Genomic DNA, 57,671 nt, shown 5'->3' with positions numbered 1-57,671 from the left:
CGAAGCCGGGGTCGCCCGGACGCATCATGCAGACGGGACCGTCTGCTTCGGGCGCCGCTTCCACTGCGACTGCCGGCGCTGCCGCTGCTGCTGCCTGGAGGCCGCCGCCATTACCGAGTGCACCACCGGCACCGCCGCTCGCGCCGAAACCGCCTGCCGCGCCGCCGCCGACACCACCCGTGCCTTCACCGCCGCCCGAGCTCACTGCGTTGAGCGCGCCGTGAGCGACCGTCGACTTCTCGACGTGCGTTGCCGCCATCGTGCGTAGGTAGTACGTGGTCTTCAGACCGCGCACCCATGCAAGCTTGTAGATCTCGTCGAGCTTCTTACCCGATGCGCCGCCCATGTAGATGTTCAGCGACTGCGCCTGGTCGATCCACTTCTGACGGCGCGACGCCGCTTCGACGAGCCACTTCGGATCGACCTCGAACGCGGTCGCGTATATCGCGCGCAGGTCGGCCGGGATACGGTCGATGCGCGAGAGCGTGCCGTCGAAGTACTTCAGGTCGGCGACCATCACTTCGTCCCACAGGCCGCGCGCCTTCAGGTCGCGCACCAGGTAGTCGTTGACCACCGTGAACTCGCCCGACAGGTTCGACTTCACATACAGGTTCTGGAACGTCGGTTCGATGCAAGCCGACACGCCGATGATGTTCGAGATCGTCGCCGTCGGCGCGATCGCGATGCAGTTCGAGTTGCGCATGCCGTAAGTGGCGATGCGCTCGCGCAGTTCGGTCCAGTCCATCGACTCGCTCGAATCGACTTCGACATAGCCGCCACGCGCGTCGGCCAGCAGCTTGACCGAGTCTTGCGGGAGGATGCCGCGATCCCACAGCGAGCCGCGGTAGCTGGAGTAGCGGCCGCGTTCTTGCGCCAGTTCGGTCGACGCGTAGTAAGCGTAATAGCAGACCGCTTCCATCGACGTGTCGGCGAACTTGACCGCTTCTTCCGACGCGTACGGCGTGCGCAGCAGATGCAGGCAGTCCTGGAAGCCCATGATGCCCATGCCGACCGGACGGTGCTTCAGGTTCGAGTTACGCGCCTTGGCAACTGCGTAATAGTTGATGTCGATCACGTTGTCGAGCATGCGCATTGCAACGCTGACCGTGCGCTTGAGCTTGTCGTGGTCGAGCGCGAGCGTGCCGTCGGCCTGTTCCTTCAGATGCGCGACGAGGTTCACCGAGCCCAGGTTGCAGACCGCGATTTCCGAGTCGCTCGTGTTCAGCGTGATCTCCGTGCAAAGGTTCGACGAGTGGACGACACCGACGTGCTGTTGCGGCGAACGCACATTGCACGGATCCTTGAACGTGATCCACGGGTGGCCGGTTTCGAACAGCATGCCGAGCATCTTGCGCCACAGTTGCGCCGCGGGCACCTTCTTGAACAGCTTGATCTCGCCGCGCGCGACCTTGTCTTCGTAAGCCGTGTAAGCCGCTTCGAACTCGGCGCCGAACTTGTCGTGCAGGTCCGGGCAGGTCGACGGCGAGAACAGCGTCCAGTCGCCGCCTTCCATCACGCGCTTCATGAACAGGTCGGGAATCCAGTTCGCCGTGTTCATGTCGTGCGTGCGACGACGGTCGTCGCCGGTGTTCTTGCGCAGCTCGAGGAATTCTTCAATGTCCAGGTGCCACGTTTCCAGGTACGCGCATACTGCGCCCTTGCGCTTGCCACCCTGGTTCACGGCGACCGCCGTGTCGTTGACGACCTTCAGGAACGGCACCACGCCTTGCGACTTGCCATTGGTGCCCTTGATGTGCGAGCCGAGCGCGCGCACGCGCGTCCAGTCGTTGCCGAGACCGCCGGCAAACTTCGAGAGCAGCGCGTTTTCCTTCAGTGCTTCGTAGATGCCGTCCAGGTCGTCGTCGACCGTGGTCAGGTAGCACGACGACAGTTGCGAGCGGCGCGTGCCCGAGTTGAACAGCGTCGGCGTGGACGACATGAAGTCGAAGCTCGACAGCACGTTGTAAAACTCGATCGCGCGCGCTTCGCGGTCGATCTCGTTCAGCGACAGGCCCATTGCGACACGCATAAAGAATGCCTGAGGCATTTCGATACGCACGCCGTCGTGGTGCAGGAAGTAACGGTCATAGAGCGTCTGCAGACCGAGATAGCCGAATTGCAGGTCGCGGTTGTTGTCGAGCGCGGCACCCAGGCGCTTCAGGTCGAACTGCAGCAGCTTGTCGTCGAGCAGCTCGGCTTGCACGCCGCGCTTGATGAACTGCGGAAAGTACTCGGCATAACGCTCGCCCATTTCGGCTTGCGTGACTTCTTCTTCGAGAATCTCGCGGCGGATGGTGTGCAGCAGGATGCGAGCGGTGACCTGGCTGTAGGCCGGGTCTTTTTCGATCATCGTACGGGCAGCCAGAATCGCCGAGTCGTAGACCTGGCTCATCGGCACGCCGTCGTACAGATTCTTCACCGTTTCCGCGACGATCGGCTCCGCGCTCACCGCGTCACCCAGGTTCGCGCAAGCGGACTCGATAATGCCGCGCAGTGCAGCGAGGTCGAGCGGACGCGTCACGCCGTTGTCCGTGACCGTGAGGCCCGGCGTGCCGGCGGCAGCGTGATCGTCATGAGCGCGCGCCTGCGTGCGCTTCTCGCGATACAGCACGTACGCACGTGCGACGTTGTGCTCGCCGCCGCGCATTAGCGCGAGTTCGACCTGATCCTGAATGTCTTCGATATGGAACGTGCCGCCGTTCGGACGGCTGCGCAGCAGCGCGCGCACCACGTTCTGCGTCAGTTGCTCGACCAGTTCACGCACACGCGCCGACGCCGCGCCTTGCCCACCGTTGACGGCGAGAAATGCCTTCGTCACGGCGATGGCGATCTTCGACGGTTCGAACGACACCACGCTGCCATTACGACGGATCACCTTGTAGTCGGCGTACGTCGCTTGCGGCGCGAGCGCTTGAGTGCCTTGTGCCTGGCCGAACGCCTGGCCAGTCGGTGATCCCTCATACCGGGTCGTCACGTTGTCGGTGGTTTGCATGTGCAAAGCTCCTGGTCCTGGAAATATTGCGGCGAGTGCCGCGGATTAAAACGAACGCTGCGCCGCCGCGTGCGCAAGCGAGGAGGTGCAGGAAAAAGACCGGCCTGGGCGGCTGGCGGGATGCGACTGCGATGAAGCCTGATTCGAATTGAAAACGGTCTTCGTCGTATGTGTCGCGATCACTCTCAGCCCCCTTCCTGATGCTTATGGTTGCCGCCGGCTGGTCAGGTCCGGCTGCGCTGCAGGATTATTTTTCGCTGCCTGGAATGCTTGCGGCGCCGTGCTCAAAGAGCGGGGCGCCGCGACTTGTGCACGTAGTTATGCACTCGGTTATTCACACAGTTATGCACAGGACACACAATATCTAGTGCGTAACTGAATTTGTGGCACCAAGTATAGTGGAGATTCGAGACAGGTCAAACGGTTTTATTTGCTTTTGAAGTCTTGACTTTTGCACCGCGCGGCGCGAAGCGCTCCACCCGCAGAAGCAGGCAGAGCCTCGCTCTGCGGCTCACGCGCGACGTCGCGCAAAGTGCCGTTACAGCGTTCTGGAAAACTTGAGATAGGGGAAATACCGATCCGCCAGCAACGTATCGCGTTGCAGACGCGCCCACTCGAAATGTGGTCCTGGATCAGTCTTGCGGCCCGGCGCAATGTCGGAGTGCCCGGCAAGCGCTTCGATCGGATAGCGAGCCGTCAGCGCACTGACGAGCGAGCCGAGCGTGCGGTACTGCGCCGCCTCGAAAGGAGTCGTGTCACTGCCTTCCAGTTCGATGCCGATCGAGAAATCATTGCAACGCTCACGGCCGAAAAAGTTTGAGGGGCCCGCGTGCCACGCGCGCTCATTGCACGACACGAACTGCTCAAGCTCGCCGTCGCGATGAATCACGAAGTGCGCGGACACCCGCACGCCGCGCAGATGCGCTTCGTAATAAGGATGCGCGTCACAATCGAGCGTATTGAGGAACAGTTCGGCGATCGCCGTGCCGCCAAACTGGTTAGGCGGCAGGCTGATGTTGTGGACCACGATCAGAGTCGGCACCGAGCCTTGCGGCCGTGCTTCGAAATTCGGCGATGGCAGCCTGTGTGCCTGTGCAACCCAACCGTCTGCGTCGACGGCGAACGCGATGCTCATCGAGCGTCGCGGCCCGTGGGTCGTGCGCCGTGCCGCCGCGCGTGCGCGGCGCTGCAGAACGGCTGCCCGGCGACGACCACCGAGTCGCTCTTAGGCGCATGCACGCCGCACTCGACGCAACGGATCATCGGCTCGGCGAGTTGAGGCGCCTGTGCAGGGCGCGCGGCACCGTTGCCATTGCCGGCGGCGCCCGATGCGCCTCGCGCGCCGCCGGCGCCGGTGCGTTGTGCCGAGTGCGCGTCATGACGGCGCAGCGCCTTCACGAGCCACTGGCCGACGAAGAACAATATGATGAGCAGAAGAATTTGTCGCATGGGGCACGCTCACACTACAGCACGGTGCAACAGCACCTCGAAAACAAAACGGCTGCCGACGTACGCCAGCAGCAACGCGACGAACGACGCCAGCACCCAGCGCAATGCAGCACGGCCGCGCCAGCCGGACACTTTGCGCGCCGTCAGAAGCGCGCCGAACATGACCCACGAAAGAATCGCAAACACGGTCTTGTGATCGAGACGCAGCGCGCGGTCGACCAGTTGCTCGCTGAACAGGATGCCCGACACGAGCGTCAACGTGAGCAGGACGAAGCCGGCGCCGATCAGACGGAACAGCAGCTTCTCGAGCGTGAGCAACGGCGGCAGCGTGTCGAGCCAGCTGGACAGCCAGCCGTTGCCTGCCGCAGCCACGTTCCGCTGCGCGATTCCGCCGCGCATTGCATGAAGACGCCGCTCGACGAGCAGCATCAGAATGGCGTGCAGCGCCGCGATCGCGAACAGACCATAGGCGATGTTGGCAATCAAAAAATGCAGCTTGAACATGGGTGCGGCCGAATACGGCAGCACACGCACGCCGTTGAACGCGAGCGGCAATAACGAGGCGACGCAGGCGAGCGGCAACACCAGCAGACGCAGTCCGTCGAGCGGAAAAAAGAAGCTTTCTATCCAGTAGATGCCGGCGCCGAGCCAGAACATGGCGGACAGCGCAAACGCAAAGCCGAACACCATGGCGTTCTGCGGGAAGATCGTGGTGTGCAGCAGCACGCCGTGCGCGAGCAGCGCGACGAACAGTAACGCGCGGCCTGACGAACTCATGCCCGAAGCCGCCGAGCCGGCGAACCCGGACTGTGCCTGCGTGTTCGCGCCGGTGGTCGCGGCAGCCGGCATTGGCGGAACACTTTCCAGCATGGGGCGCGACCCGGCGTGCCGGTGCGAGCGCCAGCCGGCTACGGCGAGTCCGCCGTACAGAAGCGCAGTGAGGGCATACAGTACAATATCCATATTCGAAGTTTACACTAGGCCCCTGATCCGCGACGTCTTCCACTTCGCGCTCGCCCGGGGCCGCACTGTTCATCGCTCCCCATGCTCGACAATCTGACTCAACGGATGGCGCGCGTCGTCAAGACGCTGCGCGGCGAAGCCCGGCTCACCGAGGCGAACACCCAGGAAATGCTGCGAGAGGTGCGTCTGGCGCTGCTCGAGGCGGACGTGGCGCTGCCCGTCGTGCGCGAATTCATCGCCAAGGTGAGAGAGAAGGCGCTCGGCGAAGAAGTGATTAGCAGCCTGTCGCCAGGTCAGGCGCTCGTGGGCGTCGTGCAGCGCGAGCTGACCGCCGTGATCGGCGGCGACTACGAAGGCAAAGCCGCCGAGCTGAATCTCGCCGTCACGCCGCCGGCCGTCATTCTGATGGCGGGTCTGCAAGGCGCGGGTAAAACGACCACGGTCGGCAAGCTCGCCAAGCTGCTGCGCGAGAAGTACAAGAAAAAGGTTTTGACCGTTTCGTGCGACGTCTATCGCCCCGCTGCTATCGCGCAGTTGAAGACGGTGACCGAGCAGGTTGGCGCAGACTTCTTCCCGTCGGAACCGGATCAGAAGCCGGTCGACATCGCGCGTGCCGCGGTCGACTGGGCCAGGCGTCATTATCACGACGTACTGCTGGTCGACACGGCCGGCCGCCTGGGTATCGACGAAGCGATGATGCAGGAAATCACCGCGCTGCACACCACGTTGAAGCCGGCGGAAACGCTGTTCGTCGTCGATGCAATGCTCGGCCAGGACGCGGTCAACACCGCCAAAGCATTTAGCGATGCACTGCCGCTCACCGGCGTGGTGCTCACCAAGCTCGACGGCGACTCGCGCGGTGGCGCGGCGCTCTCGGTGCGTCACGTCACGGGCAAGCCGATCAAGTTCGTCGGCGTCGCAGAAAAGCTCGACGGCCTTGAAGTCTTCTACCCGGATCGTATGGCGAACCGGATTCTCGGCATGGGCGACATTCTCGCTCTCGTCGAGGAAGCGCAACGCGGCGTGGACGTTCAAGCCGCGCAGAAGCTCGCCGATAAGGTCAAGAAAGGCGGCGACTTCGACCTCAACGATTTCCGCGCGCAACTTACGCAAATGAAGGGCATGGGCGGTCTCTCGTCGCTGATGGACAAGCTGCCCGCGCAATTCCAGCAGGCCGCCGCCGGCGCCGATATGAGCCAGGCTGAAAAGCAGATGCGCCGCATGGAAGGCATCATCAACTCCATGACGCCGCTCGAGCGCGCCAAGCCGGATCTCATCAAGGCTACGCGCAAGCGCCGCATCGCCGCGGGTGCGGGCGTGCAGGTGCAGGAAGTCAACCGCATGCTGAACCAGTACGATCAGATGCGCACCATGATGAAAAAGCTGAAAGGCGGCAATCTGCAAAAGATGATGCGCGGCATGAAGGGCATGTTGCCCGGCATGCGCTAAGCTTTAGCAAGACGGCGGCGCGCGGGTTGCCGACCCGGCCCGCGGCCACCGTCACCATGGGAACTTCCTTCAGGGGCGTTCTCACTCACACTATGTATACAGTTACCGCCCGCCAGACGTCATGAACCGCGAAGAAGCTCTCCACATTTTTAGCCACTCCGAAGAAATCGTTTCGGCCGACGAGGTCAACGCGTCGATCAGCGGCATGGCTACCTCGATCCGCAACGAAATGAGCGAAGACTTTCCGCTCGTGCTGTCGGTGATGGGCGGCGCCGCGGTCTTCACCGGCATGCTGTTGCCGCACCTCGATTTCCCGCTCGAGTTCGACTACATCCATCTCACCCGCTATCGCAACACCACGAAGGGCGGCAACGAGATGCAATGGCGTGTGGCGCCGGCTGAATCGGTGAAGGATCGCGTGGTGCTGGTGCTCGACGACATCCTCGACGAAGGCGAGACGATGGCCGCGATCCGCGACCGCATCCTCGCAATGGGCGCCAAGCGCTTCCTGAGCGCCGTACTGTGCGAAAAGATCATTCCGAAAGCCAAGCCACTGCGCCCCGACTACTGCGGCTTCGAAGTGCCGGACCGCTATGTTTTCGGCTGCGGCATGGACGCCAAAGGCTACTGGCGCAACCTGCCGACTATTCGCGCGTTGACTGAAGGCGCTTGACTTGCCCAGTTGATCGCCGCGTCGTCATGCACGGCGCGAAAATGACGAGATGAAAAAAGCGGCCCGCTGGGCCGCTTTTTGTTGCGTCAAACGTTGCTTGCGGGTTTCACTCAGCTAAAACGCTCAGAGATCCGTCCAGGTGTTGCCAATTGCCGCTTCGATGGGCAGCGCGCGCCACTCACAGTTGATGCACGAACGCGCGGATACCGCCAAGCATCATCTCCACCGAGATCGCTACCAGCACGAGTCCCATTAGCCGTTCGAATGCCATCATGGTTCGCTCGCCGAGCCAGGCCTGAATACGCTCGGCCAGCATCAGCACCACAGCGCAGACGATCATGGTGACGGTCAGTGCGCCGATCCACTCGAACATCTTGCCAGGCGCCTGCGACGTCAGCAGCATCACGGTTGCCAGCGCCGACGGGCCTGCCAGCGCCGGAATGGCAAGCGGCACGATCAACGGCTCGCCGCCACGCACGTCGCCGCCAAAAGGGCCGTCCGGATGCGGGAACACCATACGCAGCGCAATCAGAAACAACACAATGCCGCCGCCGATGCGCAACGACTGGTCGGTGAGACTCATCATGCGCAAAAACGCGTCGCCGACGACCATGAACACCAGCAGGATCGCAAACGCGATCGCGACTTCTCGCAGAATCACTGCGGTGCGCCGCTTCGGCGACACACCGCGCAGACAACTGATGAAGAGCGGAATGTTGCCGAGCGGGTCAGTGATCAGGATCAGCAGCACGGTCGCGGACAGGAAGGTGTACTCCACCGTCCGCCCCGCTTAGCGCGCCAGCGCCGCGCGAACCTTCGCGATGACCGTTTGCGCGGCTTCATCGACCGGCAGCAAGGTCGCCTCCGCGTCGCGGCGGCCCTGATATTCGAGCTTGCCTTCCTTCAGGCCACGGTCGCCAATCACGAGACGATGCGGCACGCCGATCAGCTCCCAGTCGGCGAACATCACGCCGGGGCGCTCGCCACGATCGTCGAGAATCACGTCGATGCCCGCTTCGACCAGTTCAGCGTAGAGCTTGTCGGCCTGCTCGCGCACGGCTTCGCTGCGGTCGTAGCCCATCGGGCACAGCACGACTTCGAACGGCGCGATCGATTCCGGCCAGATGATGCCCTTGTCGTCGAAATTCTGTTCGATTGCGGCGCCCAGAATACGCGTGACGCCGATGCCGTAGCAGCCCATTTCCATAGGCTGCGGCTTGCCGTTCTCGTCGAGGCACGTTGCGTTCATTGCTTCCGAATACTTGGTGCCGAGCTGGAACACATGGCCGACTTCGATGCCGCGGCAAATGTCGATCACGCCTTTGCCGTCCGGCGACGGATCGCCCTTTTTCACGTCGCGAATATCGGCAACGACCGGCTCCGGCAGATCGCGGCCCCAGTTCACGCCCGTGGTGTGATAGTCCACCTCGTTCGATCCCACCACGAAGTCGCTCATGTTCGCGACCGTGCGGTCTGCAACGACTTTCACCGGCTTCTTTGTGTTGAGCGGACCGAGATAGCCCGGCGGCGTGCCGAACGTCTCGATGATCTCGGCCTCCGTCGCCATGCGGAAATCGGCGAGGCCCGGCAGCTTGCTTGCCTTGATCTCGTTCAGGTCGTGATCGCCGCGCAGCATCAGCAGCCAGATGGTCGGTTCGGCGCCTTCGTTTTCGGTGGCGAGCACAATCGACTTGATGGTGCGCTCAAGCGGAATGTTCAGCAGCTCCGCGACGGCCTCGCACTTTGCCTTGCCCGGCGTCGGCGTCTTTTTCATCTGCTCGGTGGGCGCCGCGCGCTGTGCGTAGAGCGGCAAAGCTTCGGCCGCTTCGACGTTCGCAGCGAAGTCGGACGTCGGGCAGTAGGCGATGGCGTCCTCACCCGTATCGGCGATCACGTGGAATTCATGCGAGCCGCTGCCGCCGATCGATCCGTTGTCCGCCGCGACCGCGCGGAAATCGAGACCGAGGCGCGTGAAGATGCGCACGTACGCGTCGTACATCTTGCGATATGACTCGCGCAGGCCTGCAGCGTCCTTGTCGAACGAGTACGCGTCTTTCATGATGAACTCGCGGCCGCGCATAACGCCGAAACGCGGACGGATTTCGTCGCGGAACTTCGTCTGGATCTGGTAGAAGTTGACCGGCAGCTGACGGTAGCTCTTGATCTGCCCACGCGCGATGTCCGTCACCACTTCTTCGTGGGTCGGTCCGATCACGAAGTCGGATTGCTTGCGGTCTTTGAAGCGAAGGAGTTCAGGGCCGTATTTTTCCCAGCGACCCGACTCCTGCCACAGCTCGGCCGGCTGCACGGCCGGCATCAGCAGTTCGATCGCGCCTGCCCGGTTCATTTCCTCACGCACGATCGCTTCCACCTTGCGGATCGAGCGCAAGCCGATCGGCAGGTAGTTATAGATGCCGCCGGCGACGCGGCGGATCATGCCGGCACGCACCATGAGCTTGTGACTGACGATCTCGGCGTCGGCCGGAGCTTCTTTCAGGGTGCCGATAAAGAAACGGGAAGCTTTCATTCAGATTTTCCAAAAGCGGCGGCTCCGGAGGGACCGCCCGAAAGGGTAAAAACGGGGAAATCGATACGGCTGCCTCGCCGGGCGCGCCCGGTTCGCCATTCCGGCGCAAGGGCCGCCGCCGGGGCGCACAAGCCGCCGCGCAAAGTCTTTCGCACAAGGGATCAGGCACGGAAAGACGGACAGGCTACCGCAAAGCAGGCCTTTTGCGGCGAATCGTTCCAATCTGGTGCGAATCGGTGCGTCGGGTCCGTTATCTGTTTATAATCAAAGCAATTTTAAAGGATTCGAAGGTGGTTGTATGCTGGATCGTGAAGGCTTTCGCCCGAACGTCGGCATCATCCTCTTGAACGCGCACAACGAGGTGTTTTGGGGCAAACGGCTCCGTGAACATTCCTGGCAGTTTCCGCAGGGGGGCATCAAGTACGGAGAGACCCCCGTGCAAGCGATGTATCGGGAGTTACACGAAGAAACCGGTCTGCTTCCGGAGCACGTCAAGGTGATTGGTCGCACACGCGACTGGTTGCGTTACGAGGTGCCTGACAAGTTCATCAAGCGCGAGGTACGCGGTCACTACCGCGGCCAGAAACAAATCTGGTTCTTGCTCCGAATGGTAGGGCGCGATTGCGACATCTGCTTGCGCGCCACAGATCACCCGGAGTTCGATGCCTGGCGCTGGAACGAGTATTGGGTACCGCTCGACTGTGTGATCGAGTTCAAGCGGGATGTTTATCAGTTGGCGCTGACGGAGCTATCCCGTTTCATGCGCCGCACTGCGCCGCGTGCGGAAAAACCTGGCGGGCACCACGGGCCGCGTTATCCCCGGATAGCGTCGTCAATGGAAAGTCCGCCGGATTCCACGGTAATGACGGTGACCACGGTAACGTCCGTCAGAATCGAAACTTCGGTTCACACGACAAGCGTGTCCGATTGCGGCGAAGCTGCCGGCTCGGGGAACGAGGCCGGCACCGTATCGGAACTCGACGACGACTCGGCTCGCGAGGCTGCGGGTTCGATGTTCCGTCATCACGGCGTGCGCAACTGACCTTCTGCACGGCCGTCTACGTCGCCTATGTCGTCTATGCGGGCGCGGCTTCTCGAGCCGCGCCCGCTTTTTCGAGGAAACCATATTGAAAGCACTTGCTCTCGTCGTGGCGTGCGTCGCCACCGGCGCCCTGCTGGCTGGCTGTTCGAGCGCCGGCAAACCCACCAACAAAGACGACAGCGCCTTTGCCTATCTGCTGGACCGGCCGAGCAATTGGGTTGAAAACAAGGTCGAGACTTTGCCGCCGCTGCCGCAGGACTCGACCCTGCTGCCTTTCGAGGTGTCAGGCAATACGCCGTTGCATTTCGCAATCGACCAGAACTCGCTGACCGTGGGCTCCGACGGCGTCGTGCGCTATACCGTGGTGGTGACGAGCCCGAGTGGCGCCCGCAACGTGAACTACGAAGGCATCCGCTGCGACACCTATGAATGGCGCCTGTATGCCGGCCTGAACGCGGATCATGACGGTTGGGACAGGACAGTCGCGAACGACTTCACGCGTATCGAGAATGGCGCGCTGAACGCGTATCACGCGGCGCTGTATCAGGACTATCTATGCGCGAACAAGATCCCGACGGGGAGCGCAAGGACGATTGTGGATAACATCCGCTATAAGCGCACGGCGACTTCGTTGATTCACTGACGCTTGGCCGACGCGCCAGAAAAAAAGCCGTTCCTGCGCTTCGCTGGAACGGCTTTTTCACATGTTGCGCGTGAGCCGGTTAGCTACTCAAACCAGCACCAGGTTGTCGCGATGAATCAGTTCGGGCTCCAGCATATAACCGAGCACTGATTCGATCTCGCCGCTCGGACGTCGCTGGATCAGCTTTGTCTCTGCACTGCTGTAGTTGGTGAGGCCGCGCGCCACTTCCCGGCCGGCTGCGTTGAGGCACGCGATCACCTCGCCGCGAGCAAAGGCACCCTGCACGCCGACAATGCCGATGGGCAGCAAACTCTTTCCGCCTGCCGTCAGTTTCTCCACGGCTCCGTCGTCGATCACGACATGGCCGCGCACCTGCAAGTGATCGGCCATCCACTGCTTGCGCGCCGCCATGCGCGCGGTGCGAGCGATCAACTGCGTGCCGATCGCCTCGCCAGACGCGAGCCGCGACAGCACGTCCGCTTCGCGCCCGCTCGCGATCACCGTGTTTGCGCCGCTGTGAGCGGCGCGCTTGGCGGCGAGAATCTTGGTGAGCATGCCGCCGCGACCGAGGCTTGAGCCGGCACCGCCAGCCATGGCTTCCAGGTCAGGCGCGCCGGCATCTGCCTGCTGAACGAGCGTGGCGTTCGGGTCCTTCCGGGGATCGGCGGTGAAAAGCCCTTGCTGATCAGTGAGGATAATGAGCGCGTCACCCTCAATGAGATTCGCGACCAGTGCGCCCAGCGTGTCGTTGTCGCCGAACTTGATTTCGTCGGTGACGACCGTGTCGTTCTCGTTGATGATCGGCACCACGCCGAGCCGCAGCAGCGTCAGCAACGTGGAACGCGCGTTCAGATAGCGCTCGCGGTCCGCAAGGTCGGCATGAGTCAGCAGGATTTGCGCGGTTTGAATCGAATGTTCGGCGAAGCGGCTTTCGTATACCTGAGCGAGGCCCATTTGGCCGACAGCGGCGGCTGCCTGCAATTCGTCGATTTCACGCGGGCGCTTGCTCCAACCAAGCCGCTGCATTCCTTCGGCGATGGCGCCGGAACTGACTAGCACCACTTCCTTGCTCTGCGCGCGCAGTGCGGCAATCTGCGCAGCCCAGCGGCCGATCGCAGCATGATCGAGGCCGCGCCCGTCATTCGTGACGAGGCTCGAGCCGACTTTCACTACCAATCGCCGTGAATCTGCGATGACGGAACGCATTGTGCGCAGCTCCCAAGATGACGCCTGACGCGCGCCGCCAACCCGCAAGGGCCCGGCGCCCCAATTGTTTAGCCCTGCGGGTCGGCGCTGGATTCGCCAGCGGCGGCAGATGCTTCCGGCTTATCGCGAAAGCGTACGTCGGCGGCGAGGTCTTCGGCTTCGGCCGCGCGCTGCGCTTCCGAATGGGCCGCGATGTAGTCGAACACCGCATAGCAGAGGTTCTCGCAACCCTGACCGGTCAGCGCCGAGATTTCGAAGACCGGGCCGTCCCAGCCGAAGCCCTGGATAAACGCCGAAACGCGCGCTTCACGCTCGTCTTCGGGGACCATGTCGAGCTTGTTGAGCACGAGCCAGCGCGGCTTCTGATACAGCAACTCGTCGTACTTGCGCAGTTCGTTCACGATCGCCTTGGCTTCCGCGACGGGATCGACCGCTTCGTCGAACGGCGCCAGGTCGACGATGTGCAGCAGCAAGCCTGTGCGCTGCAAATGCCGCAGGAACTGGTGGCCGAGGCCCGCGCCTTCCGCGGCACCTTCGATCAGACCCGGAATGTCGGCGATCACAAAGCTGCGGCTCGGTCCAACGCGAACCACGCCGAGATTCGGCGCAAGCGTAGTGAACGGATAGTCGGCGATCTTCGGCTTCGCGTTCGACACGGAAGAGATGAACGTGGACTTGCCCGCGTTCGGCATGCCGAGCAGGCCGACGTCGGCCAGCACCTTCAGCTCAAGGCGCACCATGCGTCGCTCGCCCGGCTTGCCGTCGGTTTTCTGGCGCGGAGCGCGGTTGGTGCTGGACTTGAAGTGCAGATTGCCGAGACCGCCCGCACCGCCCTGCGCGATCTGCACGCTCTGATTGTGCTCGGTCAGATCGGCGATCAGTTCGCCGGTTTCCATGTCGGTAATGGTGGTGCCGACCGGCATGCGCAGCGTGATGTCGTCGCCGCCCTTGCCGTAGCAGTCAGCGCCGCGGCCGTTCTCGCCGTTTCGCGCCATATGTTTCTTCGCGTAGCGGTAGTCGATCAGCGTGTTGATGTTGCGGTCTGCTACCGCAATTACGCTGCCGCCCCGGCCGCCGTCGCCGCCATCAGGGCCGCCGAACGGAACGAACTTCTCGCGGCGCATCGACGCGCTGCCATCCCCTCCGTCGCCGGCGATGACTTCAATCCTCGCTTCGTCAATGAACTTCATGCGTAACTCCGTCCCGTGGTGTACTGCCAGATGGTGCTGCTGAATACTACTGGATGCTGCTATTTTGCCGCGCCCGCCGCGCGATGATCAATCGACCGAACGGCATAGGCGCAGCGCCGCAATCGCGGCGCCAACGGACCTTGCCGCAATAAAAAAAGCCCCGCTAACTTCGCGGGGCCTTTTTCCGGTCCTGAAGCCCGTGCCTGAGTGAACTCAGACTGCTGCCGGGACGACGTTGACCATGTGCTTCTTCGCGGCGCCTTTCGTCGAGAACTGAACGTGGCCGTCCGTCAGCGCGAACAAGGTGTGATCCTTGCCGATGCCGACGTTCTCGCCAGCGTGCATACGCGTGCCACGTTGACGAACGATGATGCCGCCAGCGTTGATAGCCTGACCGCCGTACACTTTCACGCCAAGTCGCTTCGACTCGGAGTCGCGGCCGTTCCGGGACGATCCGCCTGCCTTTTTGTGTGCCATTTAATTTGCTCCTTAACCGGTGCGCTTACGCGTTGATCGCGTCGATGCGCAGTTCGGTATAGTTCTGGCGGTGGCCGCCATGCTTCTGGTAGTGCTTCCGGCGACGCATCTTGAAGATGGTCACTTTCTTGTGACGACCTTGCGACACGACGGTAGCCTTGACGGAAGCCCCACTGACCAGCGGCGCACCGAACTTAATCGATTCGCCTTCGCCCACTGCGAGAACCTGGTCGAGCGTGATTTCAGCGTCAATGTCTGCCGGTATCTGTTCTACTTTAAGTTTTTCGCCGACGGCAACTTTATACTGCTTGCCACCGGTTTTTATGACCGCGTACATTGAGAACCTCACTCTGTGTTCATTTTTCCCACGCACCGCGCGCGGAAACCCGTGATTATACATAGAGTTAGCTGCTCGGTCAAAACTCATTCAGAGCGGCCCTGCGTTCCGCCCGGGCGACGCGCAGCCCAGCGCCTGGCGGTGTCCACGAGCGCGCCGCGCGGCAGTCCGCGACACGGAACAACCGCGATTCGCCTTATAATTCGCGGCACTACCCAATTCAGCCATCATGTCGTCGACTGCCACCACCTCCTCCAACGCCGCCAGCCTGCTCGCTCCGATCGCCGAAGACATGCAGCAGGTGAATCGCGTCATCCGGCACCGTCTTGCGTCCGAGGTGATGCTGATCAACCAGATTTCCGAGTACATCATCAGTGCCGGCGGCAAACGGCTGCGGCCGGCGCTGCTGCTTCTGGTGGCCGGCGCGCTCGGGGAAACCACGGGGCATCGGCACGAACTGGCGGCGGTCGTCGAATTCATCCACACTGCAACCCTGCTGCACGACGACGTGGTCGACGAATCGGATCTACGGCGCGGCCGCCAGACCGCCAACGCGCTGTTCGGCAATGCGGCGAGCGTGCTCGTCGGCGACTTTCTCTATTCGCGCTCGTTCCAGATGATGGTGGGCGTGGGCAAGATGCGCGTCATGGAGATTTTGTCGGAAGCCACCAACATCATCTCCGAAGGTGAAGTGCTACAGCTGCTGAACATGCACGACGCCGACGTGGATCAAGCCCGCTACATGCAGGTGATCCGCTACAAGACCGCCAAGCTCTTCGAGGCCGCGGCCCAGCTCGGCGCAGTGCTGGCGGGCGCAGATGCCAGAACCGAAGCAGCGGCGGCCGAATTCGGCCGGCGCATCGGTACGGCTTTTCAGATCATGGACGACTGGCTCGACTACACGGGCACGGCCGAGTCGATGGGGAAAAATGCCGGCGACGATCTACGCGAGGGCAAGCCCACGCTGCCGCTCATCTATTTGATAGAGCGCGGCACGCCGGAGCAGTCGGCTCTCGCTCGCGAGGCCATCGAGCAAGGCGGCACCGACCGTTTCGACACGATCTTCGAGGCGATCACACGTTCCGGCGCGCTGGATCACACGCTCGAATGCGCGAAACAGGAAGCACAAGCCGCGGCAGCCGCGATTTGTTCGTTTCCTGATTCCATTTACAAAGAAAGCCTGCTAGAATTATGTTCTTACTCGACGGCGAGACAGTCTTAAACGAGACTCAAACGCCGGTTTAGTCTGAATCGAGTCTGCAGTACACATCGGGGTGTAGCTTAGCCTGGTAGAGCGCTACGTTCGGGACGTAGAGGCCGGAGGTTCGAATCCTCTCACCCCGACCAGATTCGCCTTGTTAGTTCAAGGCTCGAAAAACCGCCCAGCGTGCTCGGCGGTTTTTTGTTTTTGCGGCCAGATCTTGTCCCTGCTCGCGGCGCACGCACGCAGTTCTGGCTGAAGCCTTCCGCCTCGCAACATCCCTGGTGGCGGGTTGCGCCGCCCCCTCTGCTATATTCTCCCCATCCTTTTCCCCTCTTCTATCCTTCACGACGCGTGGAACAACTTCCCTTATGGGCGCAGATTGGCGCCGTTTTTCTGCTGCTTATCTGCTCGAGCTTTTTCTCCATTTCCGAAACGGCGATGATGGCGCTCAACCGCCATCGCCTGAAGCACCTTGCCAGCAAGAACGCGCTCGGCGCGAAGACCACTCAGGGTCTGCTGGCGCATACGGATCAACTGCTGAGCGTCGTGCTGATCGGGAACAATCTGTTCAACACCATCATTCCGGTGCTGACCACTTCGATCGCGCTGCATACGTTCGGTCGTAACAACGTGGTGCTGTCTATCGCGACCGGCATCGTCGCGTTTCTGATTATCGTTTTTGCCGAGATCACGCCGAAAATCGTCGGTGCAACGTTCCCCGAAAAGATCGCGCTGCCTGCCAGCCTGGTCATCGCGCCGATGATGCGCATTGCCAGGCCGCTCGTCTGGTTCGTCAATCTGTTCGCCACCGGCATCCTGCGGGTGCTGCACATCAACACACAAGGCGCGCGCGATCAGCGCCTCTCCACAGAAGAACTGCGCACCATCGTGCTCGAGTCCGGCAGCTTCATGCCGACCAAGCACCGCAGCATTCTGCTGAACCTGTTCGACCTCGAAAACATTTCCGTCGACGATGTGATGATCCCGCGGCGACGCATCGAGGCGCTCGACTTCGACGCGCCGTTCGAGCAGATTCTGCATCAGCTCGAAACCTGCTATCACAACAAGCTGATCGTCTATCAAGGCGATATTGACCGCGTGCTCGGCGTGCTGCACGTTCGCAAGACACTGGCCGCTCTGCACAACCAGGAACTGGAACGCGAGACGCTGCGCGAGCTGCTCGCCGAGCCGTACTTCGTGCCGACCGGCACGCCGGTGTTCCAGCAATTGCAGTACTTCCAGGAGAGCCGCCATCGCATCGCGCTCGTCGTCAACGAATACGGCGAGTTGCAAGGGCTTGTCACGCCGGAAGACATCATCGAGGAACTGATCGGCGAGTTCACCACGTCCATCCCGCGCAGCGCCAATTCGCGTGGGGGCTGGAACGAGCTCGGCGAATGCATCGTCGCGGGCAGCATGCCGCTGCGTGAGCTGAACCGCTGGCTGCAACTTTCGCTACCTACCGACGGTCCGAAAACGCTTAACGGGCTGATCCTCGAAATTCTCGAAGACATTCCCGATGGCGATGTCTGTGTGCAGATCGGCGACGTGAAGCTCGAAGTGATGCGCAGCGACGACCAGGCGATCCGCACCGTCAAGCTGTTCAAGCCGCCAGCGCGCGTGAAGGGCGGCAAGGCGCTGTTGGGCTAAGTGCCTACCGGTTGAGGTCGAGGCCGGGCGCACATCCCGGCATCGCATAAGCCTGCGCCGAGTGCCATTAGCCGAATGGCCGAGTGGCGGCGCCGACCGCCTTGCTCGAAGATGAAGCCGTCGTGTTCTACAGGCGGCTAGTCGCCGGCTCTTCATGCAAACCTCTTTTCAACCCGCGGCCTTGCTGCGGCCACAACCGGCGGGCAGCGAGAGCGCCTCTCGCAATAAGCCAAACGCGCGCACCGGCGAAACTGACGGCGTTGCTGCACTGGCCCACGCTCCCGACAACGCCCCCGCCGTGCGTCTGCTCACTGACACGCTGCGGGAAGCGACACGCCGCAACGCATCGGATCTGCACATCGAACCGGCGGAAAGCGGCTGGCGGGTGCGCTTGCGCATCGACGGCGTGTTGCATGAAATAGCGACGCCGCCCGCCCATCTGCGGGACGCCTTCATCACGCGCGTGAAGGTTCTGGCGCGCATGGACATCGCCGAGCGGCGTGTTCCACAGGACGGCCGGCTTCGGCTGGCCACGTCGCCAGGACGGACCGAGGACTACCGCGTCAACTCGCTGCCCACACTGTTCGGGGAAAAGCTCGTATTGCGCAGGCTCGACGCGCTGCCAACCGATCTTTCGCTCGACTCGCTCGGGCTGGATGCACAGCAGCGCGATGCCGTCGGTTGTGCAATACGCGCGCCGCACGGCCTGGTGCTCGTCACGGGGCCGACAGGCAGCGGCAAGACGCTGTCGTTGTACTGCTTCCTGAATCTGCTCAACAGCGAGTCGCGCAATCTGTGTTCGGTCGAAGATCCGGCGGAAATCCAGCTGGCCGGCATCAATCAGGTCAGCGTGCGTGAAAAGGCCGGGCTCACTTTCGCCGTCGCGCTGCGCGCCTTTCTGCGCCAGGATCCGGACATCGTCATGGTTGGCGAGATACGCGACGAGGAAACCGCCGACGTCGCTGTTAAGGCCGCGCAAACCGGCCACCTGGTGCTGTCGACGTTACACACGAACGACGCGCCAGCCGCTGCCGCGCGTCTGCTCGACATTGGCGTGGCGCCGTACAACCTCGCGGCCGCGCTGCGCATGGTGACGGCGCAGCGACTGGTGCGCCGCCTGTGCACAGCCTGCAGGACGCCCGCGCCGCACTCCGCCGCGGCACTTCGTTCCGCGGGCTTCGCCGAAGAACAGATCGACGGTTGGCAGCCCTACACCGCGAAGGGTTGTGCGGCTTGCCACGGCATTGGCTATCGGGGCCGCGTCGGCGTGCATCAGGTCATGCCCATGTCCGATGCCATGCGTGATTTGATCGTCGCGCGAGCGGGAACGCACGAGCTCGCGCGGCAGGCGCGCAGCGAACACATCGGCACACTGCGCGACGCCGCGTTGGCTCGCGTGCGCGACGGCTCGCCGAAGCACTCGCCGCCACCGAGGTCGCGTGAGCAATACCGTTACACATCGCCCTGCGTCGACCGACACGCGCTTCCGATGGCACGGTGTCGATCCCGACGGAAACCATAGAACGGGCTTGCTCATTGCGCCGGATGCGGGCACCGCACGCGCTCTGCTCAAGCGCGACAACCTGTTCGTGGTCGATCTGAAAGCCCACGGACCTGCACCGCGCCCGAAAGCAAATACCGCAGACGTCACGCTGTTCACACGCCAGCTCGCAAGCCTGCTGCGTGCCGGCTTGCCGCTCGCTCCCGCACTGGACCTACTGGGGCAGGCGCAAAGTTCGCGCCGTCCGGGCATGCCGCGGATCGTCGGCGCATTGGCTCGCGACATCACGGCCGGCTTGCGATTTTCGGCTGCCTTGCAGCAGCATCCCTTGCAGTTCAACGCCCTGTATTGTCAACTCGTCGAAGTGGGCGAGGCCGCTGGCGCTCTGCCCGCGGTTCTAGCGCGTATCGCCGACGATCGCGAGCGCGCCGCCGCGCAACGGGCGAAAGTGCGCGGTGCGTTGACTTACCCTGTCGTAATCCTGCTGCTGGCTCTCGCAATCACCGCCGCTTTGCTCGTTTGGGTGGTACCGACTTTCAAACAGATCTTCGACGGTTTTGGAGCGCGTTTGCCCGCGCCCACGCAGTTTGTACTGGCCCTGTCGTCGGGTGCCGCGCAATGGAGTGTGCCCGCCATCGCGGTCGTCGTCGCGGCGTATTTCGCGGCGACGTTTCTTCTGCGGCGTTCCGAAACGGCGCGCATCCGCTTCGCGCGTTTATCGCTGAAAATACCGGTTGCCGGTTCACTGCTGGCCACGCTCTGCGCCGCACGGTGGAGCCGCGCGCTCGGCACTTTGCTGTCGGCCGGCACGCCGCTCGCCGACGCATTCGATTCGCTGACACACGCCACGGGCAACGCCTTCTTCGATCGCGCAACCGCGGACATCGCGGCGCGCCTGCGTCGCGGTGAACGGCTTGCAGCAGCCATGCGTTCGGCAAGCTGCTTCCCGCAAGATGTGGTGCAACCGGTCGCCGTTGCCGAGGAGTCCGGAGCACTCGACACCATGCTTCTCGACGTGGCGTCGCTGGCCGATCGTCAGGTAGACGAAAAGATCGGCACGCTGTCGAGTCTGTGCGAGCCGCTCGTCATCGTTGTGCTGGGGGCGCTGGTCGGCGGGCTTGTCATCGCGATGTATCTTCCCATTATTCAACTCGGCAACGTGGTGTAGCATCGCAGCCGAATCCACCGTTTCGTCCATGCAGGCAGCTCAATCACTCGTGCCAGAAACCTCCTCCACCGTGCTTTCGGGCTCGCTTTCGAACTTGCTGCCGGATCATTTCCCAGCGGGTCTCGATCAGGCATTCGGCAGCCTGCCGGCCGCCTTGCAGTTTGCTTTTGCGATCGTATTCGGTCTCGTCATCGGCAGCTTCCTGAACGTCGTCGTGCATAGGGTGCCGATCATGCTCGAACGCGCATGGCGCCTGGAAGTGAGCGAGGCGACTAGCCAACCTCTCGAAGAAGACGGCCTGCCGGCGCGCTACAACCTGTGGGTGCCACGCAGCGCCTGTCCTCACTGCGGGCATGTGCTGCACGCATGGGAGAACCTGCCGCTGCTCAGTTATGTGCTGCTGCGCGGGCGCTGTTCCTCATGCGGGGCGCGCGTGAGCCCGCGTTATCCGCTACTCGAACTCTCCACTGCAGCCCTCGCGGCCGGCGCTCTCGCACTGTTCGGTCCGACGCTCGCCGCGCTCGCCGCCTTCGGACTGTGCGCCGCCCTGCTCGCGATGAGCGCCATCGACATCGACACGCATCTGCTACCGGACTCGATGACGTTGCCCCTGCTTTGGGCAGGCATCATCGTCAACTTCTACGGCCTGTTCGCGAGTCTCCAGGACGCCGTGCTCGGCGCCATTTTCGGCTATCTCGTGCTGTGGGCCGTGCATTGGCTATTCCGGCTCGTGCGAGGTATCGACGGCATGGGTTACGGCGACTTCAAACTGCTCGCGGCGCTCGGCGCGTGGCTTGGCTGGGCTGCGCTCCCTCAGATCGTGCTGGTTGCCGCCGTGGCGGGCGCAGTCGTCGGTCTTGCGGCAACGTGGCGCGGCCGCATGCGCTTTGAAGAGCCGCTGCCCTTCGGGCCGTTTCTTGCGGCGGGCGGCGTTCTCACACTGTTTTTCGGCACACCGCTTTACCTGGCTCTCGGAGGCTGAAGCATGTTCGTTGTGGGACTCACAGGCGGCATCGGCAGCGGCAAATCGACTGTTGCCGACCTGTTCGCGGCGCATGGCGTGCCGCTCGTCGACACCGATCTGATCGCGCATCGCATCACCGCGCCGCACGGCATGGCGATGCCCCAGATCGCCGTCGAGTTCGGCAACGAGTTCATCGCTGCGGACGGCTCGCTCGACCGCGCACGCATGCGCACGCTTGTATTCAGCGACGACGCGGCGCGCAAACGGCTCGAAAACATCACGCATCCGCTGATTCGCGCAGAAACGGAACGCGAGCAACGCGAGGCCACCGGCCCTTATGTGATCGTTGTGGTTCCGCTACTGGTGGAGTCGGGCAGCTGGAAAACGCGCGTGAATCGCGTACTCGCCGTGGATTGCGGCGTCGAGACGCAAATCTCGCGCGTAATGAACCGCAATGGTTTCAGCCGCGAACAGGTGCTCGCGATCATCGCCCGCCAGGCTACGCGCGAAGCGCGGCTCGCCGCCGCAGACGACGTGATCGTCAACGACAATGCGCCGCTCGGTACGCTCGAAGCGCAGGTTGACGCGCAGCATCGCGCGTACCTGGCGCTGGCGCGCGCAGAGCGCCTGTGACCTATTGGCGCGAAACGTTGAACTTTGGCTTTGGCTGTATGCCGAAGCAGCGGAAAACCACGAAAACCGCGCCCGAAAATGTGCAGAAACCCGCAGGAAAAGCGCGTGATTGCTAGGGTAGTCCCACGGCATTAGAATGTCCTGCATTCCCGTCACCGACCACGCCCGAGGCGAGCCCGCTTGATCCTTTACGAGTACCCCTTCAACGAGCGAATCCGGACGCTATTGCGCCTCGAAGATCTGTTCGAGCGCTTCACGTTCTTTCTGACGCAAGAAGACGCCAGGGAACATCATGTCGCACTGACCACGCTGTTCGAAATCTCAGAGGTGGCGGGCCGCGCGGATCTCAAGTCCGATCTGATGAAGGAACTCGAACGGCAGCGGCAAACGCTCGCGCCGTTTCGCGGCAATCCGGGAATCGAGCAGGGCGCGCTCGAAGCAGTGCTTGGCGAAATCGAGCACACGTTGGCAGGACTTTCGCAGATGCAGGGCAAGACGGGCCAGCATCTTGCGGAGAACGAATGGCTCGCGAGCATCCGCAGCCGGGCGATCATTCCGGGTGGCACCTGCAAATTCGACCTGCCCTCTTATTACGCGTGGCAGCAACTGCATCCGGATCAGCGGCGTCAGGACATTGCCAAGTGGGTCACGCCGCTGCTGCCTTTGCGCGACGCGGCCACCATTGTGCTAAGGCTTGCACGGGAGTCGGGGCAGGCGTCGAAGGTTATGGCCATGGCAGGCAGCTATCAGCAAATGCTGTCGGGCCGCTCGTATCAGTTGATGCAGGTGCGCGTGGCGCCCGAACTGCGCGTGATTCCCGAGGCCAGCGCCAACAAATACATGCTCTGGGTGCGCTTCACGGTGCAGGACGGCGATCTGCGTCCACGTGCCGTCGATGTAGATGTGCCCTTCCAGCTCACGCTTTGCAGCCTGTAAGCAAGCCCTTCGCGAGCGCTGCACGGACTCAATAGAGCGGTCGGCTTGCTCGCCGCGCCTTTAAAGCGGCAACAAAAGCCCCTATATTCGTTACTTGTTCCATTTGTACTGACCGCCTGACCGTATGCCAACCGTCGTCAAATGCCCCACTTGCGGAAAGGACGTCCGCTGGACACCCGAAAACCGCTTCCGCCCGTTCTGCTCGGACCGCTGCAGACAGATCGATCTCGGCGCGTGGGCCGCTGAGAAGTACAAAATCGGCGGGACCGATCAGGAAGCGCCGTCAGACGAGGCGCCTGGCGGCGACTACAACCCGCATTGAGCGCGCGGGCCGCGTCGTCCGCTTGCACCGCCTGCCTGAACCTGTCAGCGTTTCTCCGACGCGAGCCATTCCAGTACGGGAATGGTCGCCGGCAGGAGCGGCGCAACCTCGGCCGGCAGCGCCTGCCACACGAACGCCTGGCCTTCGCGGCCGTGCGGCTCGCCCTTCCACTGCGTCACCTTGCAGAAAAAAAGCCGCACATAAGCATGCGGATAATCGTGTTCGAGCGTATGCCAAAGGTGGCAAGCTTCCACTTCGATGCCCAGCTCTTCGTGCAACTCGCGTGCGAGCGCCGCCTCGACCGATTCGCCCGTCTCCAGCTTACCGCCCGGGAATTCCCAGTAGCCCTCGTACGGTTTGCCCGCCGGACGCTGCGCGAGCAGATAGCGCCCGTCGGGCTGCACCAGCACGCCGACGGCAACTTCTGTCACCGGACGACCGGCCGAGTTCGTCTGCGCGTCGCTCATGCTTCAGATTTCCGGCCGGACCAGTCGCGCGCAAACTGCCACGCGACACGCCCCGAGCGCGAACCGCGCTCGAGTGCCCACACCAGCGCGTCGCCGCGTGCTGCTTCGACTTCGGCGCCATTGCAGCCGAAATGCCGCAGCCAGTGGCCGATGATCGACAGGTAGTCGTCCTGCTTGAACGGATAGAAGCTGACCCATAGCCCGAAACGTTCCGACAGTGAGATCTTTTCTTCGACCAGTTCGCCGGGATGAATCTCGCCGTCTGACGTGTGCTTGTAGGTCTCGTTGTCGCTCATGTACTCCGGCAGCAGATGGCGGCGGTTCGACGTCGCGTAAATGAGCACGTTGTCCGATTGCGCGGCAACCGAGCCGTCGAGCGCAACCTTCAGCGCCTTGTAGCCCGACTCGCCGTCTTCGAACGAGAGGTCGTCGCAGAAGACCACGAAGCGCTCCGGCCGCTTCGCAATCAGATCGACGATGTCGCCCAGATCGTGCAAATCGTCCTTGTCCACTTCGATCAGGCGCAAGCCGTCTTTCGCATACGCGTTCAGGCACGCCTTGATCAGCGACGACTTGCCGGTACCCCGCGCGCCCGTCAACAGCACGTTATTGGCCGGAAGCTTGTGGACGAATTGGCGCGTGTTCTGCTCGATCAGCGCTTTCTGACGATCGATGTTTTGGAGATCGTCGAGCGTGATGTCGGAGATGGCCGGCACCGGCTGCAGGTAGCCGCGCCCCTGGCGTTTGCGCCAGCGAAAAGCGACCGCCGCCGCCCAGTCGATCTCAGGCGCGGCGGGCGGAAGCATCGCTTCCAGGCGCACGAGCACGGCTTCGGCCCGTGTCAGAAACTGTTCGAGTTTGTCCATAACAATGAGTGAGCAGCCAGAGGCCGCATGATGAACCTGATTACGAGCGGTAGTCGGCGTTGATGCTCACGTAGTCGTGCGACAGATCGCAAGTCCAGATCGTGGCTTGCGCATTGCCGCGGCCGAGCACGACTCGAATGCCGATCTCGCTCTTTTTCATGACGCGCTGGCCGTCTTCTTCGCGGTACGCCGGATTGCGGCCGCCGGCAGTCGCGACCAGCACGTCGTCCAGATACAGATCGATCTTGCCGACGTCGAGATCGTCGATGCCGGCATAACCGATAGCCGCGAGAATGCGGCCGAGGTTCGGATCCGATGCATAAAAGGCTGTCTTCACGAGCGGCGAATGGCCGATCGCATACGCGATCTGCCGGCATTCGCCGACGCTCGAACCGCCTTCTACGTGCACCGTCATGAATTTGGTCGCGCCTTCGCCGTCGCGCACGATCAGCTGCGCGAGCGTCTGCGCGACTTCGGTCACCGCGTCGCGCAACGCCGCGTAAGCCGGCGAGTCGGTGGACGTGATCGCCGGCAGGCTCGATTTGCCCGACGCGATCAGGATGAACGAATCGTTCGTCGACGTATCGCCGTCGATCGTAATGCAGTTGAACGACCGGTCTGCAACGTGTTTGACCAGCGCGTCGAGCACCGGCTGCCCAAGCGCCGCGTCGAACGCGAGGAAGCCGAGCATGGTCGCCATGTTCGGCTTGATCATGCCGGCGCCCTTGCTGATGCCAGTCAGCGTGACCGTGTGGCCGTCGATCGTGACCTGGCGCGAGGTCGCCTTCGGCAACGTGTCGGTGGTCATGATCGCCTGCGCGGCGTCATACCAGTTGGCTTCCTTGCGGTTCGCGAGCGCGGCCGGCAAACCCGCCTTAAGACGATCGACCGGCAACGGTTCCAGAATCACGCCCGTCGAAAACGGCAGCACTTGCTCCGGCGCGATGTCCGCAAGGCGCGCGAGTTCCACGCAGGTTTCGCGCGCCGCGACGAGACCCGGCTCGCCGGTGCCCGCGTTCGCATTTCCGGTGTTGATCACCAGGGCCCGAATCGGCTTGCCGCCGGCGCGCACCCGCTCCAGATTCTCGCGGCACACCGTGACCGGCGCCGCGCAGAAGCGATTCTGCGTGAAGACGCCGCCTACCGTCGCGCCTTCATCGACGGAAATGACGAGCACGTCCTTGCGGTTCGGCTTGCGAATGTTCGCCTCCGCCCAACCGAGCGTGACGCCGGCGACGGGATGCAGTTGAGCGGGATCGATCGAGGGGAAATTGACAGCCATGGTCGCGACCTGTCGAAGAAAATGCCGGCGAGTGCCGGCATTGAGGGAAACGGAACTGGTAGCTCGGCCAGATGCCGGACCACCGCGAAATCAGCAACACAACACGGTGCAAGAACCACTGCGCCATGCGACGCGGCGCGCTCGTAAGCGCGCCGTCCAAGGCATTATGCGATCTTGCCGTGACACTGCTTGTACTTCTTGCCGCTGCCGCACGGGCACGGATCATTGCGGCCAACCTTCGGCACATTGTCCGCGCCGACAGGCGACGCCGTTTGCGGCGAGGAGCCGTGGCTCATCGCGTCGCCGATCATCGCGGCGGTTGCAGCCTCGGCTGCAGCAGGCGCCGCGGACGAAGCTTCGGCAAATTCGGCGTGACGGAACTCGACGTTCTCGAGGTGGCCGCCCTGCTCTTCCATCTGTTCAGCCGCCTGCTCCAACTGCTCGGGCGACTGGATCTGCACGTTCATCACCACGCGAGTGACTTCGAGCTTCACCGCGTCGAGCATGGCAGCGAACAGTTCGAACGCCTCGCGCTTGTATTCCTGCTTCGGGTTCTTCTGCGCATAGCCACGCAGATGGATGCCCTGACGCAAATGGTCGAGCGCGGCGAGATGTTCGCGCCAGCTGCGGTCGAGCGTTTGCAGCATGATCGAACGTTCGAACGCGCTAAACGACTCGCGGCCGACCAGTTCGACCTTGGCCTCGTATGCTTCGTCTGCGGCGGCTTGCACCGCTTCGAGAATTTCGTCGGACGTGATCGAGTTCGACTCGTTGATCATTTCCTGGATCGCGAGATCGAGCTGCCATTCGTTGCGCAGCACCTCTTCCAGTTCCGGCACGTCCCACTGTTCTTCAATGCTGCCCGCCGGCACGAACTGGTGAACGATCTCGGCGATCACGCCATGACGCATCGCGCCGATGGTTTCGGTAATGTCGTTCGCCTCGAGCAGTTCGTTACGCTGCTGGTAGATCACCTTGCGCTGATCGTTCGAGACGTCGTCGTATTCGAGCAGTTGCTTGCGGATGTCGAAGTTACGCGCCTCGACCTTGCGCTGCGCCGATTCGATGGAACGCGAGACGATGCCCGCTTCGATCGCCTCGCCTTCCGGCATCTTCAGGCGGTCCATGATCGCGCGCACACGGTCGCCCGCGAAGATGCGCAGCAGCGGATCTTCCAGCGACAGATAAAAGCGCGACGAACCCGGGTCGCCCTGACGGCCCGCACGGCCGCGCAACTGGTTGTCGATCCGCCGCGATTCGTGGCGCTCCGTGCCGATGATGTGCAGACCGCCCGCGGCCTTTACCTGATCGTGCAGCGCCTGCCATTCGTCATGCAGCTTCTGGATGCGGCGCTGCTTTTCGTCGTCGGGGACTGTCTCGTCGAGTTCAATAAACGACGCCTGTTTTTCCGCATTGCCGCCGAGCACGATGTCAGTGCCGCGACCAGCCATGTTCGTGGCGATCGTAATGCGCTTCGGACGGCCGGCTTCCGCGACGATCTCCGCTTCACGCGCGTGCTGCTTCGCGTTGAGCACTTCGTGCGGCAAACCGGCCTGCTTCAGCAGATGCGAGAGCAGTTCCGAATTTTCAATCGACGTGGTGCCGACCAGCACAGGCTGACCGCGCTCGTAGCAATCACGGATGTCGCGGATCACCGCGTCGTAACGTTCCTTGGCGGTTTTGTAGATCTGATCCTGCTTGTCGATCCGCTTGGGCGGACGGTTGGTCGGGATCACGACCGTTTCGAGACCGTAGATCTCGTTGAATTCATACGCTTCGGTGTCGGCCGTGCCGGTCATGCCGGACAGCTTGGCGTACATGCGGAAGTAGTTCTGGAAGGTGATCGAAGCGAGCGTCTGGTTCTCGCTCTGAATCTTCACGTGCTCCTTCGCCTCGACAGCCTGGTGCAAGCCGTCCGACCAGCGGCGGCCTGCCATCAGACGGCCGGTGAATTCGTCGACGATGATCACCTCGCCGTTCTGCACCACGTAGTGCTGGTCCTTGTAGAACAGCGTGTGTGCACGCAATGCGGCGTACACATGGTGCATCAGCGTGATGTTCTGCGGCGCGTACAGGCTCTCGCCTTCGCCGATCAGGCCCCACTCGGCGAGCAGGCGCTCCGCTTTCTCGTGACCCGATTCGGTCAGGAAAACCTGGCGGCCTTTTTCGTCGAGCGTGTAGTCGCCCGGCTTTTCCACGCCTGTGCCGTCAGCCTTTTCTTCGCCAATCTGACGCTCGAGCAGCGGCGGCAGTGCGTTCATGCGCACGTACAGTTCGGTGTGATCTTCTGCCTGACCGGAGATGATCAGCGGGGTACGCGCTTCGTCGATCAGGATCGAGTCCACTTCGTCAACCACGGCGAAGTTCAGCGCTCGCTGCACGCGGGCTTCCGGCTCGTACACCATGTTGTCGCGCAGGTAGTCGAAGCCGAACTCGTTGTTCGTACCGTACGTGATGTCGGCCGCGTATGCCTGCTGCTTCATCTCGTGGTCCATCTGCGACAGATTGATGCCGACGGACATACCGAGGAAGTTATAGAGGCGCGCCATCCACTCGGCGTCGCGCTGGGCCAGATAGTCGTTCACCGTGACGACGTGAACGCCGCGGCCTGACAGCGCGTTCAGATACACCGGCAGCGTGGCGACGAGCGTCTTGCCTTCGCCGGTGCGCATTTCGCCGATCTTGCCGTAGTGCAGAACCATGCCGCCGATCAGCTGCACGTCGAAGTGGCGCATTTTCAGCACCCGCTTGCTCGCCTCGCGGCAGACCGCAAACGCTTCCGGCAGCAGTTTATCCAGCGACTCGCCGCTCGCGACGCGTTGGCGGAACTCGTCCGTTTTCGCGCGCAGTTGATCGTCCGTCAATTGCTCGATCTGCGGTTCGAGCGCATTGATCGCCGCGACGGTCTTTTGATATTGCTTGACTAACCGCTGGTTGCGGCTGCCAAAAATCTTCTGTAGAAAACCGGTGGTCATCGGATCGGTGTCTGCGTCGCGGCTTCGGCTGGGTTGCGGCGTGCGGTTAAAGCACGCGCGCTCCGGGGTCGGAGTGGCCTCGGCGGCTTAGTCCAAGAGTGAATTCGAATCGGGCATTTTAGCACGCGCCCCCGCCTGCGCTGATGTCGCCAGCGCGACGCCGGCAAGGCAGCGGAGCCCGCCGCGCCGCGCTTCGACGCGTCCATACGGGCAGGTCTGCGTGCATCCCGCGCGGTACAATCGGGGCGTGTTCGCGCATTGGGTGCGAACGCGCCGCCACTGTCAAACATGAGCCGTTTCCCCTCGTTTTCAAGGCCTCCGCCAAAGCAGTTCAACGTGCGCCGGCCCCAGCCGGTAGCCGAAGTGCTCAATCGCACCGACGCGTTTGCCGCGCTGCGGGCGGGCGTCGAGCAGATTGCCGCGTTGGAGAAAGACCTGCGGGACCTGCTGCCCGACTACCTGGCGACGAGCGTGGAACCCAGTTTTATCAAGGAAGGCGTGCTGGCGCTTTTCGCCGCCCACAACGCGCTGGCGGCGCGGCTGCGGCATCTGGAGCCGCGGCTGCTGTCGGACCTGCAGCAGCGCGGCTGGCCGGTCAACGCGCTGCGCATCCGGGTGCGGCCGCAACCCGCGAAGGAGCCACCGCCGGTCAAGCAGGCGCGCATGACGCCTGTCGGCGCCGAGGCGCTACATGCACTTAGCGAATCGCTTGCGCCCTCGCCGCTGCAGGAAGCGCTGGGTAAAATGGCGGCGCGGCATCGGAGAAATCGCTGAATAAAAGAAAAAGCGGCTCGATTGAGCCGCTTATTTTTCGCGTGTTCGCTTCGGAGATTTCACCGAAGAGGTGAAGCTAATTCGTTACGCAAAAGCCGTCTGCGTCTCATAAGCGAAACCGCGCGGCGCCTTGCGGGTGTCGTCGAAAGTGACGATCTCGTACGAATCTTCATGCGCGAGCAGTTCCCGCAGAAGTGCGTTGTTCAAGCCGTGGCCCGACTTGTACGCGTTGTACGAAGCCAGCAAAGGATGGCCCACCACGTACAGGTCGCCGATCGCGTCCAACATCTTGTGTTTGACGAACTCGTCGTCGTAACGCAGACCGTCGTTGTTCAGAATGCGGTACTCGTCGAGAACGATCGCATTGTCCATGCTGCCGCCGCGTGCGAGCCCCAACTCACGCATCATTTCCACTTCATGCGCAAAACCGAACGTGCGTGCGCGAGCGATTTCGCGAACATACGACGTATTGGCGAAATCGACTTCCAGCGCCTGGCCGGTTTTATCGACAGCCGGGTGACGGAAATCGATCGTGAATTTGAGCTTGAAACCGAAATACGGATCGAGCCGTGCGAATTTATCGCCGTCACGAATTTCGACCGGTTTGGTGACCTTGATGAATTTCTTCGCCGCGTTCTGCTCTTCGATTCCCGCCGATTGGATCAGAAATACGAACGAGCCGGCGCTACCGTCCATGATCGGAATTTCTTCAGCGGTGACGTCGACATACAGGTTGTCGATGCCGAGTCCGGCGCAGGCCGACATCAAATGCTCGATGGTCGAAACGCGCGCGCCGTCTTTCTGCAACACGGAAGCGAGACGTGTGTCGCCAATCGCCATTGCCGACGCGGGAATGTCCACCGGCGTGGGCAAATCCACGCGCGAAAACACAATGCCCGTGTCCGGCGCTGCCGGGCGAAGCGTCAGGTCGACCTTACGGCCGGAGTGCAAGCCGATGCCGACCGTCTTGACGATTGATTTGATGGTGCGCTGCTTCAACATGGTGATCTTTTATTCGATTGAAAATCCCAATCGGGACTTTTTGTTCCATAGCACGAATTATACTCCATAACCCTAAGGAGCGTCTTCGCACGGAACGTATCAATCTGTTTCGCTGCGTTACCCACATTATTCATTGGGCGCCCGTGAGGGAAAGCGTGACGGGCCGACGTCCGGAACGGAGGCGTTTCCGGTCGTCGGCCCGCGTAACGGCCTGTCACAAAAGCGTCGCATTCACTGTTGCCGCGGTACAACGCGGTTTTCCGCGTGTCGCGTCAGTGTGATGACGCCGCCATAACTAGCTCAACGTAACGAGGATACTCCTTGCATCGCTCACTTCGAATTTGCCCGCAGCCTCGACGTTCAGCGTCTTGACCACGCCGTCGTCGACAACCATTGCGTAGCGCTGGGAACGGATCCCCATGCCGCGCGCCGACAAATCCTGCTCGAGACCAAGCGCTCGTGTGAAAGCCGCACTGCCATCCGCCATCATGCGCACCTTGCCCGAGGCGTGCAGATCGCGTCCCCACGCGCCCATCACGAACGCGTCGTTCACGGACACACACCAGATTTCATCGACGCCGAGCGCGTGCAACTGCTCGGCGTATTCGACATAACCCGGTACGTGTTTGGCAGAACAGGTCGGCGTGAACGCGCCAGGCAATCCGAAGATCACCACACGCTTGCCCGCCGTCTGCTCGCGCACGTCGAAGCTATTAGGCCCGATCGTGCAGCCCGCGCGCTCGTCTTCGACATACTCGAAGAGCGTTGCGTCGGGCAGCTTGTCACCAGCTTGAATCATGCTCAGTCCTTTGCATCGATGCGAAGCGTCTCTCGCACGTCATCGTGTCGCAGTGAATCGGCGACAGTTGCCCAAACCGCTTCGTTTTCCGAAGAGGGCACTTGTCCTTGCCGCGAATCCGACGATACGCGGCTTGTTTGCCGTTCACCCGCCACGCTCGTGCATTCGTCCGCCAACGCCCAGCAACAGGCGCGGCAGCGAAAGCCTGCCCGTGAGCTCAGTCCGCCTGCTTACGCAGGAATGCCGGAATGTCGTACGTGTCGACGCCCTTTTCCTGCAGCGCCTGCACGTGCGAAGCCGCGGTGTCGCGCGACGTACGCCACACAGCCGGCGTGTCCAGCGCGCCATAGTCGGCGGTGCTGGCGTGCGACGGCGTTGCGTAGGCCGCGTGCTGCGTGCTGATCGGCTGATTGTCGGTGCCGGTGCGCAGCAGCGTCATCGGTGCCGATTGCTGCTTCTTCGCCGCACGGCCGAGACCCGTTGCCACGACCGTCACGCGCAGCGCGTCGCCCATTGCATCGTCGTACACCGCGCCGAAAATCACGGTTGCGTCTTCTGCAGCATAGCTCTTGATGGTGTTCATCACTTCGCGCGTTTCAGACAGACGCAGCGAACGGCTCGACGTGATGTTCACCAGCACGCCACGCGCGCCCGACAGATCCACGCCTTCCAGCAGCGGGCTGGCAACAGCCTGCTCGGCAGCGAGACGCGCGCGATCGACGCCGGCAACCGTCGCCGTGCCCATCATCGCCTTGCCCTGCTCGCCCATCACCGTCTTCACGTCTTCGAAGTCGACGTTCACCAGACCGTCGACGTTGATGATTTCCGCGATGCCGGCAACTGCGTTGTTCAGAACGTCGTCTGCGCACTGGAAGCACTTGTCCATCTCGGCGTCATCGCCCATCACCTCGAACAGCTTGTCGTTCAGGACGACGATCAGCGAGTCGACGTGATCCTCCAGTTGCTGCGAACCGGCTTCTGCCACACGCATGCGCTTGCCGCCTTCGAATTCGAACGGCTTGCTGACCACGCCAACGGTCAAGATCCCCATTTCCTTCGCGATCTGCGCAACCACCGGCGCTGCGCCCGTGCCCGTGCCGCCGCCCATGCCGGCCGTGATGAAGACCATGTGCGCGCCGCGCAATGCGTCGGCGATGCGCTCACGTGCTTCCTGCGCTGCGGCGTGGCCCATCTCCGGCTTGGCGCCGGCGCCCAAACCCGTGTTGCCCAACTGGATCACCGCGGTGGCGCGCGAACGCGACAAAGCCTGTGCGTCCGTGTTCATCACGATGAAGTCGACGCCTTGCACGCCCTTGTTGATCATGTGCTGAACGGCATTGCCGCCAGCGCCACCTACTCCGACCACCTTGATGATGGTGCCGTTCGTTTCGGTTTCCAGCATCTGGAATTCCATGTTGCCTCCGTCAAGATAAAAAATTCAGCCACTCGGCCGTTATTCGGCAAGAGATCGGGCAACCTCCTGTCGCGCGCCGGCCGCCGGCACCAGCGCGTATTTCTGAAACTGTCGAAAACCCGTTGAAACCTGCTCGGTAAAACAAATTCGTTAAAAGTTGCCGAGGAACCAGTCCTTCATGCGCGTGAACACTTGCCCCATCGAACCCGACTGCACCGCGACCTTGCGGCCGCGCATGCGTTGCGAGCGTCCTTCGACGAGCAGGCCCATCGCCGTCGAATAGCGCGGGTTGCGCACCACGTCGGCAAGACCGCCCGCGTATTCCGGCACGCCGATGCGCACGGGCTTCAGGAAGATGTCCTCGCCCAGCTCGACCATGCCGAGCATCATCGACGCGCCGCCGGTCAGCACCACGCCGGAGCTCAGCAGTTCTTCGTAACCCGACTCGCGCACCACCTGCTGCACGAGCGAAAACAGTTCTTCGACACGCGGCTCGACGACCGCCGCCAGCGCCTGGCGCGACAGCGTGCGCGGGCCGCGCTCGCCGAGACCCGGCACTTCGATCATTTCGTCCGGATCGGCCAGCGCCTGTTTGGCGATGCCGTAGTCGACCTTGATGTCTTCCGCGTCCGGCGTCGGCGTGCGCAAGGCCATGGCGATGTCGCTCGTGATCTGGTCACCGGCGATCGGAATCACCGCCGTATGGCGGATCGCGCCTTCGCTGAAAATCGCAATATCCGTCGTGCCGCCGCCGATGTCGACCAGCACCACGCCCAGTTCCTTTTCGTCTTCCGTCAGCACCGCGAGCGACGACGCGAGCGGCTGCAAAATCAGATCGTTCACTTCGAGCCCGCAGCGGCGCACGCACTTCACGATGTTCTGCGCCGCGCTCACCGCGCCCGTGACGATATGCACCTTCACTTCGAGCCGGATGCCGCTCATGCCGATCGGCTCGCGCACATCTTCCTGACCGTCGATGATGAATTCCTGCGTGAGGATATGCAGCACCTGCTGGTCGGTCGGAATGTTGATCGCTTTCGCCGTTTCGATCACGCGCGCCACATCCGCCTGCGTGACTTCCTTTTCCTTGATCGCCACCATGCCGCTCGAATTGAAGCTGCGGATATGGCTGCCGGCAATGCCGGTGAATACGTTTGTGATCTTGCAGTCGGCCATCAGCTCGGCTTCTTCGAGCGCGCGCTGGATGGACTGCACGGTGGCTTCGATATTCACCACCACGCCTTTCTTGAGCCCCTTCGATTCGCTCTGGCCGAGGCCGATCACCTCGTAGTGACCTTCGCCCTTCAGCTCGGCGACGATGGCCACCACCTTCGACGTCCCGATGTCGAGGGCGACCAGCAGATCTTTATAGTCTTTACTCATAGCGTGCTCATTGCGTGTGATGTCCGTTTACTTCTTGCCCTTGTCGGGTTCGCTGATAAAGCGCATGCCAGCGGCACGAATCGCGAAACCGTTCGGATAGCGCAAGTCCGCATACTCGATATCCTTTCCCCAACGTTGCGTCACCGCGTTCCAGGCCGCGGTTAGGCGCTTGCTCCGATCGAGCAGCGTGTCCTGATTGCGCTCGCGCCCCAACTCCACCTGCATGCCGTTCGAAAGCTTGACGGTCCACGCGTAACGCGGCGACAACGTCACTTCTTCGGGCGTGGCGCCAAGCGGCGCGAACCACTTCTGAAAGTCGCGATAACGCGCCACCACTTCTTTCGCCGTACCGTCCGGGCCGTCGAACGCGGGCAGGTCCTGCTCCAGCTCGCCCTGGTTCGCGGTGAACAGATCGCCGTCGACGCTCACCAGTTGATCGCTGCCCCACGTGCCAAGCGGTTTGTACTCTTCGAGCGTGACAGCGAGCGCATTCGGCCAGACGCGCCGCACGCTCGCGTGACGCACCCACGGCATCTGCTCGAACGCCTGGCGCGCGACGTCGAGATCGACCGTGAAGAAATTGCCCTTCAGCCGTCCAACCACGCCTGCACGCACCGTCGGCGAATTGATATGCTCGGTATCGCCGTCGATCTGGATTTCGCGCAGCGCGAAATTCGGGCGCTGGATCAGCCAGTAACCGCCCGCCGCCAGCAGCACGAGCACCAGCAACGCATGCAATGCGTTGGCGGCGAAATTGAGCTGGCGAACGTTGTTCCACATGGTGTTGCTTTCGGGTTGCCCCGGTTAGTGCTTCGGTTAGTGCTGCCCGTTAATCCTTGAGCGTCAGCGCCAATACGCCGACAACCAGTTCCTGATAGCTGATGCCCACCGCGCGCGCCGCTTTCGGCGGCAGCGAGTGATCGGTCATGCCGGGCGCCGTGTTCACTTCGAGGAAATACGGATTGCCGTCGGCGTCGAGCATGAAATCCGCTCGCCCCCAGTCTGTGCAGCCGAGCACATCGAACGCGCGTCGCGCCAGCACTTTCAGGCGCGCTTCGTCGTCCGCCGCCAGACCGCACGGAATCAGATACTGCGTGTCGTTCGCGATGTACTTCGCGTGATAGTCGTAGAACTCGCCGGCCGGCACGATGTGGATCACCGGCAAATCCAGGTCGCCCGCGATGCACGCCGTGTATTCGCCGCCGCCTTCAATGCTCTTTTCGACCACCACGATCTTGTCGTACTTGACCGCTTCGACGAGCGCAGCCGGCAATGCGTCGGCGCTTTTCACCTTGATGACCGCAACGCTCGAGCCTTCGCTTGCCGGCTTCACGAAAAGCGGCAATCCGAGCTTTGCGACGATGTCTTTTGCGCGCGCTTCGTAGTCGTCACCGCGCAGTACGGCTTCGAACGGCGGTGTCGGAATACCGAGTTGCTGCCACACGAGCTTGGTGCGGAATTTATCGAGCCCGAGCGCCGAGCCAAGCACGCCGCTGCCCGTGTACTTGATGCCGTAAAAGTCGAGCGCGCCCTGAATCTGGCCGTTTTCGCCATAGCCGCCGTGCAGCGCATTGAACGCGCGCACAAAGCCTTCTTCCTTCAACGCGGCAAGCGGACGCTCGGCCGGATCGAACGGATGCGCGTCGACGCCGGCATCGCGCAGACCCTGCAGCACGAGGCGCCCGGAATTGAGCGACACCTCGCGCTCGGCGGAATTTCCACCGAGCAGCACGGCCACTTTGCCGAATTGTTTAGCGAGTTGATCTGACTGGATACTGCTCATCTCACACCTTCGTTTCGAGAGCGAGACGACCCGGCACACTGCCGATCGAACCCGCGCCCATCGTGATCACTACATCGCCGTCGCGCACGAGTGCTGCGAGCGCGTCCGGCACTTCGTCCACCGTATCGACAAAGACGGGCTCCACCTTCCCCGCCACGCGCAACGCACGCGCGAGCGCACGGCCGTCCGCCGCGACGATCGGCGCTTCGCCCGCCGAATAGACTTCGGTCAGCACGAGCGCGTCCACTGTGGACAGCACCTTTACGAAATCCTCGAAACAGTCGCGCGTGCGCGTGAAGCGGTGAGGCTGGAATGCGAGCACCAGACGCCGCCCGGGAAATGCACCGCGCGCCGCCGCAACCGTGGCCGCCATTTCGACCGGGTGATGACCGTAGTCGTCGACCAGCGTATACGCGCCCGACGTGTTGCCTTCCCCGACCACGGGCACTTCGCCGTAGCGCTGAAAACGCCGGCCCACGCCGTTGAAATCGGCCAGCGCGCGCTGGATGTCGGCATCTTTCACTTCGAGTTCGGTCGCGATGGCGATCGCGGCCAACGCGTTCTGCACGTTGTGCTCGCCCGGCAGGTTCAACACGATGTCGATTGGCGGCGCGTCTTCGCGCATTGCCGTGAAATGCATCTTGCCGTCGCGCGCCTGCACGTTAACCGCCCGCACCTGTGCATCTGGAGCGAAGCCGTAGCGGATGATCGGCTTCGACACGAACGGCAGAATCTCCTTCACGTTCGGATCGTCGACGCACAGCACTGCGATGCCGTAAAACGGCAAACGGTGCGTGAATTCGATGAACGCCTGCTTGAGCCGCGCGAAGTCGTGGCCGTAGGTGTCCATGTGATCAGCGTCGATGTTCGTAATGACTTCGATCACCGGAAACAGATTCAGGAACGACGCGTCCGACTCGTCCGCTTCCGCCACGATGAAGTCGCCGGTGCCGAGGCGCGCATTCGCGCCCGCGCTGATCAGCCTGCCGCCGATCACGAAGGTCGGATCGAGCCCGCCCGCGGCGAGCACGCTTGCCACCAGCGACGTGGTCGTGGTCTTGCCGTGCGTGCCGGCAATCGCAATGCCCTGTTTCAGGCGCATCAGTTCCGCGAGCATCACCGCGCGCGGCACGATCGGAATACGGCGATGACGCGCCGCCAGCACTTCGGGGTTGTCGCTGCGCACGGCGGTCGAGACGACCACAGCGTTAGCGCCTTCTATGTTCTCCGCGGCATGACCGATCGCAATGCGCGCGCCGAGCGCGGCGAGCCGATCGGTCACCGCATTGCTCGACAGATCCGAGCCGCTCACCTGATAGCCGAGGTTGACCAGCACCTCCGCGATGCCGCTCATGCCGACACCGCCGATGCCGACAAAGTGAATATGTTTGACGATGTGTTTCATTGCTTTCCTTCTGGGCTCGCGCCCGAAATCGAACCCGCCACAGTCGCGCAAATCTTCGCGACCTGTTCCGTGGCGTCGGGTTTCGCGAGCGAGCGCGAACGCTCTGCCATCTCCGCGAGACTTTCCCGCGTCTGGCTGCGCAACCAGTCGGCGAGTTTTTCCGCCGACAGATCGCGTTGCTGCACGACCAGCGCTGCGCCGTTATCGGCGAGAAACGCTGCATTAGTGGTCTGATGATCGTCCACCGCATACGGGAACGGCACGAACAACGCGGCCACACCTACTGCTGAAATCTCTGACACCGTCATCGCGCCCGAGCGGCAAATCACGAGATCGGCTTTCGCATAGGCGCTCGTCATGTCGTCGATGAACGGCACGAGTTGCACGTCCTCGCCCGTTTGCAAGCCAGCCGCCGCGTAGTTCTCGCGCAGCGCGTCGATATGCTTGGCACCAGCCTGATGCACGATGCGCGGCCGTTCGTTCGCACCAAGCAGCGCGACAGCACGCGGCACGACTTCGTTGAGCGCCGCCGCGCCGAGACTGCCACCGACCACCAGCACATTCAGCGGACCGTTGCGTTCTGCATAGCGTGCTTTGGGCGCAATCGCGCGCGCAAGTTCCGCGCGAATCGGATTACCAGTCCATTCGCCGCGCGGCAACGCATTCGGAAATGCAACCAGCACGCGCCTGGCAAGCTTCGCGAGGACCTTGTTCGCGAGGCCTGCGATCGAATTCTGTTCATGCAGCACGAGAGGACGGCCGCTCAATGCGGTCATCAACCCGGCCGGAAATGTGATGTAACCACCCATGCCGAGCACGACATCCGGCTTCACGCGACGCAGCACGCTTAGGCTCTGCGTGCATGCGCGCAGCAGATTCAGCGGCAACATCAGCTTGGTCTTCAGGCCCTTGCCGCGCAGTCCACCAAAGCGCACGTACTCCATTGGAATGCCATGCTTCGGCACGAGCGTGGCTTCCATGCCGGCCGGGTTGCCAAGCCATACGACCTTCCAGCCCCACGCCTGCATCAGATGCGCGACCGCGAGCCCGGGGAACACGTGTCCCCCGGTGCCGCCGGCCATCACCATCAGCGTGCGTTGCTGCGTGAGGGTCATACCTTCCCCCCACGCATCAGCACACGATTTTCATAGTCGACGCGCATCAACACCGCGACGGCGACGCAGTTCAGCAAGATGCCGGAGCCGCCATAGCTGACGAGCGGCAACGTCAGGCCTTTGGTCGGCAGCAAGCCGAGGTTCACGCCCATGTTGATAAACGTCTGCGCGCCGAACCAGATGCCGACGCCCTTCGCGACCAGACCCGCGAACGTGCGGTCGAGCGCGAGCGCCTGACGGCCGATCTCGAACGCGCGGCGAACGATCCAGTAGAACATCAGGATCACGACGAGCACGCCGACAAAGCCGAGTTCCTCGCCGATCACCGCGAGAATGAAGTCGGTATGCGCTTCGGGCAGATAGTTGAGCTTCTCGACGCTGCCGCCGAGACCCACGCCGAACCACTCGCCGCGGCCGAACGCGATCAGCGAGTGCGTCAGTTGATAAGCTTTGCCCTGCGCGTAACGGTCGTCCCACGGATCCAGGTAAGCAAAGATCCGCTCGCGCCGCCACGGCGATGCCCACACCAGCAAACTGAACGTGCCCACCGCGGTCGCGACGAGCCCACCGAACAGCTTGCCGTTCACGCCGCCGAGAAACAGCAGGCCCATCGCGATCGCCGCGATCACCATGAACGCGCCCATGTCCGGCTCGAGCAGCAGCAGCGCGCCGACGAAACCAACCGCCATCGCCATCGGCAGGAAGCCTTTGGCAAAGCTGTGCATGTATTCCTGCTTGCGTACCGTGTAGTTCGCCGCGTAGATCGTCACCGCGAGCTTCATGATTTCGGACGGCTGCATGTTCGTGATGCCGAGCGGAATCCAGCGGCGCGCGCCGTTCACGCCTTTGCCGACGTGCGGAATCAGCACGATCACCAGAGCGACGAGCGAAATCAGGAATAGCTTGGGCGCGTATTTGTCCCACGTCGAAATCGGAACTCGGAACGCCACGACGCCGACAACCGCGCCCATGACCACGAAAATGATCTGGCGCACGAGGAACGCGTAGTCGCGGTACGACGCGTACTTCGGCGAGTCGGGCATCGCGATCGACGCCGAGTACACCATCACCACGCCAAGCCCGAGCAGCGCGACGACCACCCACAGCAGCGAATGATCGTAGTCGAGCATGCGCGAGCGCAACGGCCGCACACCGTTGACGGCGCTCGCGAGACCGCTGCCGCCCGTGCGGCCGGCAGCGCGCGTGGCGCTTGTCGGGTCGCCATTGGCGGCGGCGCGTGAACCGAATCGTTCGGACCAGCTCATATCATCGTCCCCCGTTCGGCCGCGATTTCTTCTACCGTGCTGCGAAACACCGCCGCACGATGCGCATAACCCTTGAACATGTCGAAGCTCGCGCAAGCCGGTGACAACAGGATGGCGTCGCCCGGTTGTGCGAGCGCCGTCGCCGCACGCGTCGCTTCTTCGAGCGTGGCGTGGTCAGTCATCGCGATGCCGGTCTCTTCGAGCGCCGCGCGGATCTGCGGCGCGTCACGGCCAATCAGCATCACTGCGCGGCACCAGCGCATGACCGGCGCGGCAAGCGGCTCGAAGTCCTGGCCCTTGCCGTCGCCGCCAGCAATCAGCACGACGCGCTGCGCGAGACCATCGAGTGCGGCAACCGTCGCGCCCACGTTGGTGCCCTTGCTGTCGTCGACATAATCAATGCCGTCGATCGATGCAATCAGTTCCACGCGATGCGGCTCGCCGTGATACTCGCGCAAGCCATGCAAAAGACGCGCGCCGGGCAGGCCGATGGCGCGCGCGAGCGCATAGGCGGCAAGGGCGTTGGCCGCATTGTGCAGGCCGCGAATGCGCAAGGCGTCCGCCGGCATCAGGCGCTTCAGCGCAATGTTCGGCGGCGTAACTGCTTCGTTCTTGCGACGACGCTTCGGTGCGGGTTCGTCGCTCGCGTCGAGGTCGTGTGCTTCGACCAGCCAGATCATGCCGTTATCGCGCAGCAGACCGTAGTCGCCGTCGCTCTTCGGTTCGGTTACGCCGAAGGTCACGACTGCGATGTCGCTAACCTCGGAAGGCGCAAGCGCCATCACGCGCGCGTCGTCGCGATTGAGCACGCGCACTGTTTGTGTACCGAAGATCCGGCCCTTCGCGGCGGCGTATGCGTCGAGACCGCCATGCCAGTCGAGATGATCCTGCGTGATGTTGAGAATCGCCGCGGCGTCCGGCTCGAACGTATGCGCTGTTTCAAGCTGGAAGCTCGACAGTTCGAGCACCCACACGTCGGGCAGCGCGGTGTTGTCGATCGCTTCGCTCAGTTTGTCGAGCAGCGCGGGGCTAATGTTGCCCGCCACCGCGACCTTCTTGCCCGCACGTTCGCAAAGCAGGCCCGTCAGGCTGGTAGTCGTGGTCTTGCCGTTGGTGCCGGTAATCGCGATGACTTTCGGCGCGTAGCCGCTCTCGCCGAGCGTTTTCAGCGCTTGGGAGAACAGTTCGAGCTCGCCCCACACGGGGATGCCCTGCTCGCGGGCCGCGGTGATCAGCGGCAGCAGGTCGGCGGCGAGCGGCGACAAACCCGGGCTGATCGCAACGAGCTCCACGCCTTCGAGCAACACAGGCGAAAACGGGCCGCCGACAAACGCAGCGTCGACGCCATGCGCTTCCAGTGCGGACAGATTCGGCGGTACTTCGCGCGTATCGGCCACACGCAGCCGACAGCCGTGCCGCGCGCACCAGCGCGCCATCGCGAGACCGGATTCACCCAGTCCCAGCACGAGCACCATCGGCTTTTGCCGATCCCGAAACTTCTCGCCGAACATCGCCTGCTTCCCCTAATACCTGCTTAACGCAACTTGAGCGTGGACAATCCGAACAGACACAACATCAACGTGATGATCCAGAAGCGCACGACAACTTGCGTCTCCTTCCAACCCGACAATTCGAAGTGGTGATGCAGCGGCGCCATCTTGAAGAGACGCCGGCCTTCGCCGAAACGCCGCTTGGTGAATTTGAACCACACCACCTGCAACATCACGGAAAGCGTTTCCGCGACGAAAATGCCGCCCATGATGAAAAGCACGATTTCCTGGCGCACGATGACCGCGACCGTGCCGAGCGCCCCGCCGAGCGCGAGCGCGCCGACATCGCCCATGAACATCTGCGCCGGATGCGTGTTGAACCAGAGAAACGCGAGCCCCGCGCCGCCCATTGCCGAGCAGAAAATCAGTAATTCGCCCGCGCCGGCGATATGCGGAAACAACAGGTATTTCGAGTAGACCGAGCTGCCCATCACGTAAGCGAACACGCCGAGCGATGCGCCGACCAGTACGACCGGCATGATCACGAGCCCGTCGAGGCCATCAGTGAGGTTGACCGCATTGCTCGCGCCGACGATGACCAGATACGTCAGTACGATGAAGCCCCACACGCCAAGCGGATAGCTGATCGACTTGACGAACGGCAACATCAGGTCGGCACGGGCGGGCAAGCCCATCGACAAGCCGCTGCGCACCCACGCCATGAACAGGTCGAACACACGCACGTTGCTCGCCTCCGACACGCTGAACGCGAGGTACACCGCGGCGAACAGACCGATCACCGACTGCCAGAAATACTTTTCGCGCGACGACATGCCGCGCGGGTCCTTGTAGACGACCTTGCGGTAATCGTCGACCCAACCGATCACGCCGAAGCCGAACGTAACCAGAATCACGATCCAGATGAAGCGATTGGTCAGGTCCGCCCACAACAGCGTGGCCACGGCGATGCCGAGCAGAATCAGCACACCGCCCATGGTCGGCGTGCCGGATTTCACGAGGTGCGTTTGCGGACCGTCTTTACGAACAGCCTGACCGACCTTCATGGCGGTCAGCTTGCGAATCACCGCCGGGCCGCAGACGAGCCCGATCAGCAGCGCGGTGATGGTCGCCATCACCGCGCGGAAAGTGAGATAACTGAACACGCGCAAGAAGCTTGCGTCATTCTGCAGCCATTGCGCCAGCGCCAGTAGCATGCTTCGGTCCTTCTATTTCAGTGTGCGGCGGGCGTACTGCCCGCTGCGTTGGGTTGTGGACTCGTAACGGCGTCCACCACGCGCTCCATCTGCATGAAGCGCGAGCCTTTCACGAGAAGCGTTGCAGCGGCGCCGAAGCCGGCCTGCTGCAATTGCGCGACCAGCGTGCCGATGTCGGCCACGTGATGCGCGCCAGCGCCATACGCGGTGCAGGCGTCGCGCGAGGCGTCGCCCATTGCGTACAGCGCGTCGATACCGCGTTCCCTCGCGTATGCGCCGATCTCGCGATGGAACTCGGGACCGTTGTCGCCGACTTCGCCCATGTCGCCCATGACGAGCACACGCGGCGAAGCGTGCGACGCGAGCACGTCGATCGCGGCGCGCATCGAGTCGGGATTCGCGTTGTACGTGTCGTCGATCACCGTTGCGCCGGCTAGCGTGCCAAGCGCGGCATGCTTTACCTGCAAGCGGCCTTTCACCGCGCCGAACGATTCGAGGCCGCGCTTGATCGCATCGAGCGAAACGCCTGCGGCGAGTGCGGCCGATGTCGCGGCCAACGCGTTGTGCGCGTTGTGATTGCCGAGCACTTGCAGCGTGATTTCGACATGGCCTTGCGGTGTGTCGACGCTCAGCAGCTTGCCGTCGAACCTGCCGGTGACGGCGGCTGCTGTCGTGCGTTCGTCGCTGTTCAGCGCGAAGTCGACGATCCGGTTGCCGGTGGCGGCCACGCGCCAGATGCTGGCGAAAGCGTCGTCCGCAGGAAACACGGCGACGCCGTCCGGACTCAGCGCATGAATCACGCTCGCATGCTCGAGCGCGACGGCTTCCACGGTCGCCATGAACTCCTGATGCTCGCGCTGCGCGTTGTTCACGACCGCAACCGTCGGCTCGGCAATCTTCGCGAGCAACGACGTTTCGCCAGGATGATTCATGCCGAGCTCGACCACGGCCAGCCGATGCGCGGCATTCAGACGGAACAGCGTGAGCGGCAAGCCAATATCGTTGTTGAAGTTGCCGGCGGTCGCGAGCCGCGCATCCGCTCCAACGGCGGCGGCGAAGATCGACGCGATCATTTCTTTGACCGTGGTCTTGCCATTGCTGCCCGTCACGGCGACGAGCGGCATGCCGAACTTGCGACGCCAGCCGCGAGCCAGCGCGCCCAACCCAACGCGCGTATCTCTCACGCGCAGCGCCGGCACGTTCCAGTCTTGCGGCGCGCGCGAAACGAGCGCCGCCGTCACGTTGCGCGCGGCAACGTCAGCGAGGAAGTCGTGCGCGTCAAAACGCTCGCCCTTGATCGCGACGAAGAGATCGCCCGGACCCGCGCTGCGGCTATCGGTCGACACGCGTTCGAAGGTGACGCTGTCGTCACCGATCACGGTCGCGCCCGGAATCAGCGCGGCGGCTTCACGCAGCGAGAACATTGCATTTCCTTGCCCGCTCATTCGCCACCTCCGCGTGCCTGCGTCGCCCGCGCGGCGAGCGCGAGACGGGCGTGGTCCTGATCGGAGAAAGCGCGCTTCTTGCCCATGATTTCCTGTGTCGCTTCGTGCCCTTTTCCGGCTAGCACGATGACGTCTTCCCGCGCGGCGCTGCGGATCGCCTGAAGGATCGCGCTCGCGCGGTCTTCAATGCGGCGCGCTTTCGACGCGTCTTTCATTCCCGCTGCGATCTGCTCGATGATCGATTGCGGATCTTCGCTGCGCGGGTTGTCGCTCGTAACCACGACGCCGTCCGCGATCTTCTCGGCGATTGCGCCCATCAACGGACGCTTGGTCGCGTCGCGGTCGCCGCCGCAGCCGAACATGCAAATCAGCTCGCCGCCGCGCGCGGTTGCCATCGGGCGCAGCGCTTCCAGCGTTTTTTCAAGCGCGTCTGGCGTGTGCGCGTAGTCGATCACCACGAGCGGCTCGTCATTCTGCAAACGGCCGCCGAGGCGTTCCATGCGGCCGTTCACCGATTCGAGCTTCGCGAGTTGGCCGAGCGCGGCGTCGAACGGCACGTCGGCGGCAAACAATGCGCCGAGCACGCCGAGCAGATTGCTCACGTTGAACGCACCGAGCGTTTGTACTTCGACGTCGGCCTTGCCCCAGTCGGACGTGTTCAGATGGAACGCCGTGCCGGTCGCGGTGGCGCGCACGTTCGACGCGAGCAACCACGCGTCCGCTTGCGGCGCGCTTTGCCCTGCACTTTGTGACGCGTCGTGCGGCGCGGAGTCGAGGCCGTAGGCGATGGTGCGAGCGTGATCTCGAGTGCTGACAAGCAGACGGCGGCCGGCCGCGTCGTCCCGATTGATCACCGCCGCGCGCAGTTCGGGCCACGCGAAAAGACGCGCCTTCGCCGCTTCATACGCTTCCAACGTGCGGTGATAGTCGAGGTGGTCTTGCGTGAGATTCGTGAACACGGCGATGTCGAACGCCGTGCCGTTCACGCGCCCCTGATGCAGCGCATGCGACGACACTTCCATTGCCACTGCGCGCGCGCCGACGTCGCGCAATTGCGCAAGACTGCGCTGCAATTGCGGCGCGTCGGGTGTCGTGAAGCCGGTGTGCACCAGTTGTCCCGGCAAACCGGTGCCAAGCGTGCCGATGATCGCGCAACGTGTGCCGAGCGCGGTGAGTGCCGCAGAAATCCACTGACTGCACGAAGTCTTGCCGTTCGTGCCCGTCACGCCGACCGTCAGCATGCTGTCGCTCGGATCGTTGTACCAGGCACTCGCGATTGAACCGGCGAGGTCGTTCAACGCCGGCACCGCAAGCGTCGTAGATGCATCGATCGCGCCGTTGAATCCTTCGGCCTGAACCAGCACGGCGGCAGCACCGCGTTCAATTGCACCGTCGATGAACGGACGGTTGTCCGCGCCATCCACTGCGTAGGCGAAGAATGCGTCGCCGGCGGCGAGCGAACGCGTGTCGGCGTGCAGATGCGCGCCTGGCTGCACGCGTGCGCGCAGCCAGCACAGCGCTTCGGCGATCTCCCGATGCGCCGGATGATTGTTGCGCAGCGCGCTCATCGAACGACTCCCGGATGGCTCTTCGCGTTCGCGGAAATCGTCATCTTCTTTGCGCCGGCGCTGGTCGAGATCTTTTTCGCAGCGGACGGCGCGGGCGTTGCGGAAGGTGCGGCAGATGCGGAATCGTCCGATACCACCATCTGCTTGACCGGCATTTGCGGCGGCACATTCAGCGAACGCAACGTATCGCCGACGATGCCCGAGAACACGGGCCCGGACACCTGCCCACCGAAGTGACTACCCGCGGTCGGCTCGTCGACCGATACCGCGACGACGATACGCGGGTTCGGCATGGGCGCCATACCGACAAACGACGCGCGATATTTCGAGTGGTCGTAACCATGCGGACCGTGCTTATACGCCGTACCGCTCTTGCCGCCGACGCGATAACCCGGCACCGCTGCATCAGGCGACGTGCCGCCAGGCGAGACGACCGTTTCGAGCATCGCGCGCACTTCGCGGGCGGTGGTCGGCGAGAAAATCTGCGGACCCGTTGCCGGCTGATCGCCAGGCGTGCGGAAAATCGACACTGGCATGATCTGACCGTCGTGCGCGATGGCCGAATACGCGCGACCCAACTGGAACAGCGACACCGACAGGCCATAGCCGTAGGACATGGTCGCCTGCTCGATACGGCGCCAGCTTTTCCACGGACGCAGACGTCCCGCCGCCGCGCCGGGGAAACCGACCTTCGGCGCCTGACCGAGACCGATGCTCGTGTACATATTCCACATCTCTTCGGGCTTGAGCTGCATCGCAATCTTCGTCGCGCCGATGTTGCTCGACTTCTGGATCACGCCGCCGACGGTCAGGACACCGAACGCGCTGTCGTCGGTAATCGGCGCACCGTCAAGCACGAAGCGGCCGCCGCCTGTATCAACCAGTGTAGTCGGCGTGACGCGGTGCAGATCGAGCGCGAGCGACACCGTGAACGGTTTCATGATCGAGCCCGGCTCGAACGTATCGGTCAGGATGCGATTGCGCAACTGGTCGCCGGTCATGTGCGACCGGTCGTTCGGGTTGTAGGTCGGGTAATTGACGAGCGCCAGCACTTCGCCGGTCCGGACGTCGATCACCATTGCCGCGCCGGCCTTCGCCTTGAACTTTTCAACGGCCGCTTTCAGGTTCGTGTACGCGATGTACTGGATCTTGCTGTCGATCGACAGATCCACGTCTTGGCCGTTGTGCGGCACGACCTGCTCGTCCACGTCCTCGATGATGTGGCCCATGCGGTCCTTGATCACGCGGCGGCTGCCCGACATGCCCGCCAGCAGCTTCTGATCGCCGAGCTCGACGCCTTCCTGGCCTTCGTCCTCGACGTTGGTGAAGCCGATCAGGTGAGCGGTGATCTCGCCTTCCGGATAGAAACGCTTGTACTCGTCACGCGCGTAAATGCCGGGGATGTCCAGCGCCTTCACCTTCTCGGCGATGTCTACCGGCACCTGACGCTTGACGTACACGAAGTTCTTGTCTTCCGAGAGCTTCCTGCGCAATTCCTTATCGGTCATGCCGAGCAGTTTGCCGAGCGCGCCCAGCTTTTCCGCGCCGAGATCGTCCGGCACCGATTCCGGAATTGCCCAGATCGCGCGCACCGGCAGGCTCGTGGCCAGCACGAGACCGTTGCGGTCGAGAATCTTGCCGCGCGTGGCGGGCAATTCCAGCCGGCGCTGATATCGGATTTCGCCCTGCTTCAGATAGAACGCGTTGCCGGGGCCCTGAATCCAGAAGGCGCGCGCGGTCAGCGCGACGAACGCCATGAAAAGCAGGAACACGACAAGCTTGGAGCGCCACATAGGCAAGCGCACCGACAGGATCGGGTTCGCTGAGAAGGCGACGCTCTTGCGAGCCGACGATTTTTTCATCGCACGCCTCCGCTGCGGCTCGTTGCAGGCGCGGACGCCGGACCGGAAGTCGGAATCGGCGCGTCTTCAGCCTTCGCCGAGCCAGGATCGAGCGTCAGATATTGCGTGCGACCGGTCGTGACCGATTGCATTTTTAGCGACGCGGTGGCGATCTGCTCGATGCGCGACGTTTTCGACAGCGCGCTCTGCTGATATTGAAGCTGCGAATAGTCCTGTTGCAGCTGGCGCTCCTGAGATTGCGCGCGCTGCAACTGGATGAAGATCTGGCGCTGCTGATTGGTTGCGTTGACGACAGACAAGGCACAGCCCATCACGATCATCAGCAGGAAAATGTTGAGACGATTCATGGTGCGATTCGCTCCGCCACGCGCATCACGGCAGAACGGGCGCGCGGGTTGGCGGCGACTTCAGCGTCGCTTGCAAACACACGGCCGATGATTTTGAGCGGGGGACTCGGCAGGTCGACGGCGCGAATCGGCAGGCGACGATCGACCGTAGGCGTACTTGCGTGCGCCTGCATGAATCGCTTGACGATCCGGTCCTCGAGCGAATGAAAGCTGATGACCACCAGCCGCCCCCCTTGCTCCAGCAGCGCTAACGCTGCTTCTAAAACGACTTGCAGCTCCGCAAGCTCTTGATTGATGTGAATCCGTATAGCCTGAAAGGTGCGGGTTGCCGGATCCTTGCCCTTCTCACGGGTTTTGACGACGTTAGCCACGATTTGGGCAAGCTCGCCCGTGCTGACGAGAGGCCCAAGACGGTCGGACTCTGCCCGGCGAGCAACAAGCGCCTTTGCAATCTGAAAAGCAAACCGTTCTTCCCCATAATCTCGTATCACCTCCGTCAGTTCCTGCACCGTGGCCCGCGCCAGCCATTCAGCGGCAGACTCGCCGCGCGTCGGGTCCATCCGCATGTCGAGCGGGCCGTCGGCGCGGAAACTGAAACCCCGCTCCGGGTCGTCGACTTGCGGCGACGACACGCCCAGATCCAGCAAAACACCCGACACCCGTTCAATCCCGCGCTCCGCAATCGCGGTGCGCAGTGAAGCAAAACTCTCGTGCACGATGCCAAAGCGCGGATCGGCGATTTGCTGCGCCGTGGCGATCGCGAGCGGGTCTTTGTCGAAAGCGATCAGACGCCCCGACTCGCTCAGCTTTTCCAGCACCAGCCGGCTGTGACCGCCACGCCCAAACGTGCCGTCCACATAAACGCCGTCCGCGCGGGTGACCAGCGCGTTGACCGCTTCTTCCAGCAGCACCGTGCGATGCTGCAATTCGTTTCTCATCGCAGATGCCATATATGTATGCCGCGATCAGAACGTGAAATTCTTTAACGCTTCGGGCATGCCCTCGGCGATCGCCGCCTGTTCCTTCGCGGCGTAAATTTGTGCGTCCCACAACTCGAAGTGGCGGCCCATGCCGAGCAGCGTCACTTCTTTTTCCAGCGTGCCGGCCGCGCGCAACTCCGGCGACACGAGCACACGGCCCGCGCCGTCCATGTCCACGTCCATTGCGTTGCCGAGAAAAATGCGCTTCCACCAGGCGGCGTTCATGGGCAGCTTGTCGACTTTGTCGCGGAAGACTTCCCATTCCGGGCGCGGAAAGAGCAACAGGCAGCCGTCCGGGTGCTTGGTGATCGTCACCCGGCCCTCTGCCTGTGTTTGCAGCGCATCCCGATAGCGGGACGGAATTGACATCCGTCCTTTCGCATCGAGAGTCAGCGCCGACGCCCCTTGGAACACTTAGCTCTCCCTCTTGACCGGCGCTTTTGAGCCGGCTGCCTGATTCGTAAAAATCTATCCGAAATCGCGCGTCAGATCACACAAAAATACACTTTCTCACACTGTCTCCCACTTTAGAGGAACGCTAAACGGGGGTCAAGGGAGACAGACGGTTTTTCGGCGAAATTTGTTTGTTAGAACAAGGACTTAGCGTGACTCGTTCATGTCAGACATAAAACAGAAAATCGTTATAAATGAAAGAGCTACTGCGGCTTGTGAAGGTGATACGTGAAAAGTACGAGGGAAAGGCGCGGACCGTAAGCGATCGCGGCAGGCGGCTGGGAGGTGTTAGGCGGGGATCAGGGATCGAGCACGGACGACGCCTTGGGCGTCGTCCGACATACGGTAGTTCGGGGCGGCTTCGGACAGAAATCCGACGCCTGCGGCCTCTTATATGTAGTAGGCGGTACGGGTCATCACTTTGGACATCGCACGCATCAACGCGCGCGCCGGGAATGGCAACTCGATGCCGCCAGCGTCCATGGCGGCCTTGCCATGCTCGGCCTCGTCGGCTCGCATCTGGTCGACAATGGCGCGCGACTCACGGTCGGCGGCAGGCAAACGGTCCATGTGGCTATCCAGATGCTGCTCGACCTGGCGCTCCGTCTCTGCCATGAAGCCGAGACTGACGCGGTCGCCTAGACGTCCGGCTGCAAGGCCGATAGCGAGCGCGCCCGCATACCAGAGCGGATTCAACAGACTCGGGCGCGAGTCCAGTGCCTGGAGACGCCTGGCCGTCCAGGCGAGATGATCTTCTTCTTCGACTGCGGCCCGATCGAACACGGTTCGCAGCGATGGCGACCTTGTCGCGAGCTTCTGCGCCTGGTAGAGCGCCTGTGCGCAGACTTCGCCCACGTGGTTCACGCGCATGAGACCTGCGGAGTGGGCGCGCTCGGCCGGCGACAGTTCGGGCACCTCAGCGTGTGCAGCCGATTCTTGCGGAACCGGCAACGGACGGCTCATGCGCGAGACGCCAGTCATTGAGCGTAAACCCCGATCAAATTCGGTAATCAACTCGTCCAGAAACATTCGGCACTCCCTGATTCGACAACCGTCTCCCCGCTCCGCGCTGCCCGTGCAGCAAGCCTTTGCGGAGGAAAATGCAGTCTCCGACGAGGCCGGATTTAGCCTCCGGAGACATCAAGATTTCAATTTTAGATCATGTTGCGTAAACGAAACAGGAGCCTTCCAGACGCCCTCCTTTTTCTTTGTGCCATGTAGCCGTTTTGTTACATTACGTGCAACTTCTCGCGAAGTTGGACAAGCAAGGCCTCAACGCTACATAAATATTCGCCTTGTACAAAAGATTCGTATTCCTTGGAGATCATTCGATGAAAAAGTCGCTTCTCGCTCTCGCAGCACTGGGCGCATTCGCAGGCGTCGCACATGCTCAGAGCAGCGTGACCCTGTACGGTATCATTGACGAAGGCTTCAACATCAACACCAACGCTGGTGGCAAGCACCTGTACAACCTGTCCAGCGGTGTTATGCAAGGCTCGCGTTTCGGCCTGCGCGGCACAGAAGATCTGGGCGGCGGTCTGAAGGCGCTGTTCGTGTTGGAAAACGGCTTTGACGTGAACAACGGCAAGCTGGGTCAAGGCGGCCTGATGTTCGGTCGTCAAGCTTACGTCGGTCTGTCGAGCCAGTTCGGCACGGTCACGCTGGGTCGTCAGTACGACTCCGTCGTCGACTACGTTGGTCCGCTGGAAGCCGGCGACCAGTGGGGCGGCTACATCGCTGCTCACCCGGGCGACATCGACAACTTCAACAACGCATACCGTACGAACAACACGGTCAAGTACACGAGCGCGGATTACGGCGGCCTGAAGTTCGGCGGCACGTACAGCTTCGGCGGCATTGCTGGCAACTTTACTTCGAACCAGATCTGGTCGTTGGGCGCTGGCTACAACAACGGTCCGCTGGTCTTGGGCGTCGGTTACTTGAACGCGCGTACGCCGGCAGCTTCGGGCGGCCTGTTCAACAACGGCGGCACGACGACGACTGCGGCCGCCTTCGCAGCGACCGCTTCGCCGGTCTACGCTGGCTACACATCGGCTAACACGTACCAGGTTATCGGTGCAGGCGGTGCATACACGTTCGGCGCGGCAACGGTCGGCCTGACGTACTCGAACATCCGCTTCGCCAACTTGGGCGCTTCGTTTGCATCGCCGTTCAAGGGTCAGTCGGTTACGTTCAACAACGCTGAAATCAACTTCAAGTACCAGTTGACCCCGGCATTGCTGGTCGGCGCGGCATACGACTACACGCGCGGCGCGGACATCGCAGGTGCATCGCGCGCTCAGTACCACCAAGGCGCGATTGGCGTGGACTACTTCCTGTCCAAGCGTACCGACGTCTACGTGATGGGTGTGTACCAGCACGCTCTGGGTGACACGCTGACCGCTGCCGGTGGTGTTGCTCCGGCAACGGCTAGCATCAACGGCCTGTCGGGCTCGCAGAACCAGAACCAACTCGCGGCTCGCGTCGGTATCCGCCACAAGTTCTAATAAGTCGTAAATACGCAGTTTTGCCTCAAAGGCGCCTTAGGGCGCCTTTTTTTATGGGTCCGGCGAGCCGCGATGCTTGCCGGCTTTGCGTTTGCGACAGCGCAAATAAAAAGCCCAGCAGACTGTTCATCTGCCGGGCTTTCTTGTCTTGCTAGCCGGGCCCGTTACGAGCCTCAGATCTACGCTAATTCTACGGGCCTTACGTTCATGCACGCCCGTCGCGTAGCTCGCGACGCAAAATCTTGCCGACATTGCTCTTCGGTAGCTCTGTGCGGAATTCGACGATTTTCGGCCGCTTGTAACCAGTCAGCTGCTGCTTGCAGTAGGCGAAAATATCCGCGTCGGTGAGGGCGTCATCTTTCCTGACGACGAACAACTTAACGGCCTCACCTGAATGCTGGTCTGGCACGCCGACCGCAGCCACCTCGAATACGCCGGGCAGCCTCGCCACTACGTCCTCGATCTCGTTCGGATAAACGTTAAAACCCGAAACCAGAATCATGTCTTTCTTGCGGTCGACGATCTTCACAAAGCCCTGCTCGTTCATGAAGCCAACATCGCCCGATCTGAAGAAGCCGTCCGACGTCATGACTTTGGCCGTTTCGTCCGGCCGGTTCCAGTAGCCGGCCATGACCTGCGGGCCGCGAATGCAAATCTCACCGGGCTGGCCAAGTGGGACTTCGTTGCCCTCGTCGTCCCGAATCGAGACTTCGGTCGACGGCAGCGGCAAACCGATCGTGCCGCTATATTCAGTTACCGTCACCGGGTTGCAAGTCACACACGGCGACGTCTCCGACAAGCCATAGCCCTCGATAATCGGCGTATGCGTGTTCTCGAACCACCGCTTCGCGACAGCTTCCTGAACCGCCATTCCACCGCCGTTGGCAGCGATCAGTTTGGAGAAGTCGAGCTTGTGGAAGTCCGGGTTGTTCAACAGCGCGTTGTACAGCGTGTTGACTGCAGGGATCGTCGTGATCGCATAGCCTTGCAGAGCTTTGATCATCCCGGGGATATCACGCGGGTTCGGGATCAGAACGCCCAAACCGCCCGTGCGAATGGTCAGCAACCCACACACTGTCAGCGCGAAGACGTGATAGAGCGGCAGCGCGACAACGGTGATGAACTGCTCGATGTCCGTACGATTCGCGCGAACCGGATTGAGCCAGATTTCCGATTGCAGCACGTTGGCAATCAGATTCCGATGCAGCAGTGTCGCACCCTTGGCCACGCCTGTGGTGCCGCCGGTGTACTGCAGGAACGCGACGTCGTCCGGGCCCTGCTGAACGGGTTTGAAAGTCTGCCGTTCGCCTTCCGCAATTGCAGCGTTGAATTTGACGTGGCGCGGCAAACTCCAGGCCGGTACCATTTTCTTCACCTGACGCACGACAAAGTTCACAACCGCGCCTTTGACGCCCATCAGATCGCCCATTGCCGCGACCACGATATGCTTCACCGCGGTATTACGCATAACTGCCTGCAAAGTCACCGCGAAGTTTTCGAGCAGAACGATTGCTTCCGCGCCGCTATCCTTCAACTGATGCTCGAGCTCGCGCGGCGTGTAGAGCGGATTGACGTTCACGACCACGTAACCCGCGCGCAAAATGGCTGCGATCGCCACCGGATACTGGAGCACGTTCGGCATCATGATCGCGACGCGAGCGCCACGCGCAAGACCCTTCGACTGAAACCACGCGGCCAGCTTGCGCGAAAGCGCGTCCAGCTCGCCGTAGCTGATCTCTTTTCCCATGCAGACAAACGCGGGCTTGTCGCGGTGCTCGCGAAACGCCTCTTCGAGTAGCTCCGCAACGGACGAATAGCGGGTTGGGTCGATCTCAGCGGGAACGCCGGGCGGGTAAGATTTCAGCCAGATTTTATCCATGCAGCGTCTCCTTCTTTATTTTCGAATGGTCGTGCTAAAAACGCATCGTAGCATGGGCACCCCTGCGGTATTGGCGAGCGACGGCTTAGTTAGACTGCTGCCTCGAACCTTCGGAGGCTCGGCGGCGAGGCTTGGCTGGGTGGAAGAAGCTCGTCAGACGCGCTCGACTTGGACCAGGCAGTCGTAGAAGGTCGCAGATCCGCCAAGATCGGTCAGCGCCTGGCTCGTGACCTGATTTGCGTTGCGGCCATCGGGCGCCAGTTTCTTCCACCAGATCGACAGGCCGACCACGAGGCCTTGACGCGCCCGGTCGGTGATACGGGCGCGTGCCTGCATCGAGCCGCGGTCGTTGAAGATACGCACCTGGTCACCGTCGACGATATCCCGCGATCCGGCGTCTGACGGGTGAATGTCGAGATGCGGCTCACCTTCGGTAGACCGCAGGCTTTCAACGTTGACGAAGGTGCTGTTCAGGAAGTTGCGCGCGGGCGGCGAGATCATCGCAAGCGGGTACCGAGCGGCGAGTTCGGGCGCCGACTCCGCGGATTCATACGGCGGCACGTAATCCGGAAGCGGATCGAGCCCCTGCTGCGCGAGCCGTTCACTGTAGAACTCGCACTTGCCCGAGGGCGTGCGAAAGCCGCCTTCGGCAAAAGGCGCATCCGGAAGGTTCAGCTTTGCCCAACCGATCCGTTTGAGCGACTCCCAATCGACGCCTTCAAGCGTCTTGTCTTCCCAACGCAAAGCGCTGCGCGCAACGATTTCGTCGCTTTCGAATAGCGACGGCTCATCCAGCCCCATGTGGCGCGCGAGGCCGCGAAAGATTTCAGTATTGGGACGCGCGTCGCCTACCGGGGGAATTGCCGGCACGTTCAGCATGACGTGCGTGTGGCCGTACGACTTGTGCACGTCGAGGTGCTCCAGCTGCGTGGTGGCCGGCAGGAGCAAATCCGCATAGTCGGCGGTGTCGGTCTGGAAGTGCTCGAGCACGATCGTGAACAGGTCTTCGCGTGCGAACCCTGCCGCGACGCGTTCAGAATCAGGTGCCACGGCAACAGGATTCGAGTTATAGACTATGATCGCCTCGATCTTCGGACCGAATGTCGCGTCGCCCGGATGCAGCAACGCGTCGCCGATTGCGTTCATATTGATTACGCGGCTGGGCTTGGTCGGCCAGCCGGGCATCAGATCGGGACGCTGCAATGCATGCGTGTCGACCGGCGCCCACCCGGACGACGACAACAAGGCGCCGCCTGCCCGCTCGCGCCACGCGCCCGTCAGCGACGGCAGGCATGCAATGGCGCGCACGGCATTGCCGCCGCCGCGCACTCTTTGCAGACCATAGTTCAGACGGATCGCAGCCTTTTTCGTGCTGCCGTAAAGTCGCGCCAGGTCGACGATAACCTGCTCGTCGATGCCGCAAATCTCGGCGACGCGGGACGGCGAATACCCGAGCGCCCGCGCTTTCAGCTCATCAAAGCCCAGTGTGTGCGCCGCGATGTAAGCGTGATCGAGCAGATCTTCAGAGATCAGCACGTTCATCATGCCGAGCGCGAGTGCGCCGTCGGTCCCGGGCTTCAGCGCAATGTGTTGATGGCACTTCTCGGCGGTCAGCGAGCGATACGGGTCGATCGCAATGAGCCGGGCGCCCTGGCGCTTGGCCTGCTGCGCACGTGTCCAGAAGTGCAGGTTCGACGCGATCGGATTCGAGCCCCAAATGAGGATGACCTCGCTTTCGTCGAAAAACTCCGTGAGCATGCCGATGCCCGCGCCGTACGTATATTTCAAGCCCGCGGCACCGGCCGCTGCGCAGATGGTCCGATCGAGTTGCGATGCGCCAAGCTTATGAAAGAAACGTTGAGCGATGCTGTCGCCTTGAACCAGGCCCATGGTGCCGGCGTAGCTGTATGGCAGGATCGCCTCCGGCGCGCGCTGCGCTATCTCCGACAGATGCTTCGCGGCGAGTTCAAACGCCTCGCTCCAGCTGATGGGTTCGAAACGCCCTTCGCCCTTGCAGCCAATGCGTTTCATCGGCGTTGTCAGACGGTGCGGATGGTGAACTCGCTCTGCATACCGACTGACTTTGGTACACAACGCACCTTGGGTTGGCGGGTGGTCCGGGTCGCCGACCACTTTGATCGCCCGGCCAGCCTCGACTGTTACGCGCATCGCGCAGGTGTCGGGGCAGTCGTGTGGGCAAACTGCGCGAGCGAATTCAGTCGGAGCGTTCATGGGGTAACCATTCAGGGGACGGGAAGCACGGCGTAACGCCGGATTCTATTACGTCCGTCGGCGCTTGCCTGCATGCTGCCGCCAAAAAGGCTTCGGCGTAGAATCGTTAGCACTGCGTCCGGGCGCAACTCGCCCGAGCGATTCCTTGCAAGTCAAAAGCTAAAGCGCATCGGCACTCTATTATGAAACTGATCCCCGAAATTCAAGCTGCTCACGGAGAAATACAGAGTCTTCGACGAACGATCCATGCTCACCCCGAACTGCGTTACGAAGAGACTGCGACAGCTGATCTCGTCGCCAGAACGCTCGAATCCTGGGGCATAGAAACTCACCGTGGATTGGGCAAGACAGGCGTAGTTGGCGTCCTCGCACGCGGGAACGGTACACGTTCTGTCGGTCTGCGCGCCGACATGGATGCGTTGCCGATCCAGGAACTGAACAGCTTCGAACACAAATCAAAAAACGACGGGAAAATGCACGCGTGCGGCCACGACGGCCATACAGCGATGCTGCTCGGCGCGGCGCGACATCTTGCGAAACACGGTGAGTTTGACGGCACCATCGTATTCATTTTCCAGCCTGCCGAAGAAGGCGGCGCCGGTGCCCAAGCGATGATCGACGACGGATTATTCGAGAAGTTCCCGGTCGACGCCGTGTTCGGCATTCACAACTGGCCGGGCATGCCTGCTGGCAAATTTGGCGTGACTGAAGGCCCGATTATGGCCTCCAGCAATGAGTTTCGTATTGAGATCAAGGGCGTCGGCTCGCACGCAGCGCTGCCGCACAATGGCCGTGACCCGGTCTTTACCGCCGTGCAGATCGCTAACGGATTGCAGAGCATCATCACGCGAAACAAGAAGCCGCTTGATACGGCCGTGCTCTCAATCACCCAGATTCACGCAGGCGACGCGGTCAACGTCGTTCCTAACGATGCCTGGCTCGCGGGCACAGTCCGCACATTTACGACAGAAACGCTCGACTTGATCGAAGCGCGTATGCGGAAAATCGTTGAAAGCACGGCGGAGGCCTACGATTGCTCGGCCGAAGTGCACTTTCACCGGAACTACCCACCGACGATCAACAGCGGTGATGAAGCGCGATTCGCGGCGGCCGTTATGAAGGAGATCGTCGGTGCGGAGAATGTAGACGATTCCGTGGAACCCACGATGGGTGCCGAGGACTTTTCCTTCATGTTGTTGGCGAAGCCAGGGTGTTACGCGTTTCTCGGCAACGGCGACGGCGGCCACCGTGATGAGGGCCACGGTGCGGGCCCGTGCATGCTGCACAACGCCAGTTACGACTTCAACGATGAATTGCTTCCTGTTGGCTCGACGTACTGGGTGCGACTGGCGCAGCGCTTTCTGGCGGGGAACGATACGACGGATCGATGAAGTTTAGCTGGCACGTCTCGCTGACGTGCTAGTTGATCCGCTGATGGACGACCAGGAACTGGACTCGCGGCAGTCGACCGGCGCGGTGTACTGGGAAGGCGCGGTGCGCGTGAGCCGCGATGGCGCTGATCTTGGGCGCGCCTATCTGGAACTGACGGGATACGCGAACGCATTGCGGATCGGCAGGCAGTGAGGGGGTGAGGTGGCCTGGCTGTTTATCGCCGCGTAAACGCAGAAACCCCACCTGTGTTGGGGTGGGGTTTCTGGTGCTGCTGGGGAGCCTGACGATTACCTACTTTCACACGGGCAATCCGCACTATCATCGGCGTGGAGTCGTTTCACGGTCCTGTTCGGGATGGGAAGGGGTGGGACCGACTCGCTATGGTCATCAGGCTTTGACGGGTTGCCGTACTGCCGGTGGGGCAATACAGCCAATCTGGAAGAAGT

At 62.3% G+C, this 57,671-nt stretch carries 48 protein-coding genes, 1 tRNA gene, 1 rRNA gene and 2 pseudogenes (1 of these 52 running past the window's edge); 17 read left to right on the top strand and 35 right to left on the bottom strand.

Annotated features, from left to right (window positions below):
- From BCA01S_RS27495 to BCA01S_RS27480, 4 genes are all read right to left on the bottom strand, one after another.
- On the bottom strand, nt 1-2,992 hold the 5' portion of the coding sequence (locus BCA01S_RS27495; protein ID WP_027779652.1) for a ribonucleoside-diphosphate reductase subunit alpha. Its footprint begins 23 nt before the window's first position; 2,992 of the gene's 3,015 nt are visible here — the first part of the coding sequence; its start codon is at nt 2,990-2,992; its stop codon lies off the left edge, out of view.
- 538 nt (nt 2,993-3,530) lie between these two features.
- On the bottom strand, nt 3,531-4,127 hold the full coding sequence (gene ampD / locus BCA01S_RS27490; protein ID WP_027779651.1) for a 1,6-anhydro-N-acetylmuramyl-L-alanine amidase AmpD: 597 nt from the start codon (nt 4,125-4,127) through the stop codon (nt 3,531-3,533).
- Nucleotides 4,124-4,441 (bottom strand): PP0621 family protein, encoded by a 318-nt coding sequence (locus BCA01S_RS27485; RefSeq protein ID WP_027779650.1) that lies wholly within the window; start codon nt 4,439-4,441, stop codon nt 4,124-4,126. Before BCA01S_RS27485 ends, ampD begins: the two co-directional genes overlap by 4 nt.
- Before the next feature lie 9 nt (nt 4,442-4,450).
- Nucleotides 4,451-5,404 carry a cytochrome C assembly family protein gene (locus BCA01S_RS27480; RefSeq protein ID WP_020071251.1) on the bottom strand — a complete coding sequence of 318 codons (954 nt, stop codon included), beginning with the start codon at nt 5,402-5,404 and terminating at the stop codon, nt 4,451-4,453.
- Between the two features lie 81 nt (nt 5,405-5,485).
- Between BCA01S_RS27480 and ffh the strand changes: the two genes are divergently transcribed.
- Nucleotides 5,486-6,853 carry a signal recognition particle protein gene (ffh, locus tag BCA01S_RS27475; protein ID WP_027779649.1) on the top strand — a complete coding sequence of 456 codons (1,368 nt, stop codon included), beginning with the start codon at nt 5,486-5,488 and terminating at the stop codon, nt 6,851-6,853.
- A gap of 121 nt (nt 6,854-6,974) precedes the next feature.
- Nucleotides 6,975-7,526 (top strand): hypoxanthine-guanine phosphoribosyltransferase, encoded by a 552-nt coding sequence (locus BCA01S_RS27470; RefSeq protein WP_020071249.1) that lies wholly within the window; start codon nt 6,975-6,977, stop codon nt 7,524-7,526.
- A gap of 178 nt (nt 7,527-7,704) precedes the next feature.
- Here the strand turns inward: BCA01S_RS27470 and BCA01S_RS27465 are convergent, their stop codons facing one another.
- Complete coding sequence (locus BCA01S_RS27465; protein WP_020071248.1) at nt 7,705-8,304, bottom strand: MarC family protein; 600 nt, start codon at nt 8,302-8,304, stop codon at nt 7,705-7,707.
- A 12-nt stretch (nt 8,305-8,316) separates the two neighbouring features.
- Nucleotides 8,317-10,053 (bottom strand): proline--tRNA ligase, encoded by a 1,737-nt coding sequence (locus BCA01S_RS27460; RefSeq protein WP_027779648.1) that lies wholly within the window; start codon nt 10,051-10,053, stop codon nt 8,317-8,319.
- Between the two features lie 298 nt (nt 10,054-10,351).
- Here BCA01S_RS27460 and BCA01S_RS27455 point away from each other — a divergent pair, with 298 nt between their 5' ends.
- Entirely contained in the window at nt 10,352-11,095 is a 744-nt protein-coding gene (locus tag BCA01S_RS27455) for an RNA pyrophosphohydrolase (RefSeq protein WP_027779647.1), read from the top strand.
- A gap of 85 nt (nt 11,096-11,180) precedes the next feature.
- Nucleotides 11,181-11,738, top strand: coding sequence for a CNP1-like family protein (locus tag BCA01S_RS27450; protein ID WP_027779646.1), 558 nt, complete (start codon nt 11,181-11,183; stop codon nt 11,736-11,738).
- A gap of 87 nt (nt 11,739-11,825) precedes the next feature.
- Here BCA01S_RS27450 and proB read toward each other — a convergent pair whose 3' ends face one another.
- From proB to rplU, 4 genes are all read right to left on the bottom strand, one after another.
- Nucleotides 11,826-12,944: a glutamate 5-kinase gene (proB, locus tag BCA01S_RS27445; protein WP_027779645.1), complete on the bottom strand. Its 1,119-nt coding sequence runs from the start codon at nt 12,942-12,944 to the stop codon at nt 11,826-11,828.
- A 68-nt stretch (nt 12,945-13,012) separates the two neighbouring features.
- The gene (gene cgtA / locus BCA01S_RS27440) at nt 13,013-14,134 is read right to left on the bottom strand and encodes an Obg family GTPase CgtA (RefSeq protein ID WP_027779644.1); all 1,122 of its coding nucleotides are present in this window, start codon (nt 14,132-14,134) and stop codon (nt 13,013-13,015) included.
- A gap of 213 nt (nt 14,135-14,347) precedes the next feature.
- A complete protein-coding gene (rpmA, locus tag BCA01S_RS27435; RefSeq protein WP_020071242.1) occupies nt 14,348-14,611 on the bottom strand; it encodes a 50S ribosomal protein L27 in 264 nt (87 codons plus the stop codon).
- 25 nt (nt 14,612-14,636) lie between these two features.
- Nucleotides 14,637-14,948 (bottom strand): 50S ribosomal protein L21, encoded by a 312-nt coding sequence (gene rplU / locus BCA01S_RS27430; protein ID WP_006051835.1) that lies wholly within the window; start codon nt 14,946-14,948, stop codon nt 14,637-14,639.
- A 229-nt stretch (nt 14,949-15,177) separates the two neighbouring features.
- Between rplU and BCA01S_RS27425 the strand changes: the two genes are divergently transcribed.
- The 9 genes and pseudogenes from BCA01S_RS27425 (at nt 15,178) to yacG (ending at nt 23,326) form a co-directional block, all read left to right on the top strand.
- On the top strand, nt 15,178-16,170 hold the full coding sequence (locus BCA01S_RS27425) for a polyprenyl synthetase family protein (protein WP_020071241.1): 993 nt from the start codon (nt 15,178-15,180) through the stop codon (nt 16,168-16,170).
- 48 nt (nt 16,171-16,218) lie between these two features.
- Nucleotides 16,219-16,295: transfer RNA gene (locus tag BCA01S_RS27420), tRNA-Pro, on the top strand.
- 208 nt (nt 16,296-16,503) lie between these two features.
- A complete protein-coding gene (locus BCA01S_RS27415) occupies nt 16,504-17,802 on the top strand; it encodes an HlyC/CorC family transporter (RefSeq protein ID WP_027779643.1) in 1,299 nt (432 codons plus the stop codon).
- 154 nt (nt 17,803-17,956) lie between these two features.
- Nucleotides 17,957-19,245, top strand: a pseudogene (locus BCA01S_RS35360) (GspE/PulE family protein).
- On the top strand, nt 19,242-20,471 hold the full coding sequence (locus BCA01S_RS27405; protein ID WP_027779642.1) for a type II secretion system F family protein: 1,230 nt from the start codon (nt 19,242-19,244) through the stop codon (nt 20,469-20,471). Before BCA01S_RS35360 ends, BCA01S_RS27405 begins: the two are co-directional and overlap by 4 nt.
- 28 nt (nt 20,472-20,499) lie before the next feature.
- Nucleotides 20,500-21,453 carry a prepilin peptidase gene (locus BCA01S_RS27400; protein WP_027779641.1) on the top strand — a complete coding sequence of 318 codons (954 nt, stop codon included), beginning with the start codon at nt 20,500-20,502 and terminating at the stop codon, nt 21,451-21,453.
- Nucleotides 21,454-21,456: 3 nt separating this feature from the next.
- Nucleotides 21,457-22,068 carry a dephospho-CoA kinase gene (gene coaE / locus BCA01S_RS27395; protein ID WP_027779640.1) on the top strand — a complete coding sequence of 204 codons (612 nt, stop codon included), beginning with the start codon at nt 21,457-21,459 and terminating at the stop codon, nt 22,066-22,068.
- 180 nt (nt 22,069-22,248) lie between these two features.
- Nucleotides 22,249-23,004 (top strand): cell division protein ZapD, encoded by a 756-nt coding sequence (zapD, locus tag BCA01S_RS27390; RefSeq protein WP_027779639.1) that lies wholly within the window; start codon nt 22,249-22,251, stop codon nt 23,002-23,004.
- 124 nt (nt 23,005-23,128) lie between these two features.
- Nucleotides 23,129-23,326 carry a DNA gyrase inhibitor YacG gene (gene yacG, locus BCA01S_RS37390; RefSeq protein ID WP_027779638.1) on the top strand — a complete coding sequence of 66 codons (198 nt, stop codon included), beginning with the start codon at nt 23,129-23,131 and terminating at the stop codon, nt 23,324-23,326.
- A 44-nt stretch (nt 23,327-23,370) separates the two neighbouring features.
- Here the strand turns inward: yacG and BCA01S_RS27380 are convergent, their stop codons facing one another.
- The 4 genes from BCA01S_RS27380 to secA all read right to left on the bottom strand — a co-directional run bounded on the left by BCA01S_RS27380 (nt 23,371) and on the right by secA (nt 28,916).
- Nucleotides 23,371-23,793, bottom strand: a complete 423-nt coding sequence (locus BCA01S_RS27380) for an NUDIX domain-containing protein (protein WP_020071232.1) — start codon at nt 23,791-23,793, stop codon at nt 23,371-23,373.
- Entirely contained in the window at nt 23,790-24,659 is an 870-nt protein-coding gene (locus tag BCA01S_RS27375; protein WP_027779637.1) for an ATP-binding protein, read from the bottom strand. The genes BCA01S_RS27380 and BCA01S_RS27375 overlap by 4 nt, the downstream gene beginning before the upstream one ends.
- A gap of 40 nt (nt 24,660-24,699) precedes the next feature.
- A complete protein-coding gene (gene argJ / locus BCA01S_RS27370; protein ID WP_027779636.1) occupies nt 24,700-25,941 on the bottom strand; it encodes a bifunctional glutamate N-acetyltransferase/amino-acid acetyltransferase ArgJ in 1,242 nt (413 codons plus the stop codon).
- 164 nt (nt 25,942-26,105) lie between these two features.
- Nucleotides 26,106-28,916, bottom strand: a complete 2,811-nt coding sequence (gene secA / locus BCA01S_RS27365) for a preprotein translocase subunit SecA (RefSeq protein WP_027779635.1) — start codon at nt 28,914-28,916, stop codon at nt 26,106-26,108.
- A gap of 288 nt (nt 28,917-29,204) precedes the next feature.
- Between secA and BCA01S_RS27360 the strand changes: the two genes are divergently transcribed.
- Nucleotides 29,205-29,690, top strand: coding sequence for a DciA family protein (locus tag BCA01S_RS27360; RefSeq protein WP_027779634.1), 486 nt, complete (start codon nt 29,205-29,207; stop codon nt 29,688-29,690).
- Nucleotides 29,691-29,774: 84 nt separating this feature from the next.
- Here BCA01S_RS27360 and lpxC read toward each other — a convergent pair whose 3' ends face one another.
- The 18 genes from lpxC to coq7 all read right to left on the bottom strand — a co-directional run bounded on the left by lpxC (nt 29,775) and on the right by coq7 (nt 50,244).
- Nucleotides 29,775-30,692 (bottom strand): UDP-3-O-acyl-N-acetylglucosamine deacetylase, encoded by a 918-nt coding sequence (gene lpxC, locus BCA01S_RS27355; protein WP_020071227.1) that lies wholly within the window; start codon nt 30,690-30,692, stop codon nt 29,775-29,777.
- Between the two features lie 295 nt (nt 30,693-30,987).
- Nucleotides 30,988-31,491 (bottom strand): peroxiredoxin, encoded by a 504-nt coding sequence (locus BCA01S_RS27350; protein ID WP_027779633.1) that lies wholly within the window; start codon nt 31,489-31,491, stop codon nt 30,988-30,990.
- Nucleotides 31,492-31,708: 217 nt separating this feature from the next.
- Nucleotides 31,709-32,905: a cell division protein FtsZ gene (ftsZ, locus tag BCA01S_RS27345; protein WP_020071225.1), complete on the bottom strand. Its 1,197-nt coding sequence runs from the start codon at nt 32,903-32,905 to the stop codon at nt 31,709-31,711.
- 150 nt (nt 32,906-33,055) lie between these two features.
- Entirely contained in the window at nt 33,056-34,288 is a 1,233-nt protein-coding gene (gene ftsA, locus BCA01S_RS27340; protein WP_012434417.1) for a cell division protein FtsA, read from the bottom strand.
- A gap of 27 nt (nt 34,289-34,315) precedes the next feature.
- Entirely contained in the window at nt 34,316-35,068 is a 753-nt protein-coding gene (locus BCA01S_RS27335) for a cell division protein FtsQ/DivIB (protein WP_027779632.1), read from the bottom strand.
- A gap of 49 nt (nt 35,069-35,117) precedes the next feature.
- The gene (locus BCA01S_RS27330) at nt 35,118-36,071 is read right to left on the bottom strand and encodes a D-alanine--D-alanine ligase (protein WP_020071223.1); all 954 of its coding nucleotides are present in this window, start codon (nt 36,069-36,071) and stop codon (nt 35,118-35,120) included.
- 1 nt (nt 36,072) lies between these two features.
- Nucleotides 36,073-37,476: a UDP-N-acetylmuramate--L-alanine ligase gene (gene murC / locus BCA01S_RS27325; protein ID WP_020071222.1), complete on the bottom strand. Its 1,404-nt coding sequence runs from the start codon at nt 37,474-37,476 to the stop codon at nt 36,073-36,075.
- A complete protein-coding gene (gene murG / locus BCA01S_RS27320; protein WP_027779631.1) occupies nt 37,473-38,591 on the bottom strand; it encodes an undecaprenyldiphospho-muramoylpentapeptide beta-N-acetylglucosaminyltransferase in 1,119 nt (372 codons plus the stop codon). Before murG ends, murC begins: the two co-directional genes overlap by 4 nt.
- Complete coding sequence (gene ftsW / locus BCA01S_RS27315) at nt 38,588-39,856, bottom strand: putative lipid II flippase FtsW (RefSeq protein ID WP_027779630.1); 1,269 nt, start codon at nt 39,854-39,856, stop codon at nt 38,588-38,590. The genes murG and ftsW overlap by 4 nt, the downstream gene beginning before the upstream one ends.
- Complete coding sequence (gene murD / locus BCA01S_RS27310) at nt 39,853-41,367, bottom strand: UDP-N-acetylmuramoyl-L-alanine--D-glutamate ligase (RefSeq protein WP_027779629.1); 1,515 nt, start codon at nt 41,365-41,367, stop codon at nt 39,853-39,855. The genes ftsW and murD overlap by 4 nt, the downstream gene beginning before the upstream one ends.
- Nucleotides 41,368-41,390: 23 nt before the next feature.
- Complete coding sequence (gene mraY / locus BCA01S_RS27305; protein ID WP_027779628.1) at nt 41,391-42,560, bottom strand: phospho-N-acetylmuramoyl-pentapeptide-transferase; 1,170 nt, start codon at nt 42,558-42,560, stop codon at nt 41,391-41,393.
- Nucleotides 42,561-42,577: 17 nt separating this feature from the next.
- On the bottom strand, nt 42,578-44,005 hold the full coding sequence (locus BCA01S_RS27300) for a UDP-N-acetylmuramoyl-tripeptide--D-alanyl-D-alanine ligase (protein ID WP_027779627.1): 1,428 nt from the start codon (nt 44,003-44,005) through the stop codon (nt 42,578-42,580).
- Entirely contained in the window at nt 44,002-45,573 is a 1,572-nt protein-coding gene (locus BCA01S_RS27295) for a UDP-N-acetylmuramoyl-L-alanyl-D-glutamate--2,6-diaminopimelate ligase (protein ID WP_027779626.1), read from the bottom strand. Before BCA01S_RS27295 ends, BCA01S_RS27300 begins: the two co-directional genes overlap by 4 nt.
- Nucleotides 45,570-47,435 carry a peptidoglycan D,D-transpeptidase FtsI family protein gene (locus BCA01S_RS27290; protein ID WP_027779625.1) on the bottom strand — a complete coding sequence of 622 codons (1,866 nt, stop codon included), beginning with the start codon at nt 47,433-47,435 and terminating at the stop codon, nt 45,570-45,572. Before BCA01S_RS27290 ends, BCA01S_RS27295 begins: the two co-directional genes overlap by 4 nt.
- Nucleotides 47,432-47,782, bottom strand: coding sequence for a cell division protein FtsL (gene ftsL, locus BCA01S_RS27285; RefSeq protein WP_020071213.1), 351 nt, complete (start codon nt 47,780-47,782; stop codon nt 47,432-47,434). The genes BCA01S_RS27290 and ftsL overlap by 4 nt, the downstream gene beginning before the upstream one ends.
- Nucleotides 47,779-48,732, bottom strand: coding sequence for a 16S rRNA (cytosine(1402)-N(4))-methyltransferase RsmH (gene rsmH / locus BCA01S_RS27280; RefSeq protein ID WP_084166954.1), 954 nt, complete (start codon nt 48,730-48,732; stop codon nt 47,779-47,781). Before rsmH ends, ftsL begins: the two co-directional genes overlap by 4 nt.
- 15 nt (nt 48,733-48,747) lie before the next feature.
- On the bottom strand, nt 48,748-49,176 hold the full coding sequence (mraZ, locus tag BCA01S_RS27275) for a division/cell wall cluster transcriptional repressor MraZ (RefSeq protein ID WP_027779624.1): 429 nt from the start codon (nt 49,174-49,176) through the stop codon (nt 48,748-48,750).
- A gap of 429 nt (nt 49,177-49,605) precedes the next feature.
- A complete protein-coding gene (gene coq7 / locus BCA01S_RS27270) occupies nt 49,606-50,244 on the bottom strand; it encodes a 2-polyprenyl-3-methyl-6-methoxy-1,4-benzoquinone monooxygenase (protein WP_027779623.1) in 639 nt (212 codons plus the stop codon).
- A 302-nt stretch (nt 50,245-50,546) separates the two neighbouring features.
- Between coq7 and BCA01S_RS27265 the strand changes: the two genes are divergently transcribed.
- Nucleotides 50,547-51,722, top strand: coding sequence for a porin (locus tag BCA01S_RS27265; protein WP_027779622.1), 1,176 nt, complete (start codon nt 50,547-50,549; stop codon nt 51,720-51,722).
- A gap of 205 nt (nt 51,723-51,927) precedes the next feature.
- Here the strand turns inward: BCA01S_RS27265 and BCA01S_RS27260 are convergent, their stop codons facing one another.
- A complete protein-coding gene (locus BCA01S_RS27260) occupies nt 51,928-53,601 on the bottom strand; it encodes a long-chain fatty acid--CoA ligase (RefSeq protein ID WP_027779621.1) in 1,674 nt (557 codons plus the stop codon).
- Between the two features lie 153 nt (nt 53,602-53,754).
- Entirely contained in the window at nt 53,755-55,833 is a 2,079-nt protein-coding gene (locus BCA01S_RS27255) for a molybdopterin-containing oxidoreductase family protein (protein WP_027779620.1), read from the bottom strand.
- 182 nt (nt 55,834-56,015) lie between these two features.
- Between BCA01S_RS27255 and BCA01S_RS27250 the strand changes: the two genes are divergently transcribed.
- Nucleotides 56,016-57,224 (top strand): M20 aminoacylase family protein, encoded by a 1,209-nt coding sequence (locus BCA01S_RS27250; protein ID WP_027779619.1) that lies wholly within the window; start codon nt 56,016-56,018, stop codon nt 57,222-57,224.
- 31 nt (nt 57,225-57,255) lie between these two features.
- Nucleotides 57,256-57,417: pseudogene (locus BCA01S_RS37385) on the top strand (lipocalin family protein); the annotation flags it as partial.
- A gap of 86 nt (nt 57,418-57,503) precedes the next feature.
- Here BCA01S_RS37385 and rrf read toward each other — a convergent pair.
- A 5S ribosomal RNA gene (rrf, locus tag BCA01S_RS27240) occupies nt 57,504-57,617 on the bottom strand.
- Nucleotides 57,618-57,671: the final 54 nt, after the last annotated feature.

Origin of the sequence: Paraburkholderia caledonica NBRC 102488, from assembly GCF_000685095.1 — a bacterium.
Taxonomy (GTDB): domain Bacteria; phylum Pseudomonadota; class Gammaproteobacteria; order Burkholderiales; family Burkholderiaceae; genus Paraburkholderia; species Paraburkholderia caledonica.
Note: the sequence above shows the minus strand (reverse complement) of the source record. Positions and strands in the feature narration are given on the sequence as shown.

Coding starts and splice junctions, on each gene's coding strand:
- ampD (WP_027779651.1), bottom strand. CDS start 4,127: ATGAGCATCGCGTTCGCCGTCGACGCAGACGGTTGGGTTGCACAGGCA.
- BCA01S_RS27485 (WP_027779650.1), bottom strand. CDS start 4,441: ATGCGACAAATTCTTCTGCTCATCATATTGTTCTTCGTCGGCCAGTGG.
- BCA01S_RS27480 (WP_020071251.1), bottom strand. CDS start 5,404: ATGGATATTGTACTGTATGCCCTCACTGCGCTTCTGTACGGCGGACTC.
- ffh (WP_027779649.1), top strand. CDS start 5,486: ATGCTCGACAATCTGACTCAACGGATGGCGCGCGTCGTCAAGACGCTG.
- BCA01S_RS27470 (WP_020071249.1), top strand. CDS start 6,975: ATGAACCGCGAAGAAGCTCTCCACATTTTTAGCCACTCCGAAGAAATC.
- BCA01S_RS27460 (WP_027779648.1), bottom strand. CDS start 10,053: ATGAAAGCTTCCCGTTTCTTTATCGGCACCCTGAAAGAAGCTCCGGCC.
- BCA01S_RS27455 (WP_027779647.1), top strand. CDS start 10,352: ATGCTGGATCGTGAAGGCTTTCGCCCGAACGTCGGCATCATCCTCTTG.
- proB (WP_027779645.1), bottom strand. CDS start 12,944: ATGCGTTCCGTCATCGCAGATTCACGGCGATTGGTAGTGAAAGTCGGC.
- cgtA (WP_027779644.1), bottom strand. CDS start 14,134: ATGAAGTTCATTGACGAAGCGAGGATTGAAGTCATCGCCGGCGACGGA.
- rpmA (WP_020071242.1), bottom strand. CDS start 14,611: ATGGCACACAAAAAGGCAGGCGGATCGTCCCGGAACGGCCGCGACTCC.
- rplU (WP_006051835.1), bottom strand. CDS start 14,948: ATGTACGCGGTCATAAAAACCGGTGGCAAGCAGTATAAAGTTGCCGTC.
- BCA01S_RS27425 (WP_020071241.1), top strand. CDS start 15,178: ATGTCGTCGACTGCCACCACCTCCTCCAACGCCGCCAGCCTGCTCGCT.
- BCA01S_RS27400 (WP_027779641.1), top strand. CDS start 20,500: ATGCAGGCAGCTCAATCACTCGTGCCAGAAACCTCCTCCACCGTGCTT.
- coaE (WP_027779640.1), top strand. CDS start 21,457: ATGTTCGTTGTGGGACTCACAGGCGGCATCGGCAGCGGCAAATCGACT.
- yacG (WP_027779638.1), top strand. CDS start 23,129: ATGCCAACCGTCGTCAAATGCCCCACTTGCGGAAAGGACGTCCGCTGG.
- BCA01S_RS27380 (WP_020071232.1), bottom strand. CDS start 23,793: ATGAGCGACGCGCAGACGAACTCGGCCGGTCGTCCGGTGACAGAAGTT.
- BCA01S_RS27375 (WP_027779637.1), bottom strand. CDS start 24,659: ATGGACAAACTCGAACAGTTTCTGACACGGGCCGAAGCCGTGCTCGTG.
- argJ (WP_027779636.1), bottom strand. CDS start 25,941: ATGGCTGTCAATTTCCCCTCGATCGATCCCGCTCAACTGCATCCCGTC.
- secA (WP_027779635.1), bottom strand. CDS start 28,916: ATGACCACCGGTTTTCTACAGAAGATTTTTGGCAGCCGCAACCAGCGG.
- BCA01S_RS27360 (WP_027779634.1), top strand. CDS start 29,205: ATGAGCCGTTTCCCCTCGTTTTCAAGGCCTCCGCCAAAGCAGTTCAAC.
- lpxC (WP_020071227.1), bottom strand. CDS start 30,692: ATGTTGAAGCAGCGCACCATCAAATCAATCGTCAAGACGGTCGGCATC.
- BCA01S_RS27350 (WP_027779633.1), bottom strand. CDS start 31,491: ATGATTCAAGCTGGTGACAAGCTGCCCGACGCAACGCTCTTCGAGTAT.
- ftsZ (WP_020071225.1), bottom strand. CDS start 32,905: ATGGAATTCCAGATGCTGGAAACCGAAACGAACGGCACCATCATCAAG.
- ftsA (WP_012434417.1), bottom strand. CDS start 34,288: ATGAGTAAAGACTATAAAGATCTGCTGGTCGCCCTCGACATCGGGACG.
- BCA01S_RS27335 (WP_027779632.1), bottom strand. CDS start 35,068: ATGTGGAACAACGTTCGCCAGCTCAATTTCGCCGCCAACGCATTGCAT.
- BCA01S_RS27330 (WP_020071223.1), bottom strand. CDS start 36,071: ATGAGCAGTATCCAGTCAGATCAACTCGCTAAACAATTCGGCAAAGTG.
- murC (WP_020071222.1), bottom strand. CDS start 37,476: ATGAAACACATCGTCAAACATATTCACTTTGTCGGCATCGGCGGTGTC.
- murG (WP_027779631.1), bottom strand. CDS start 38,591: ATGACCCTCACGCAGCAACGCACGCTGATGGTGATGGCCGGCGGCACC.
- ftsW (WP_027779630.1), bottom strand. CDS start 39,856: ATGAGCTGGTCCGAACGATTCGGTTCACGCGCCGCCGCCAATGGCGAC.
- murD (WP_027779629.1), bottom strand. CDS start 41,367: ATGTTCGGCGAGAAGTTTCGGGATCGGCAAAAGCCGATGGTGCTCGTG.
- mraY (WP_027779628.1), bottom strand. CDS start 42,560: ATGCTACTGGCGCTGGCGCAATGGCTGCAGAATGACGCAAGCTTCTTG.
- BCA01S_RS27300 (WP_027779627.1), bottom strand. CDS start 44,005: ATGAGCGGGCAAGGAAATGCAATGTTCTCGCTGCGTGAAGCCGCCGCG.
- BCA01S_RS27295 (WP_027779626.1), bottom strand. CDS start 45,573: ATGAGCGCGCTGCGCAACAATCATCCGGCGCATCGGGAGATCGCCGAA.
- BCA01S_RS27290 (WP_027779625.1), bottom strand. CDS start 47,435: ATGAAAAAATCGTCGGCTCGCAAGAGCGTCGCCTTCTCAGCGAACCCG.
- ftsL (WP_020071213.1), bottom strand. CDS start 47,782: ATGAATCGTCTCAACATTTTCCTGCTGATGATCGTGATGGGCTGTGCC.
- rsmH (WP_084166954.1), bottom strand. CDS start 48,732: ATGGCATCTGCGATGAGAAACGAATTGCAGCATCGCACGGTGCTGCTG.
- coq7 (WP_027779623.1), bottom strand. CDS start 50,244: ATGTTTCTGGACGAGTTGATTACCGAATTTGATCGGGGTTTACGCTCA.
- BCA01S_RS27265 (WP_027779622.1), top strand. CDS start 50,547: ATGAAAAAGTCGCTTCTCGCTCTCGCAGCACTGGGCGCATTCGCAGGC.
- BCA01S_RS27260 (WP_027779621.1), bottom strand. CDS start 53,601: ATGGATAAAATCTGGCTGAAATCTTACCCGCCCGGCGTTCCCGCTGAG.
- BCA01S_RS27255 (WP_027779620.1), bottom strand. CDS start 55,833: ATGAACGCTCCGACTGAATTCGCTCGCGCAGTTTGCCCACACGACTGC.
- BCA01S_RS27250 (WP_027779619.1), top strand. CDS start 56,016: ATGAAACTGATCCCCGAAATTCAAGCTGCTCACGGAGAAATACAGAGT.